Origin of the sequence: Arthrobacter sp. 147(2020) (assembly GCF_013116715.1) — a bacterium.
Lineage (GTDB): Bacteria > Actinomycetota > Actinomycetes > Actinomycetales > Micrococcaceae > Arthrobacter_D.
On record NZ_JABFOM010000020.1, the window covers coordinates 1 to 57,671 of the forward strand.

49 protein-coding genes (1 of these 49 running past the window's edge) are annotated in these 57,671 nt (G+C 65.9%); 23 read left to right on the forward strand and 26 right to left on the reverse strand.

Annotation, left to right across the window (positions count from 1 at the left end):
• Window positions 1-94 precede the first annotated feature (94 nt).
• The 4 genes from HMI58_RS12670 to HMI58_RS12685 all read left to right on the forward strand — a co-directional run bounded on the left by HMI58_RS12670 (window position 95) and on the right by HMI58_RS12685 (window position 6,028).
• Entirely contained in the window at window positions 95-1,393 is a 1,299-nt protein-coding gene (locus HMI58_RS12670; protein WP_171584335.1) for an extracellular solute-binding protein, read from the forward strand.
• Between the two features lie 84 nt (window positions 1,394-1,477).
• A complete protein-coding gene (locus HMI58_RS12675; protein WP_171620250.1) occupies window positions 1,478-2,791 on the forward strand; it encodes an extracellular solute-binding protein in 1,314 nt (437 codons plus the stop codon).
• An 82-nt stretch (window positions 2,792-2,873) separates the two neighbouring features.
• Entirely contained in the window at window positions 2,874-4,895 is a 2,022-nt protein-coding gene (locus HMI58_RS12680) for a DUF6807 family protein (protein WP_171620252.1), read from the forward strand.
• Window positions 4,892-6,028 carry an aminopeptidase P family protein gene (locus HMI58_RS12685; RefSeq protein WP_225668125.1) on the forward strand — a complete coding sequence of 379 codons (1,137 nt, stop codon included), beginning with the start codon at window positions 4,892-4,894 and terminating at the stop codon, window positions 6,026-6,028. The genes HMI58_RS12680 and HMI58_RS12685 overlap by 4 nt, the downstream gene beginning before the upstream one ends.
• An 80-nt stretch (window positions 6,029-6,108) precedes the next feature.
• On the opposite strand, the gene HMI58_RS12690 is transcribed toward HMI58_RS12685, so the two are convergent.
• The 5 genes from HMI58_RS12690 to HMI58_RS12710 are packed head-to-tail and all read right to left on the reverse strand — an operon-like array spanning window position 6,109 to window position 11,958.
• A complete protein-coding gene (locus HMI58_RS12690) occupies window positions 6,109-7,557 on the reverse strand; it encodes an aldehyde dehydrogenase (NADP(+)) (RefSeq protein ID WP_171620254.1) in 1,449 nt (482 codons plus the stop codon).
• A 57-nt stretch (window positions 7,558-7,614) separates the two neighbouring features.
• Entirely contained in the window at window positions 7,615-8,682 is a 1,068-nt protein-coding gene (locus HMI58_RS12695) for a mandelate racemase/muconate lactonizing enzyme family protein (RefSeq protein ID WP_171584339.1), read from the reverse strand.
• Window positions 8,679-9,590: a 5-dehydro-4-deoxyglucarate dehydratase gene (locus HMI58_RS12700; RefSeq protein WP_171620256.1), complete on the reverse strand. Its 912-nt coding sequence runs from the start codon at window positions 9,588-9,590 to the stop codon at window positions 8,679-8,681. The genes HMI58_RS12695 and HMI58_RS12700 overlap by 4 nt, the downstream gene beginning before the upstream one ends.
• The gene (locus tag HMI58_RS12705) at window positions 9,587-10,591 is read right to left on the reverse strand and encodes an NAD(P)-dependent oxidoreductase (RefSeq protein WP_171584341.1); all 1,005 of its coding nucleotides are present in this window, start codon (window positions 10,589-10,591) and stop codon (window positions 9,587-9,589) included. Before HMI58_RS12705 ends, HMI58_RS12700 begins: the two co-directional genes overlap by 4 nt.
• Window positions 10,588-11,958 carry a Gfo/Idh/MocA family oxidoreductase gene (locus HMI58_RS12710; protein WP_205208165.1) on the reverse strand — a complete coding sequence of 457 codons (1,371 nt, stop codon included), beginning with the start codon at window positions 11,956-11,958 and terminating at the stop codon, window positions 10,588-10,590. The genes HMI58_RS12705 and HMI58_RS12710 overlap by 4 nt, the downstream gene beginning before the upstream one ends.
• Before the next feature lie 208 nt (window positions 11,959-12,166).
• Between HMI58_RS12710 and HMI58_RS12715 the strand changes: the two genes are divergently transcribed.
• Window positions 12,167-13,183: a LacI family DNA-binding transcriptional regulator gene (locus HMI58_RS12715; protein ID WP_171620260.1), complete on the forward strand. Its 1,017-nt coding sequence runs from the start codon at window positions 12,167-12,169 to the stop codon at window positions 13,181-13,183.
• Between the two features lie 34 nt (window positions 13,184-13,217).
• Here HMI58_RS12715 and HMI58_RS12720 read toward each other — a convergent pair whose 3' ends face one another.
• Window positions 13,218-14,567, reverse strand: a complete 1,350-nt coding sequence (locus tag HMI58_RS12720) for a glycoside-pentoside-hexuronide (GPH):cation symporter (protein WP_171620262.1) — start codon at window positions 14,565-14,567, stop codon at window positions 13,218-13,220.
• A gap of 278 nt (window positions 14,568-14,845) precedes the next feature.
• Here HMI58_RS12720 and HMI58_RS12725 point away from each other — a divergent pair, with 278 nt between their 5' ends.
• From HMI58_RS12725 to HMI58_RS12735, 3 genes are read left to right on the forward strand one after another with little or no spacing between them, the layout of a single operon-like run.
• Entirely contained in the window at window positions 14,846-16,012 is a 1,167-nt protein-coding gene (locus HMI58_RS12725) for a Gfo/Idh/MocA family oxidoreductase (protein ID WP_171620264.1), read from the forward strand.
• Window positions 16,009-17,223, forward strand: coding sequence for a dihydrodipicolinate synthase family protein (locus HMI58_RS12730; RefSeq protein ID WP_171620266.1), 1,215 nt, complete (start codon window positions 16,009-16,011; stop codon window positions 17,221-17,223). The genes HMI58_RS12725 and HMI58_RS12730 overlap by 4 nt, the downstream gene beginning before the upstream one ends.
• Window positions 17,220-18,143, forward strand: coding sequence for a sugar phosphate isomerase/epimerase family protein (locus HMI58_RS12735; RefSeq protein ID WP_171620268.1), 924 nt, complete (start codon window positions 17,220-17,222; stop codon window positions 18,141-18,143). The genes HMI58_RS12730 and HMI58_RS12735 overlap by 4 nt, the downstream gene beginning before the upstream one ends.
• Before the next feature lie 156 nt (window positions 18,144-18,299).
• Here the strand turns inward: HMI58_RS12735 and HMI58_RS12740 are convergent, their stop codons facing one another.
• Both HMI58_RS12740 and HMI58_RS14970 read right to left on the reverse strand, forming a co-directional pair.
• Complete coding sequence (locus tag HMI58_RS12740) at window positions 18,300-18,938, reverse strand: alpha/beta hydrolase (protein WP_171620270.1); 639 nt, start codon at window positions 18,936-18,938, stop codon at window positions 18,300-18,302.
• A 9-nt stretch (window positions 18,939-18,947) separates the two neighbouring features.
• Window positions 18,948-19,925: a ring-cleaving dioxygenase gene (locus HMI58_RS14970; protein ID WP_171584348.1), complete on the reverse strand. Its 978-nt coding sequence runs from the start codon at window positions 19,923-19,925 to the stop codon at window positions 18,948-18,950.
• Between the two features lie 372 nt (window positions 19,926-20,297).
• Here HMI58_RS14970 and HMI58_RS12750 point away from each other — a divergent pair, with 372 nt between their 5' ends.
• The 4 genes from HMI58_RS12750 (at window position 20,298) to gcl (ending at window position 24,947) form a co-directional block, all read left to right on the forward strand.
• Complete coding sequence (locus HMI58_RS12750) at window positions 20,298-21,239, forward strand: type IV toxin-antitoxin system AbiEi family antitoxin domain-containing protein (RefSeq protein WP_171620273.1); 942 nt, start codon at window positions 20,298-20,300, stop codon at window positions 21,237-21,239.
• Between the two features lie 214 nt (window positions 21,240-21,453).
• A complete protein-coding gene (locus tag HMI58_RS12755) occupies window positions 21,454-22,248 on the forward strand; it encodes a TIM barrel protein (protein ID WP_171620275.1) in 795 nt (264 codons plus the stop codon).
• 12 nt (window positions 22,249-22,260) lie between these two features.
• A complete protein-coding gene (locus HMI58_RS12760; protein ID WP_171620277.1) occupies window positions 22,261-23,136 on the forward strand; it encodes a 2-hydroxy-3-oxopropionate reductase in 876 nt (291 codons plus the stop codon).
• A 29-nt stretch (window positions 23,137-23,165) separates the two neighbouring features.
• On the forward strand, window positions 23,166-24,947 hold the full coding sequence (gene gcl / locus HMI58_RS12765) for a glyoxylate carboligase (RefSeq protein ID WP_171620279.1): 1,782 nt from the start codon (window positions 23,166-23,168) through the stop codon (window positions 24,945-24,947).
• A 297-nt stretch (window positions 24,948-25,244) separates the two neighbouring features.
• Here the strand turns inward: gcl and HMI58_RS12770 are convergent, their stop codons facing one another.
• Genes HMI58_RS12770 through HMI58_RS12790 form a run of 5 tightly spaced genes read right to left on the reverse strand, consistent with a single transcriptional unit; the run spans window position 25,245 to window position 32,247 of the window.
• Window positions 25,245-26,432, reverse strand: a complete 1,188-nt coding sequence (locus tag HMI58_RS12770; protein WP_171620281.1) for a CoA transferase — start codon at window positions 26,430-26,432, stop codon at window positions 25,245-25,247.
• Window positions 26,432-27,259 (reverse strand): enoyl-CoA hydratase-related protein, encoded by an 828-nt coding sequence (locus HMI58_RS12775; protein ID WP_171620283.1) that lies wholly within the window; start codon window positions 27,257-27,259, stop codon window positions 26,432-26,434. Before HMI58_RS12775 ends, HMI58_RS12770 begins: the two co-directional genes overlap by 1 nt.
• 45 nt (window positions 27,260-27,304) lie before the next feature.
• Complete coding sequence (locus HMI58_RS12780; RefSeq protein ID WP_171584355.1) at window positions 27,305-28,066, reverse strand: fumarylacetoacetate hydrolase family protein; 762 nt, start codon at window positions 28,064-28,066, stop codon at window positions 27,305-27,307.
• Window positions 28,044-31,007 carry an FAD-binding and (Fe-S)-binding domain-containing protein gene (locus tag HMI58_RS12785; protein ID WP_205208160.1) on the reverse strand — a complete coding sequence of 988 codons (2,964 nt, stop codon included), beginning with the start codon at window positions 31,005-31,007 and terminating at the stop codon, window positions 28,044-28,046. The genes HMI58_RS12780 and HMI58_RS12785 overlap by 23 nt, the downstream gene beginning before the upstream one ends.
• Window positions 31,008-31,065: 58 nt before the next feature.
• Window positions 31,066-32,247, reverse strand: a complete 1,182-nt coding sequence (locus tag HMI58_RS12790) for an aminotransferase class V-fold PLP-dependent enzyme (RefSeq protein ID WP_171584356.1) — start codon at window positions 32,245-32,247, stop codon at window positions 31,066-31,068.
• Window positions 32,248-32,557: 310 nt separating this feature from the next.
• Here HMI58_RS12790 and HMI58_RS12795 point away from each other — a divergent pair, with 310 nt between their 5' ends.
• From HMI58_RS12795 to HMI58_RS12810, 4 genes are all read left to right on the forward strand, one after another.
• The gene (locus HMI58_RS12795; protein WP_318779220.1) at window positions 32,558-33,913 is read left to right on the forward strand and encodes an SLC13 family permease; all 1,356 of its coding nucleotides are present in this window, start codon (window positions 32,558-32,560) and stop codon (window positions 33,911-33,913) included.
• 130 nt (window positions 33,914-34,043) lie between these two features.
• Window positions 34,044-35,195: a glycerate kinase gene (locus HMI58_RS12800; RefSeq protein ID WP_171620285.1), complete on the forward strand. Its 1,152-nt coding sequence runs from the start codon at window positions 34,044-34,046 to the stop codon at window positions 35,193-35,195.
• Between the two features lie 52 nt (window positions 35,196-35,247).
• Complete coding sequence (locus HMI58_RS12805) at window positions 35,248-36,591, forward strand: PQQ-like beta-propeller repeat protein (RefSeq protein WP_171620287.1); 1,344 nt, start codon at window positions 35,248-35,250, stop codon at window positions 36,589-36,591.
• A 110-nt stretch (window positions 36,592-36,701) separates the two neighbouring features.
• Window positions 36,702-37,547, forward strand: a complete 846-nt coding sequence (locus tag HMI58_RS12810; protein ID WP_171584359.1) for a CoA ester lyase — start codon at window positions 36,702-36,704, stop codon at window positions 37,545-37,547.
• 39 nt (window positions 37,548-37,586) lie between these two features.
• Here the strand turns inward: HMI58_RS12810 and HMI58_RS12815 are convergent, their stop codons facing one another.
• The 5 genes from HMI58_RS12815 to HMI58_RS12835 all read right to left on the reverse strand — a co-directional run bounded on the left by HMI58_RS12815 (window position 37,587) and on the right by HMI58_RS12835 (window position 41,536).
• Window positions 37,587-38,666: a tartrate dehydrogenase gene (locus HMI58_RS12815; protein WP_171620289.1), complete on the reverse strand. Its 1,080-nt coding sequence runs from the start codon at window positions 38,664-38,666 to the stop codon at window positions 37,587-37,589.
• A gap of 127 nt (window positions 38,667-38,793) precedes the next feature.
• Window positions 38,794-39,876, reverse strand: coding sequence for an acyl-CoA desaturase (locus HMI58_RS12820; RefSeq protein WP_205208161.1), 1,083 nt, complete (start codon window positions 39,874-39,876; stop codon window positions 38,794-38,796).
• Between the two features lie 184 nt (window positions 39,877-40,060).
• The gene (locus HMI58_RS12825) at window positions 40,061-40,489 is read right to left on the reverse strand and encodes a hypothetical protein (RefSeq protein WP_171620291.1); all 429 of its coding nucleotides are present in this window, start codon (window positions 40,487-40,489) and stop codon (window positions 40,061-40,063) included.
• On the reverse strand, window positions 40,479-40,670 hold the full coding sequence (locus tag HMI58_RS12830; protein WP_171620293.1) for a helix-turn-helix transcriptional regulator: 192 nt from the start codon (window positions 40,668-40,670) through the stop codon (window positions 40,479-40,481). The genes HMI58_RS12825 and HMI58_RS12830 overlap by 11 nt, the downstream gene beginning before the upstream one ends.
• 92 nt (window positions 40,671-40,762) lie before the next feature.
• Entirely contained in the window at window positions 40,763-41,536 is a 774-nt protein-coding gene (locus HMI58_RS12835) for an IclR family transcriptional regulator (RefSeq protein ID WP_171620295.1), read from the reverse strand.
• Between the two features lie 167 nt (window positions 41,537-41,703).
• Here HMI58_RS12835 and HMI58_RS12840 point away from each other — a divergent pair, with 167 nt between their 5' ends.
• The gene (locus tag HMI58_RS12840; RefSeq protein WP_171584364.1) at window positions 41,704-42,516 is read left to right on the forward strand and encodes an aspartate/glutamate racemase family protein; all 813 of its coding nucleotides are present in this window, start codon (window positions 41,704-41,706) and stop codon (window positions 42,514-42,516) included.
• An 8-nt stretch (window positions 42,517-42,524) separates the two neighbouring features.
• The gene (locus tag HMI58_RS12845; protein WP_171620298.1) at window positions 42,525-43,886 is read left to right on the forward strand and encodes an SLC13 family permease; all 1,362 of its coding nucleotides are present in this window, start codon (window positions 42,525-42,527) and stop codon (window positions 43,884-43,886) included.
• A gap of 40 nt (window positions 43,887-43,926) precedes the next feature.
• Here HMI58_RS12845 and HMI58_RS12850 read toward each other — a convergent pair whose 3' ends face one another.
• Together HMI58_RS12850 and HMI58_RS12855 are read right to left on the reverse strand one after the other, a co-directional pair.
• The gene (locus HMI58_RS12850; protein WP_171620300.1) at window positions 43,927-44,541 is read right to left on the reverse strand and encodes a flavin reductase family protein; all 615 of its coding nucleotides are present in this window, start codon (window positions 44,539-44,541) and stop codon (window positions 43,927-43,929) included.
• Between the two features lie 10 nt (window positions 44,542-44,551).
• Entirely contained in the window at window positions 44,552-45,394 is an 843-nt protein-coding gene (locus HMI58_RS12855; RefSeq protein WP_171620302.1) for an SDR family oxidoreductase, read from the reverse strand.
• A 320-nt stretch (window positions 45,395-45,714) separates the two neighbouring features.
• Here HMI58_RS12855 and HMI58_RS12860 point away from each other — a divergent pair, with 320 nt between their 5' ends.
• Both HMI58_RS12860 and HMI58_RS12865 read left to right on the forward strand, forming a co-directional pair.
• A complete protein-coding gene (locus tag HMI58_RS12860) occupies window positions 45,715-46,626 on the forward strand; it encodes an SDR family oxidoreductase (RefSeq protein ID WP_171584368.1) in 912 nt (303 codons plus the stop codon).
• A 123-nt stretch (window positions 46,627-46,749) separates the two neighbouring features.
• On the forward strand, window positions 46,750-47,073 hold the full coding sequence (locus tag HMI58_RS12865; protein WP_171584369.1) for a metalloregulator ArsR/SmtB family transcription factor: 324 nt from the start codon (window positions 46,750-46,752) through the stop codon (window positions 47,071-47,073).
• Window positions 47,074-47,137: 64 nt separating this feature from the next.
• Here HMI58_RS12865 and HMI58_RS12870 read toward each other — a convergent pair whose 3' ends face one another.
• Entirely contained in the window at window positions 47,138-47,728 is a 591-nt protein-coding gene (locus tag HMI58_RS12870; protein ID WP_171620304.1) for a vitamin K epoxide reductase family protein, read from the reverse strand.
• A gap of 109 nt (window positions 47,729-47,837) precedes the next feature.
• Here HMI58_RS12870 and HMI58_RS12875 point away from each other — a divergent pair, with 109 nt between their 5' ends.
• Entirely contained in the window at window positions 47,838-49,946 is a 2,109-nt protein-coding gene (locus HMI58_RS12875; protein ID WP_225668116.1) for a cytochrome c oxidase assembly protein, read from the forward strand.
• A gap of 99 nt (window positions 49,947-50,045) precedes the next feature.
• Here HMI58_RS12875 and HMI58_RS14975 read toward each other — a convergent pair whose 3' ends face one another.
• On the reverse strand, window positions 50,046-51,134 hold the full coding sequence (locus HMI58_RS14975; RefSeq protein ID WP_192476331.1) for a YrzE family protein: 1,089 nt from the start codon (window positions 51,132-51,134) through the stop codon (window positions 50,046-50,048).
• A gap of 108 nt (window positions 51,135-51,242) precedes the next feature.
• Between HMI58_RS14975 and HMI58_RS12885 the strand changes: the two genes are divergently transcribed.
• Window positions 51,243-51,743 (forward strand): DUF456 domain-containing protein, encoded by a 501-nt coding sequence (locus HMI58_RS12885; protein ID WP_171584371.1) that lies wholly within the window; start codon window positions 51,243-51,245, stop codon window positions 51,741-51,743.
• A 49-nt stretch (window positions 51,744-51,792) separates the two neighbouring features.
• A complete protein-coding gene (locus HMI58_RS12890) occupies window positions 51,793-53,427 on the forward strand; it encodes an amidohydrolase (protein WP_171620306.1) in 1,635 nt (544 codons plus the stop codon).
• 9 nt (window positions 53,428-53,436) lie between these two features.
• Here the strand turns inward: HMI58_RS12890 and HMI58_RS12895 are convergent, their stop codons facing one another.
• From HMI58_RS12895 to HMI58_RS12905, 4 genes are all read right to left on the reverse strand, one after another.
• On the reverse strand, window positions 53,437-55,227 hold the full coding sequence (locus HMI58_RS12895) for a glycoside hydrolase family 15 protein (RefSeq protein WP_171620308.1): 1,791 nt from the start codon (window positions 55,225-55,227) through the stop codon (window positions 53,437-53,439).
• Window positions 55,228-55,236: 9 nt separating this feature from the next.
• A complete protein-coding gene (locus HMI58_RS14880) occupies window positions 55,237-55,365 on the reverse strand; it encodes a hypothetical protein (protein ID WP_263971921.1) in 129 nt (42 codons plus the stop codon).
• 101 nt (window positions 55,366-55,466) lie between these two features.
• Complete coding sequence (locus HMI58_RS12900) at window positions 55,467-56,966, reverse strand: peptidase S10 (RefSeq protein ID WP_171620310.1); 1,500 nt, start codon at window positions 56,964-56,966, stop codon at window positions 55,467-55,469.
• 180 nt (window positions 56,967-57,146) lie between these two features.
• Window positions 57,147-57,671, reverse strand: partial view of a potassium transporter TrkG gene (locus tag HMI58_RS12905; protein WP_225668114.1) — the 3' portion only. 834 nt of this gene lie beyond the right edge of the window; the window shows 525 of its 1,359 coding nt (coding positions 835-1,359); its start codon lies off the right edge, out of view; its stop codon occupies window positions 57,147-57,149.

Genomic DNA, 57,671 nt, shown 5'->3' on the forward strand with positions numbered 1-57,671 from the left:
GAAATACCTCGTCAAAGGCATCGCCACCACCGGCGGCAAATAACCCCACCGCACGTCTTCAGGACTACCCGGCACGCAATGAAAGAAGCGTTCAATGAAGAATTTATCCACCCGTATCAGGACCGCCACCGCGGTCACCATGGTCGCAGGCCTCAGCCTCTCGCTCGCAGCCTGCGGTGGTAGCGGTGGCAGCGAAGGCGACGGAAACCTCAGGTTCTCCTGGTGGGGATCGGATCCCCGCCACGCAGTGAACGAGCAGATCATCGAGGACTACACCGCTGCCAACGAAGACGTCACCATCGAGGGCGAGTTTTCCGACTTCTCCGGCTACTGGGACCGTCTGGCGACCACCACCGCCGGCCGGGACGCCCCGGACGTCATCACGATGGACGAAAAGTACCTGCAGGAATACGCCGGCCGGGGTGCACTCGCGGATCTCTCCGAGCTCCCCAACATCGACCTCTCTAAGTTCGACGAGGCCACCCTCGACCTGGGCCGGTTTGAAGACGGACTGTACGGCCTGAGCACCGGACGCAACGCCCTCACCGTTGTCGTCAACGCTGACCTCTTCGCCGAGGCGGGAGTGGAGATACCCGACGACACCACCTGGACCTGGGACGACTACTATCGGGTCTCCAAGGAAGTCTCCGAGAACCTTGACGGCGTCAGCGGCTCCGATTACGGCAATTCCGCCGACGGAAGCCTCCGGGTCTGGCTGCGCCAGCAGGGTGAGTCGCTCTACAACGAGACCAACGACGGCGTGGGCTACACCCCCGAGTCCGCCGAGGCGTGGTTTGAGCACCTGATCAAGGTGCGCGACGAGGCTGGCGGTGCCAGCCCCGCCGAGTGGACTGAAGCCCAGGCCGGAACCTTCGAAGGCCAGAGCTTCCCCACCAACAAGACCGCCATGAGCTGGTACTGGTCCAACCAGCTGGAGGTGCTGCGGACCTCTTCCGGCAGCGACATCAGGATGCTGCGCGCTCCCTCCATGACCGGCAACGAAGCCGACAACGGCATGTACTACAAGGCATCCATGTACTGGTCCATCTCCAGCCAGTCCGAGAACCAGGACGCCGCCGCCGACTTCGTGAACTACCTCGCCAACAACGAGGAGCCGGCCAAGAAAATGCTGGTCGACCGCGGCGTGCCAGTGAACCCGGACATGGCGGCTGCCGTCCGGCCGGAGCTCGGCGAGGCCGACCAGGCAGTGGTCGACTTCCTCGAGGAAATCGAACCCAACGTTGCCACCAGCCCCGCTCCCTCACCGGTCGGCGCGGGCGGCGTCCAGGACGTGATCCTGCGGTACGACTCGGAGGTCCTGTTCGGGGATATGACCCCCGCCGAGGCTGCCGAGCAGATGACCGCCGAGATCGAGGGTCTGATCCAGGGCTAGCCACGGCACCACCAGTACCACCCCGTTCCCATCCATACCCGAACCAGACCCAGCAGACGAACCGAAACGAAGAAGAGGAAATCAATGACGAAATTCTCCCGCACCACTAAAAGCCGTAGCGCAGTAGCGATGGCCATGGCACTCGCCCTGGGCCTGACCGCCTGCGGCGGGGGTAGCGACTCCGGATCGGATGCCTCCGGCGATGCGAGCTTGCGCTTCTCCTGGTGGGGTTCGGACCCCCGCCATGAGGCGAACGAGCAGCTGATCACCATGTTCGAGGAGAACAATGAGGGCGTCGACATCTCCGGCGAGTACGGCGACTTCGGGGGCTACTGGGACCGGCTGGCCACCACCACGGCCGGCGGTGACGCTCCCGACGTCATCACCATGGATGAGAAGTACCTGCAGGAGTACGCGGGCCGCGGTGCCCTGGCCAACCTGAACGACCTTCCCAACCTCGACCTCTCGAAGTTCGACGACTCGGCGCTGAGCCTGGGCCAGTACGAGGACGGGCTGTACGGCCTGAGCACGGGGCAGAATGCCTACGTGGTCATGGTGAACGAGGACCTTTTCGAGGAAGCGGGCGTGGAACTGCCGGATGACTCCACCTGGACCTGGGATGACTACTACAACATTTCCGCCGAACTGCAGGAGAAGCTTGGCGGGGACTCCCGCGGTACCGAGTTCGGGGCCCAGGATGTTGACCTGCGCATCTGGCTGCGCCAGCAGGGCGAGTCCCTCTACAACGAGGAGGAAGGCTCGGTGGGCTACAGCCCCGAGAACGTCACCTCCTGGTTCGAGCACCTGTTGACCGTGCGCGACGACGGCGGCGGCCCCACCGCCTCCGAGTTCACCGAGAACTCCTCGGGCACCTTTGAGGCAGGGGAGTTCCCCACCAACCGGGCGGGAATGGGCTGGTACTGGTCCAACCAGCTGGCTGCCCTGCGCACGGCATCGGACAGCAACATCAGCATGCTCCGCGTCCCCTCCGAGTCGGGCAACGCCGCCGAGAACGGCATGTACTTTAAGGCGTCAATGTACTGGTCCATTTCGGAACAGTCGGAGAACAAGGAAGCCGCTGCTGACTTCGTGAACTTCCTGGCCAACGACGCGGAGGCAGCGAAGGTGATGCTGGTCGACCGCGGCGTGCCGGTAAACCCGGACATGGCTGAAGCGATCACCCCCGAACTGGGTGAGGCAGACCAGTCGGTGGTCTCCTTCCTCGACGAGATCCGCCCGGATATGGCTGAAGCGCCACTGCCATCACCGGTTGGTACCGGTGGAGTGCAGGACGTGGTGGGACGCTACGTCTCCGAGGTGCTCTTCGAGCGTCTCACCCCTGAGCAGGCCACCGAGCAGATGACCAGCGAGATCGAAAACCTGATCAGCGCCGGCTAGGCACCCGCAACTGGGAGGGGACGGCACCATGCCGTCCCCTCCCAGTTGTTCCCTACCCCTTACCCACGAGAAGGATCCACCGATGCCACTGCCCGATTCACGCGTTGCGGCCACTCGCCAGACGGGCCACCTAGCCCCCGCCTCGACGGTCGCGTTGGTCGGCGTGCACGGTTACGGAGCGCGCCACCTGGTCAACCTTGCGCGGCTGGAGGATGCGGGACAAACCCGGCTGGTCGCCGTGGCCGACCCGACACCCCCGGAGCCAGGAGCGGTCGGCGCGGCGGTGGAGGTGCACTCCGACCTTGCCAGCCTGGCCGGATCGGGGGCCACGCCGGACGTCGTCGTGATCGCCACCCCCATCCAGTCCCATGCTCCGCTGGCTCGCACGGCTTTCACCCTGGGCAGCGATGTCTACCTGGAAAAGCCCCCGGTTGCCTCCATGGCACAGTTCGAGGAGCTGCTGGCCGAGGCGGCTACGGCTGGCGTCGCCGTCCAAACCGGCTTCCAGAGCCTCGGCTCGCTGGCACTGGACCGCATCGACGAGCTCCTGGCCACCGGCCAGATCGGCGCCGTACGCGGCATCAGCGCCGAAGGCCGTTGGGTGCGGACCCGAGGCTATTTCAAGCGCTCCCGCTGGGCAGGAAAGCGGACCCTCGACGGGGTCGACGTGGTTGACGGCGTCGCCACGAACCCGCTGGCCCACGCAGTCGCCACGGCTCTGCGCGTCGCCGGAGCACGAACCCGCGAGGACATCCTGTCGGTGGAAACCGACCTGTTCCGTGCCCACGACATCGAGAGCGACGACACCTCCTCGCTGCGGATCCGCACCAGCGCGGGCCTGACAGTGATGTGTGCCCTCACGCTGTGCGCCGCGACCCAGGAGCGGCCGAGCGTCACGGTCGAGGGGACCACGGGACGCATCGTCTTCTACTACACCGAGGACGAGCTGGCCATCACCACCACCGACGGGGATGAACGGGTCGAGCACTTCGGACGGACTGACCTTCTGGAGAACCTGCTGCGGCACAGGGCCACCGGGGAGACACTGCTCAGCCCACTCGAGGCCAGCGGCGCCTTCATGACGGTGATGGAAGCGATCCGCACGGCGGACGCACCCCGCGCCATCCCCGATGGGTATGTGACCTGGGAGGGGGACGGCGACGACGCCCACCCGGTCGTGCGCGACGTCGAAACCCTCATCCAGCGGGCACAAAAGGCCCAGGCGCTCTTCAGCGAGATTCTCCCCGACTGGGCCGGATCGGCTCCCTCCGGAAGCCTGCTGGTGAACGGGACAAATGTCGCCGACTACCGCGACGGCGCCAGCATCGCCCCCACTCTGGCACCGCGCCCCTACCTCCACCCGGTCCGCACGCTCAACGGAACGGTCGTCACCGACCACCTGCCGCTCGACCATGTGTGGCACCTAGGGGTCGGCGTCGCGATCCAGGACGTCAACGGCGTCAACTGCTGGGGTGGGCGCACCTACCGCAGGGAAGCCGGGCGATACATCTGGCGGGAGGACCACGGACGTATCCACGCCTCCAGCCAGGAGTTCACCGGCGCCTCCCTCCAGGAGAACCTGGTTTGGTCCGGGCCCGACGGCACCGCGCTACTGGACGAAACCCGCCGGTGGGAAGGGGCCCCCGTCAACGACACCACCTGGCTGCTCTCGCTCTCCTTCACCCTGGCCGCACGGGACGCCCGCGTCGACCTGGGTAGCCCCGGGTCCAACGGCCGTGCAGGCGGCGGGTACGGAGGATTCTTCTGGCGGCTCCCCGCTGCAGCAGAGCCGGAGATCCGGACCGAGGACGCAGCCGGAGAGGCAGGGGTGCACGGCTCCACCTCACCCTGGCTGTCCTTCAGCGCACAGTTCAGCGGAAGCGAGGCCACCCTGGTGTTCCTCGCCGCCCCCGAGGCCCCCGACCCCTGGTTCGTCAGGTCCGAGGGGTACCCAGGGGTGGGGCTGTCGCTTGCCTGGGAGACCCCGTTGACCGTTGCCCCGGGTACCCCCGTGACCCGCACCGTCAGGGTGCTGGTAGCCGACGGCAGGCTCGACGTCGCTCAGATCACCTCCCTCACTGGCGCGATCGTGGACCTCCCATGACCGGGGAGATGCTGGTCGGCGATCTCACCCGGCCCGTGCCGGCGGACGCCGCCTTCGCCGCCCCGACGCCTGAGGACTGCGCGACGGAACGGGCCCTGAAGCGCGAGCGGGTGCTGGCCGTCCTGGACCGCTCCGGGCGCGACGCGGTGCTGCTGACATCCACTACGGCGCTGACCTGGTACCTGGGCGGGAGCCGGGTCCACATCAGCTTGGCCGGAGATCCGGTGGCCGCGGTCCTGGTGACCGGAGACGGCGATCACCTGGTGACCTTCACCAACGAGTTTGAACGGTTGCGTTCCGAGGAACTCCCACCAGGCCTGACCCTCCACCAGGTGCCCTGGCATCAGCAGCTGCACGAGGTCGGCCGCTGGTTCGGGCCCGGGGTGGCGCCTGCGGCCGAGGCGGAGTTGGCGCGCGACCTGCGGGACGCCCGCCGGAGCCTGCTCCCGGTGGAACTGTCCCGGTACCGGGCGCTAAACCGCGAAGTGGCAGCTATCCTGACCGATGTCCTGATGACGGTTTCGCCGGAGAGCACCGAACGGCAGGTTACAGCGACCCTGGCGGAACGGGTGACCAATATCGGGGCCGAACCCCTGGTCCTGCTCTGCAACGGCAGCAGCCGGTCAACGTTCAGGCATCCACTGCCAACCGCGGCGCCACTCGGTGCCGGGGCGATGGTGGTGGTCTGCGCCCGCCGGCACGGGATGGTTGCGAATGCCACCCGCTGGGTACGGTTCGGTGCGGCCACCGCATCAGCGCTCGACGCCGAACGGCGCATCGCGCTGGTAGAAGAGGACATCTTCACCGCGACAGTCCCCGGCGCACGCCTGAACGGAATTATCGACCAACTGCGCGAATCCTACGAACGGCACGGCTTCGGTCCCGACCAGTGGCTGATGCACCACCAGGGCGGACCGGCTGGCTACGCGGGGCGCGATCCCCGGGCTACCCCAGTCACCGACGATGAGGTGGTGGCCAACCAGTCGTTCACCTGGAACCCGTCGGCGCCCGGCGTGAAAATCGAGGACACCGTGCTGCTCGGTGACGCCGGGATCGAAGTCCTGAGCGTTGATCAGCGCTGGCCGGTCGAAAGGGTGGGAAACCTCAACCGCCCCACAACTCTTCAGTTGTAGGGCGGCTGGGGATAGGAAGAAGCTGAGCACCTCTCGGCGCGGGCTGTACCTCTATATCTGTCTAGATGGAGGTACAGTGCCTAGCTCAACGTGAGCGTTCCGTCGACGCGGCGGGGGATGCCCAGGGGATTCGCCTCACGCAGCGCCGGGTGGAGGACCGCCTCGGGCGCATCCTGATAGGCGACCGGCCGCAGAAACCGCCGCACCGCCGTCGCACCCACCGAGGTGAACAGGGAGGTGGTGGCAGGCCACGGTCCACCGTGTTGCTGCGCCCAGTTCACCGCAACACCGGTGGGCCACCCGTTGAACAGCACCCGCCCGGCCAGTCCTGACAGCTGGGTCACCAGCTCCGTGACCTCTTCATCGGCCTCTGCATGAATGGTCCCGGTCAGGCTACCGGGCACTTTCGCCAGTACTGCTGCGAGTTCGTCCTGATCGGTGTACTCGATCAGCACGGTGGTGGGACCGAAGCATTCCTCAAGGATGCTGTCGGGATTCGCCAGGACAGCCGAGGCACTGGTGGAGAAGACCACCGGGGCGGCGCCGTCGCTGGCGGCCTCCTGGGCGATCTCGCCGCTCAGGACGTCGACACCTGGTTGTTCGGCCAGCTGGCGGAGCCCGTCCGGGTACGCCTCAGCGATCCGCGTGGTGAGCATGGGTGCTCCGCCCTTGCCGGCTGCGGCAGTGACAACCTGGTCAGGGAAACCGGTGCCGGCGGGGATGAACACCAGACCGGGTTTCGTGCAGAACTGGCCAGCGCCCATCGTGAAGGAAGCCACCAGACCCTCGGCGAGTTCGGTGCTGCGGGCAGCGGCGGCGGCCGCAGTGACGACCACCGGGTTCAGGCTGCCCAGCTCGCCGTAGAACGGGATGGGGTCGGGGCGTGACACCGCCAGATCAAACAGGGCCCGCCCTCCCGGGATCGAACCCGTGAACCCGACAGCCTTGATGGCCGGATGCTGCACCAGCTCGGTGCCGGCGCTTCGCCCGCTGATCAGCGCGAAGATGCCGCGGGGGGCTCCGGCCTTATCGAGGGCTTCGGTGACGATCTCGGCGGTGCGCTCGGACAACTTCAGGTGCCCCGAGTGCGCCTTGACGATGACCGAGCAACCGACAGCGAGTGCTGACGCCGTGTCACCGCCGGCTACGGAGAACGCAAAGGGGAAGTTGGAGGCAGAAAATACCCCGACCGGTCCCAGCGGGCGCAGGATCCGCCGCAGGTCCGGCTTGGGTGGGGTAGCGGAGGGAACCGCATGGTCGATGATCGCCTCCAGGTAGGAGCCCTCGGTGATCACGTCGGCGAAGAGGCGCAACTGCCCGGTGGTACGACCCACTTCCCCCTTCAGCCGGACGGGGCCAAGGTGGGTTTCGGTGTCCGCGAGGGCTACCAGTTCGTCGGTGTTCGCGTCGAGCGCGTCGGCGACCGCGACAAGCCAGGCGGCGCGTTCACCGTCAGTGGCTGCTGCGGCCTGGGTGGCCGCTGCGGTGGCCGCCTTGGTGAGTTCATTGAGTTCGGAGGTGGTAGTCACGCTGTGTTCCTCTTCCAGTAGGTGGGAAAACGGTCGTCGGTGGTGCTGACCGGTGGTTTAGGGAGCGAAGTCGAGGCCGAGGCCGGGCTGCGCCGTGGTGGTGAGCAGTCCGCGCTGGATGGAGATCGGGCTGGGTCCGGTAAGGACCCCGAGGCTCTCGAATGAGGCGTCCTCGACGTCTTCCACCCAGGTCGGTTCGGCCAGGGTGAGGGCCAACTGTCCTGACAGTTCAGGCAGTAGGTGCGGAGTGACCTTGATGCTGTGCGCCCGGGCCAGTTCAACGATCCGGCGGAACGGGGTGATCCCGCCCACCCGCACCACATTGGGTTGGATGATGTCGACGGCGTCCGCGGCGATGAAGTCGCTGAAGCGGTAGATGGTGTGGACGTTCTCGCCCAGGGCGATCGGAACCCGTGACTGCTTCCGCAGCCGGGTGTACGCGCCCAGGTCGTCGGCGCGAAGGGGCTCCTCAAGCCACTCCAGGTCGAACTGCTCGAGAGCATCGATGGCGCGCAGCGTGGTGGGCAGGTCCCAGCGCTGGTTGGCGTCGATCATGAGTTTGCGGTCCCGACCGAGTACCTCACGGACTGCTGCAACCCGTTCCATGTCTTCGCGGATATCTGGTTTGCCGACCTTGATCTTCACCGCCGTCTTGCCGCTGGCAACCCAGCGCTTCACCTGCGCCACCAGGTCCTCCTGTGAGTAATGCAGGTTCACCCCTGACCCGTAGACCTGAACGGAGTCCTGGCGTTGCCCCAGCAGATCGGTCAGCGAGGAGTGCTGTTCCTTGGCCGTCAGGTCCCACAGGGCGAGGTCGAGGCCGGCCATGGCGATGGTGGTCAGGCCACCGCCGCCAGCTTCGTGAAGCCACTTCCAGAGCTGATCCCAGACCAGCTCGGGTTTGGCCTCCAGCCCGATCGCGAAGGGAGCAATGTCATGATCCAGCAGTGACTGGACCGCGTGGGCGCCGATGGTCGGGGTCCACGCGAACCCGGAGCCGGTCCGTCCCTCGTCGGTGCTTACCTCGGTGGCCACCACGTTGACCACCGGAACGTCCGGACCCCAGGGACGGGTCAGGTCGATGGTGTGCAGGCGGGTGGTCAGCGCAGTGATGCGGGCGCTCATGCGTGGGCGGACGCCAAAGTATGGCCAATCTCGAGGATGCGCTTGAGCTCCATGAGCTGGTTTTCGGTAGGGTCAACCAGGGGCGGCCGGACCGACCCGTAGGCGTGCCCTTCCAATCCGAGGCCCGCCTTGATCAGTGACACGCCGAATCCGGGAGTCTGGTCGCGGAGACGCACCAGCGGCTCATAGAAGTCGGTGAGCAGCTGGTGGCGGCGATCCTCGTTGTTGTCGATGTAGGCCCGGTAGTACGCGTTGGCGATGTCCGGCGCCATGGCGAACGCTGCCGAGGAGTACAGGGGTATGCCAAGACCCCGGTAGGCACCCTGGGTCAGCTCGGCGGTCAGCAGCCCGTTGAAAAACAGGAAGTCGCTGCGCCCGGAGGCCCTGATGGCCGAGACGATCTCCTGGGCCACGCCGACGTCGCCCACCCCGTCCTTGAATCCGATCACCTTGGGGTTGGCCGCGAGGTGGGTCATGGCGGCGGCAGTGAACCTGGCGTTCGCCCGGTGGTACACGATCACCGGCAGGCTGGTGGCAGCCGCAATGGTCTCAATGTAGGCGATCAGCCCAGCGATGGGCCCATTGACCAGGTAGGGCGGCAGCACCAGGAGGGCATCCGCGCCAACCTCCTCGGCGGCCCGGGCCGTGGCCAGTGCGTGGCCGAGGGGCCCACCCGTGCCTGCGACGACCGGGACGGCACCCGCCACCACCTCAACGGTGGCGCGGACGACGTCGCGCACTTCTTCCAGGCTGAGGGAGTGGAACTCGCCGGTGCCGCAGGCGGGGAAAACACCGCCCGGGTTGTGTTGCATCCGCGACCCGACGTGCTCCTTCAGCGAGTCGAGGTCAACCGTGTTGTCCGGGGAGAACGGGGTGACTGGGAAAAAGAGGACGCCGTCGAATTTCATGGGTTTACCTGGTTTCCGCGCGAGGCTGTCGCCAGCTCGGCTGGCGTGTCGGTGGTGGGGTTCTCTGGTGGGTGCTGGCCGTCCGCCGTCGCCGTGCTCAGTTCCGAGCGCCAGCTGCGGCGCGGTTCCCAGCCGAGGAGGCGTTGCGCCTTCTCGATCGAGAACGCGGGAGAGGTCCCGGTGAGCGATTCGGTGAGTGACCCGCTGCCGGCCACGAATCGTGGCAGGAGGTCGGCCAGCGGTTCGGTGGCGAGGGCATCGGCCGCGCCCACGAAGAAGGTCTGCCCGTTGGGAATGGTGTCCATCTTCTGGAGCAGGATATCCAGGAAGTCCGAGACATCGCGGGCATCGACATAGTTGAATAGGGCCGGGGCGGCGAGGGCCGCGTCGGCGAGCCGTTCGGTCACCGTGTGGCCCTGCTGCGTGGGTGCGCCGTCCCATTCTTCGGGGGAGATGACGAAGCAGGGGCGGAACGCCGCGTACCTGCTACGGTCGCCGTGGGAAAGGGTGAACATCTCCATGACCTGCTCCGCGAGGTACTTGGACAGGGCGTACGCGTTCCACGGCCGGGGCGGGGTCGCCTCGCTGAGCGGAAACTCCTCGGGAAGCCACCCGGAAGGGGCGCCGTAGCCGAGCACCGTCGGGGAACTGGCGGTAATGATCTTCCGGACGCCCAGTTCGGTGGCAGCCTGGAGCACCGTAAAGGCCAACCGGCTGTTGGTGTGGAAGATGACCTCTTCGGGAGCGCTGAAGGGGACGGCGATGGCCGCCAGGTGGATGACCGCGTCCGGACGGTGGGCCTCGATGACCCGGCGGGGTTCGCCGTCGGCCAGCAAGTCCGCGCGTTCCTGGATCACGCCAGCGGGGAAGGCATCCTCGGGCGCGAGATCGCGGTCCACGGAGACGACCGCGTACCCGGCGTTCGCCAGGCCGGCCACCACGCTGCGGCCCAGCCGCCCGGCCCCTCCGGTGACGAGAACCGTCGATGCTGCGCCGCTCACGGCGTCCGCCGCAGGTCCATGCCGAGCCCCAGCTCGGGAATCCGGACGGGCAGCGACGTGGCGAGGGATTCATTGCCCGCGATGCCGACGGCGACGGCGCTGAGGCCATCGATGTACCCGGACGGGCGGCCCAGCGGATCCTCCCCGGGGCCGTTGAACAGGTCGGAGAGCAGCAGCCGGTCCCCGCCCCCGTGGGCACCTTCCCCGTTGTGGATGGTGACCTCGGTGGCCGGTTCCCAGTGCCGCTGGACGATCAGGCGTTCACCGTTGCGGCGCACCTGGTCGTTCTCGCTGACCGGGGTGGCGCTGGGGTCGACGACGTTCTTCTTGTCGGAGCTACCAGACACGGCTGCCCGTTCGACCACTTCCAGTTCGGCGCGACCCTCGGTGCCATTCACCGACACCCGGTAACCCTCCCAGGGGCTGTGCGCGTTGAGCGAGTAGGACAGAGTGGGCCCCCGCTGGTAGTCGACGACGAGGGCAAGGTTGTCCTCGATGGTGATGCCGCTGGTGAAGACATCCTGGTCGCGCCGGTACCCGTCATGGTGTTCGTTCTTCAGGTAGAGGGCTTCGAGCCGGGGGTCGTCGCGGAGATCCAGGGCGAACGGGTCGGTGGCTGCGCCGTCGTGAGTGCCCCTGTCCTTGCGTTCGCCGAGGCCTCGCTCGGTGGCGTTCTGGTCACCGTAGAACCGGAGGGCACCGGAGGCATACACGCGCTCCGGTACGTCATCGATCCACCAGTTGACGAGGTCGAAGTGATGGGATGCCTTGTGGATTAGCAGGCCACCGGACTTTTCCTTCTCCCGGTGCCAGCGGCGGAAGTAGTCGGCCCCGTGGACGGTGTCGAGCATCCAGCTGAAGTCCACTGAGGTGATGGTTCCCAGCGCGCCGCTCTGGATGACTTCTTTCAGGGCGCTGTTGCGGGGGGAGTACCGGTAGTTGAAGGTGACGACCACGCTGCGCCCGGTCTCCTCAACGGCCTGCGTAATCCGCTGGCACCCTTCCGCGTTGATGGTCAGGGGCTTCTCGACGACGACGTCGGCCCCGGCTTCCAGCGCCTCAACGATGTAGTCGGCGTGGGTGTAGTCGGGGGTGGTGACAATGACCCGCTGCACTGCATTCTCGCGGATAAAGGCGGTGAGGTTCTCTGGCTGGAAGGTGGGGATCGAGGAATCGGGCGACTGCGTCAGGTCGCGGATCAGTCCCTGGTAGTGCTCCACCCGGCCGGGGTTTGTGTCGCTGAGGCCCACCAGGGTCGCTACGTCCGCGTGGGTCTCAAGGATGGCCTGGATGTACATTTCCGAGCGGGCCCCGGTGCCGATGAGGGCAAAGCGGGTCCGGCGGTCGGCGGGTAGCTGGGCGTCCAGCGGGGATGAATCGGGCGAAGTTTCAACTGTGTCGACGTTGGTCACAGGATATCCCTTTCCAGGAACGGGTCTGGGATCCGCGTGATCCCACGAGCAGCTTTACGAGAAAACGTTTTCTGAAAGCGTTATATGATTTGTATCAACTCAGGGTGATTCCGTCAACAGGGCGTACGCCGCAGCACTATCCGATGGGATGTCAACAGGTTTGATGGCTAAGCGATCCACTACACGGCGCACCGGCATTGCTGACGTGGCCAAACACGCAGGCGTCTCGCATGCCACGGTGTCCCGGGTGATGAATGGCAACTTCACCGTGGATCCGGTGATTGCCCAGCGCGTACGGGATTCGGCCGCCGAGCTAAAGTACTACCCCAATTCGGTGGGGCGGTCGCTGGCGCTGGGAAAGACAGACACTATTGGCGTGGTGGTGCCCGATCTGGGGAACCCCACCTTTCAGGCCATGCTTCGGGGTGTCAGCCGGGCGGCAGCCAAGGATGGGTACCGCGTGCTCATTGCCGACTCCTCCGAGGTGCTCAGCGAAGAGGCCATCCTGGCGGCCGAGGCGCGACGGCGGTGCGACGGCGTCGTCCTTTGCGCGCCGCGAATGAGCGACGCCGAACTGCAGGACCTGGCCTCCTCGCTACACCCGCTGGTGCTGATCAACCGCACCATCGAAATCGAGAACACCCCGTCCCTCTCGGCGGACTACGGCCAGGGCATCCAGGAGCTGGCGTCCTACCTGGTGGGACTCGGGCATCGGCGGCTCGCCTTCCTGTCCGGACCCGAGCCGAGTGCATCCAACCGGTTGCGGGTCGACGGGTTGGCCAAATTCATGGCGGAGCATCCCGAGGTGGAGCTTCAGACGCTCGCCGGCGGCGTGAGTTTCGCCGAGGGCCATGAATCGGTGGATCGCATCCTCGCCTCCGGGGCGACGGCGGTCCTTGCGTTCAACGACCTGGTGGCGATGGGACTGCTCAGTGGACTGCACGAGCATGGCGTGGCCGTGCCGGGTGAAATCTCGGTGACGGGCTTCGATGATATTCCCTTCGCCCGGTACACCACGCCGCCCCTGACGACCGCTGCGGTTCCAATTACCGAACTCGGTGAGGCCGCCTGGGAGCGGATGCGGTCGGTGCTGCAGGAGGATGACCAGGTAAGCCTGGGTACCATCTTCTCCCCGCAGGTCGTGGTCCGGGGCAGTACCGGCCCAGTCCCCCGGTCGTAGCTGTCCGGTCAGCGGCCCGTGACGCCCCTGACTGTCAAGCGGCTGGTCTACTGCCGATGGTGGCGACCAGTTCGGCGTGGGTGCGGTCCGTGAGCCGGTACCAGAACATCACTGCGACGGCCACCAGGATGGTGATCGCCGGTGCCAGACCCGCCGCGACCCGGATGCCGAACATCGCCGCCTCGGACTGCTGAACCGCGCCTGACTGGTAGCCGCCCCAGGCCAGGGCGAAGGCGGCCAGGGCGCCGCCGAAGGCCATCCCCATCTTCCGGGTCGACGACAGCAGGGAGTAGTTGATGCCGTCGGAGCGTACGCCGGTTTTCCACTCCCCGTATTCCACCGTGTCGGCGATCAGCGCCCACACCATGATGCTGACGCTGGCCGCTCCGGCGAGGGCCAGGAAGATGCCCAGCAGTGCAACCCAGACCAGATCTGTCGGTGCCGCAAAGACCAGGACGCCCCCGACGGCGCTGGTGAGTCCACCGGCGATGTAGATGCTGCGCTTACCGAAGCGGTGCACCAGGCGGGGAGCCGTCGCCGCAAGCGCCAGGGTGATCAGCACCTGTGCGAGCGCCACTATCGGAAAGAGGTCCAACCGTTGCAGCACGTCCCGCAGGTAGAAGAGCTTGGCGGTGTTGGTGACGACATTGGACGTCATGAAGAGCAGCGAACTGATGCAAAGCACCAGCAAGGGAGTGTTGCCTTTCAGCGCCGCCCCCGCCTGTCGGAGCGAGAGCCTGGGGGATGCCTGATGGACCTGTTCCCGGGTGGATAGCGCGCAAAAGAGGTACAGTCCCGTACCCGCAACGGCGAAGCCGACGGTCAGCGTGGTGAAGATGGCCTGCAGGTCGGCGTCGGCGCTCAGGAGCGGTGCCACGAACACCCCCAGGATGGATGAGGTGGCGAGTCCACCGATAGTGCGGGCGCTGGCCAGCCGGGCACGGCTGCGGGGGTTGCGGGTCATGGCGCCCACAAGGGCGCCGTAGGGCACATTGACCAGGCTGTAGGCCAGGCAGAAGGCGAAGTAGGTGACGTAGGCGTAGATGATCTTCCCGGCGGGGTCCAGCCCCGGGACGTGGAACATTGCCACGCACAGCGTGAGCGGGACCGCCCCGAACAGCAGGAACGGCCTGAACTTGCCGAGCCTGCGATGGTAGTTCCGGTCCGCTGCCCGTCCAGCGAAGATGTCCGTGACGGCGTTGAACAGACCCGCAAGGAGCAGGACGGTGCCGGCGGCTGCGGCGGGTATACCGGCGACGTCGGTGTAGTAGACCAGCAGGAACATGCCGATGGTGGTGAACGCCATGCTGTTGGCCATGTCCCCCGCTCCATACCCCGCGATGGCGATGGGCCGGGGCTCGGGTCCAGCGGTGGGTTGGTTCATAGCGCTCCGGGGCCTTTCTGGGAATGAGCAGCCGGACGCGAGCGCTATGATGGGACGCAGGTTCCGAGAAAGCGTTTTCTTGGAAGGTATCAGTCGGTTAGCGCACGGGTCAATGCGGGCGCACTAATAGGCCGGCGTCGCGTGCGTCGGTGCTGATGGAAATGATCCGCGTCACATCCAACCGTTGACGCCCCGGAATTCCCTCGCTAGAGTGGAAAGCGCTTTCCAATACTTTCCTGTACCACCGTCAGTCCTCGCACCACACCGGGAGATCATCCATGACCACCACACGCACCCTCCGTATCGCCATGAACGGCATCACCGGCCGGATGGGGTACCGCCAGCACCTGCTCCGCTCAATCCTGCCCATCCGCGAAGCCGGAGGAGTGCTGCTGGCAGATGGGAGCCGGGTGCAGGTGGAACCCATCCTGGTGGGCCGCAGCGAATCGAAGATTCGGGACCTGGCCCAGCAGCACAAGGTGGAGCACTGGACCACCGATCTGGACGGCATCATCAATGACCCGACCGTCGATATTGTCTTCGACGCCTCGATGACCTCGCTGCGGGCAGCAACCCTGAAGAAGGCCATGGCGGCGGGCAAGCACATCTACACCGAGAAGCCCACCGCCGAAACCCTTGAGGAAGCCGTCGAACTGGCCCGGATTGCCCGCGACTCGGGCGTCACCGCCGGAGTGGTGCATGACAAGCTCTACCTGCCGGGCCTGGTGAAACTGCGCCGGTTGGTGGACGAAGGATTCTTCGGCCGCATCCTTTCCCTGCGGGGCGAGTTTGGCTACTGGGTCTTCGAGGGCGAGATCCAGCCGGCGCAGCGCCCCTCCTGGAACTACCGCAAGGAGGACGGCGGCGGCATGACCACCGACATGTTCTGCCACTGGAACTACGTGCTGGAGAGCATCATCGGTGAGGTCCGCAGCGTCAATGCCAAGACCGCCACCCACATCCCTACCCGCTGGGACGAGCAGGGCAAGGAGTATCAGGCCACCGCCGATGACTCCGCCTACGGCATCTTCGAATTGGAAACACCTGCCGGCGACAGCGTCATCGCCCAGATCAACTCCTCCTGGGCCGTCCGCGTCTACCGTGACGAACTGGTCGAGTTTCAGATCGACGGCACCCACGGTTCGGCAGTCGCCGGCCTCAACAAGTGTGTCGCCCAGCAGCGCGCCCATACCCCGAAGCCGGTCTGGAACCCCGACCTGCCGGTCACCGACTCGTTCCGCGACCAGTGGCAGGAAGTCCCAGCGAACGCCGAACTGGACAACGGGTTCAAGCTGCAGTGGGAAGAGTTCCTGCGGGACGTAGCCGCTGGGCGCGAACACCGTTTCGGGCTGCTCTCGGCCGCCCGCGGGGTGCAGCTGGCCGAGTTGGGTCTGCAGTCGTCGGCAGAGCGTCGCACCCTGGACATCCCGGAGATCGTACTGTGACCGCCCTACACCTCCCCTCCCGGGACGGAACCTTCAACCGGCACGAGCTCCGGGAAGCGACGTCGTGGCCCCGGCCGACGGCGTCACTTACCTCCCGCCACGTCTACGCGGCAGCCCACGTTATTCCGGTAGTGACCGCCGACAACACCCCCGGCGCACCAGCGGTGCTCGACTGGGACCACACCCTGGCTTACCGCAGGGAACTGTGGTCCTACGGCCTCGGTGTGGCTGACGCGATGGACACGGCGCAGCGCGGCATGGGCCTGGACTGGCCAGCCACCCAGGAACTGATCCGACGCTCGGGGGCGGAAGCCGCCGTCGTCGTCAATTCCAGCGATCCAGCTACCCGCGGGAAGTCGGTGCGCGATCTGCTCGCCTGCGGTGCGGGCACCGACCAGCTGGACCTGGCGGGGCTGCCCGCTGGCCGTGCGGGCCTGGATGCGGTCATTGAGGCGTACCGGGAGCAGGTGAAGGTGGTCTCCGATGCGGGCGCGAAGGTGATCCTGATGGCCTCGCGCGCGCTGGCCGCGGTGGCCGACGGCCCTGACGACTACCAGTACGTGTACGGCACGCTGCTCGCCGAGGCTGATCAGCCGGTCATCCTGCACTGGCTGGGGACCATGTTTGACCCCGCTCTCGCCGGGTATTGGGGGAGCGACGACGTCGCGGCGGCTACGCAGACCTTCCGCGACATCATCGCGGCGAACACGTCGGCGGTGGACGGCGTGAAGGTGTCCCTGCTCGACGCGGCACACGAGGTCGCCCTGCGGGCCGCGCTCCCGGCGAGTGTCCGGCTCTACACCGGTGACGACTTCAACTATCCGGAGCTGATCCATGGCGACGACACGCATCACTCGGACGCCCTGCTGGGCATCTTCGCGGCGATCTACCCGGCGGCCTCGGCCGCGCTGCAGGCGTACGACGCCGGCGACCCGGGCCGGGGGCGGGAGATCCTCGACTCCACCCGGGAGCTCGGCAAGCACATCTTCAGCGCGCCGACGCTCTACTACAAGACCGGGGTGGCGTTCCTGTCCTGGCTCAACGGCAAACAGCCGGGGTTCCAGATGGTGGGTGGCCTGCATTCCGGGCGGTCGGTGCTGCATCTGAGCGAGACCTTTGAACTGGCCGACGCCGCCGGTCTGCTGACCGATCCGGAGCTCGCAGCCCACCGCTTCAGCCAGCTGCTCGGCGCCTACGGAGTGAACGCGTGAGCGCCGCCGACTTCAGCCGCCTGTCGATCAACACGGCCACCACGAAAAGCCTGACCCTTGAGGAAGCGGTCCGTGTCTACGCCGACGCCGGCCTGCAGCACCTCGGCGTGTGGCGGGACCGGGTCGCCGAAGCCGGACTGGACAACGCGGTGCGGCTGGTGCTGGACGCCGGCCTGCAGGTGTCCAGCCTATGCCGGGGCGGTTTCCTCACCGCGTCCGACGCCGAAGGCCAGCAGCGCGCGCTCGCCGACAACACCGAGGCGATCCGTGAGGCTGCCGCGCTCGGCACGCGCGAACTGATCATGGTGGTGGGTGGCCTTCCCGCGGCCAGCGCACTGATCGGGGGACCCGCCGTCGACCCGTCAGCGCCCGGAGCGAAGGACGTTGCCGCCGCCCGACGACGGGTGGCCGACCGGCTCGCCGAACTGGTGCCAGTCGCGCAGCAGCACGGAGTGCGCCTGGTGCTCGAACCGCTGCACCCGATGTACGCGGCGGACCGCGCGGTGCTCTCCACCCTGGGGCAGGCCCTTGACCTGGCCGCACCGTTCCCCGCCGACACCGTCGGTGTGGTGGTGGATACGTTCCACGTCTGGTGGGATCCATCGCTGGAAGCATCGATCAGCCGGGCTGGCGCGGAGGGCCGGCTCGCCTCCTACCAGGTGTGCGACTTCAACCTGCCCATTGCCGCCGATGCGCTGCTGTCCCGCGGCTACATGGGAGACGGCTTCGTCGATTTCGCCACGATCGGGCGCTGGGTGGCCGACGCCGGGTACACCGGCCCGGTGGAGGTGGAGATCTTCAACCAGGGCATCTGGGACACCCCGGGCGCCGACGCCGTCGAGACGGTGAAGGCCCGCTGGGCTGAACACGTGCTGCCGCACCTTGCCTCGGCGCCTCTGCCCGCGGACGCGCGCGCCTGACAGCGTTCAGCGACTGACGCGGGAACTCGCCGCGTGGCCGCTGCATGGGGGACAGCGGCCACGCGGCACCACTCCACCGGCCACGAAGGTCAGCGGGTGGATAGAGGTTGCTTACGGCGTGTTTCCTTGCGGCGCGGTTGCGTACGGCGTGTCTGTTTACCGGGCGGCGGGAGCCGTGCGGGAACCAATCCACGTTGCCGCAGCATCCACCTCGGTGGGGTGCACGCCATGCCCGCCCTCGCGGACGGCCTGGTGGACGTCGGAGCCTGCGTTGTCGAGCACCGACTTCAGCTGCGTCACGCTGGTCAGCGGCGCCATGGCGTCCGCCTCCCCGTTGAAGAGTGCGACGGCGGTGCCCGACAGGTCGCCGTCGAACGAGCGGTCACCGAGCGGATACATCCCGGAGAAGGAGACCACGTCGGTCAGCGCCTGGGGGTGCAACAGGACGGTGGCCAGGGCGATGTTCGCGCCATTGGAGAACCCGACCGCGATGACCTTCCGCTCGCCCAGACCGTAGTTCCCGCGGGCCCACTCGATGAAATCGGCGAGCTCACCGGCACGCCGGACGACGTCGTCGACGTCGAACTTGCCCTCGCCGAACCGGCGGAACCACCGGTTCATACCCTGTTCCTGCACCGGACCCCGTGGGGCGAGGTAGCCCGCCTGGGGTGACAGGCGCTGGGCCAGTTGCAGCAGGTCATGCTCGGTGCCACCGGTCCCATGGAGCAGCAGGAGGACGGGGCTGTCGGGTTTTCCCGCATCGTAGAGGTGCGGCCACTGGTCAACATTGGTCATCTGATGCTCCTAGCTCAGGAAGGTGGCGATGGACGGATTGTTCTCATCGGGCACGTTGATCTTGGCGACGGCGTGCGAGATGGCATCCCGGTTGGGCTCCAGCCATGGTGGCAGCTTCAGGGAGCGCCCCAGCTCGAGCAAGGGCTCGTCGATGTCGAAGCCCGGGGTATCCGTGGCGATTTCCAGTAGAGTGCCGCCTGGCTCCCTGAAGTAGATCGAGGTGAAGTACTGGCGGTCGAGGATGGCCGTGACCGCGTAGCCGCGCTCCGCCAGTTCCTGGCGCCAAAGTTCCTGGGTGGCCTGGTCGGGCACCCGGAAGGCGATGTGGTGGACGGTTCCGCCAGCCACGAGGCCCCGCTCGCCGCGGCGGTCGGTGACCAGGTCAACGACAGTGCCGGGCTCGCCGTCGTGAGTGCTGAGGCGGTACCGCCCATCGGTTTCGCTGAGGATCTTCATGCCCAGGTCACGGGTGAAGGTTTCCAGGCTCGCAGTGGGGTCCTCGACGGTCAGCACCGATGAGTGCTGGCCGCGGACGGCGTACTCGGCGGGGACGGAGGCGGAGTCCCACGGGTTGCGCGGGTCAGTGAGCGACGACGCCACCAGGTCGATCTGCAGGCCGTCGGGATCGCGGAGCGACAGACGCTCTTCCTCTGAGGATGCCCGGGCGATCGATGACTCGACGCCGATGGCCTTGAAGTGGTCCTGCCACCAGCCGAGGGTGCCCTGCGGGACGGAGAACGCGGTGGTGGTGGACTGTCCGGTGCCGACCTTGCCGCTCCGGATGCCCTGCCAGGGGAAGAAAGTCAGGAGGGAGCCGGGGCTGCCGGCTTCGTCGCCGTAGTAGAGGTGATACGTGCCCGGATCGTCGAAGTTCACTGTCTTCTTGACGAGTCGCAGGCCCAGGCCCTTGATGTAGAAGTCGATGTTCTTCTGGGGGTCGCCCGCAATTGCGGTGACGTGGTGGAGCCCTTCAGTTTGTGCGGTCACACTTCCTCCTCGTTAGTTCCAGCGGTGGACGCCGGTATGTAGATGCAAACGCATGGACCACTCTAATTGTTCCCGGCGTGTTTGCGGAGTCCCCAGTGGGTTCCACGTAAAACCGGCCCCCGGAGCAAGACCCGCCGATTGCAAGCGGCGGATCTTGCTGTTGAGGCCGGTTTTGGCTCTGGCTGTGCCGGCGCGGGCGTGTTGATCTGGCTGTGCCGGCGCAGGCCTGCTTAGGCAGGCAAGGGGTGCCAGGATGGAGCGCGCTGGCACCGACGTGCTGACCGGGTCCCGCCGGAACGGACTCCGGCGGGTTGTCCACATAGCCTGGTAGACCCATGGAGATGTGGGTTTCGGCTGGGCATCCTAGTTGCCATGACAACCTTGCAGTGGCTGGAGCGAGAAGAGCTATGGCTCACAGGTGAACTCCATGACCGGGGGTTCACCACCGCCACTATCGCCGCCTTGGTGAGGCGAGGAGAGTTGGTTCGGGTCCGGCGCGGCTGTTACCAGTCCATTGAACGGTGGAAGACGTTGACCACGGATGGCCAGCAACTGCTCCGGGTGGTTTCTCATAGCGCGGTTGGCGCATCTCTGGGCAACGAGGCTCCGGTCTATAGCCACACCTCTGCGGCTCGTCTCCACGGGTTGTACCTGCTGAATCCCGATCCGCTGATTCACATTACCCAATCGTCGAATGCTTCACCGACGAGCCATGCCCGGGATGTTCGTAAGCATCAGGGGTGGTTGGCGGCCCCGGAGGTGACCCAGAAGCTCGGCCTGCTCGTCACCTCGTTGGAACGTACCGTGGTGGACTGTTCGCGGATCTTCCAGTATCGGCAGGGACTTGTCACAGCTGAGCACGCCCTTAGTCTGGGAGCCAACATCGCGGTGATGAAGCGCATCGTTGAAGGCCTCGCTAATCACAAAGGCATCGGGAATGCGCGGAGGGTGGTAGCGAACGCGAGCCACCTGTCGGAGTCTCCGGGCGAGACCCTCACGCTGGATGTCATGCGATCCCTGCGGATTCCGATGCCTGAACAGCAGGTCTGTGTCACCAGCAGGCTGGGTGACCACCGGCTGGACTTCGCCTGGCGGGACTTGCGCGCTGCCATGGAATTCGATGGCCGGGTCAAATACTTCGACTACCAGCCCACGTCTCAAGTCCTCTTTGAAGAGCGTCGACGCGAGAAGGCACTGGTCGAACTCGGGTGGACCATCCTGAGGATCGAATGGGCTGACCTGTTCAAGGAAGCAGAACTCAGGGAGCGGATCCTGAACCACCTTCGGAAGGCCGCTGCACGCCGGGCAGCCTAGCTCTGAAACTTTGTCCTCCATTGACGCGGTGCCAGTCTGCCGCCATATAAACGGCCCCTGGCGCAAGATCCGCCGGTTGCAAGCGGCGGATCTTGCTGTTGGGGCCGTAACTGCGAAGAAACTGGTTGACGGACATCCTTAACCAGCAATACTATTTCATCAGACAGAAGAAACCTTCCATAATACGGAATGACAACCGAACTTGGGGATCCTCATGACCTACACCGTGAACTGTTCAATCCTCCTCACCGAGTTGCCGCTGCTGGAGCGTCCGGCGGCGGCAAAAGCGGCCGGCTTCGACGCGGTCGAGTTCTGGTGGCCCTTCCCCACCTCGACGCCGTCGGCCGCGGAGGTCGAGGAGTTCGAGAACGCCATTACCAGTGCTGGCGTCCAGCTGACCGGCCTGAACTTCAACGCGGGAGACATGCCCGGCGGGGATCGCGGCCTGGTGTCCTGGCCAGACCGCAGTGAGGAGTTCCGGGAGAACCTGCCCGTCGTCGTCGGGATTGGGAAGCGGCTGGGCTGTACGTCGTTCAATGCCCTGTACGGCAACCGGGTGGACGGCGTCAGCCCGGAGGAGCAGGACGCGCTCGCCGTCGACAACCTGGTGCTCGCCGCAGAGGCGGTCGCCGCGATCGGCGGAACCGTCCTGCTGGAACCGGTCAGCGGCGCCGACCGCTACCCGCTCAAGACCGCCCAGGATGCCCTGGACGTCATCGCCCGGGTCCACGCCCGCGGTGCCAGGAACATCTTGCTCCTCGCCGATTTCTACCACCTGTCAGTGAACGGCGACGACGTCAGCGCCGTCATCGAGGCCCACGCCCAGGACTTTGGGCACATCCAGATTGCCGACGCACCGGGCCGCGGCGCTCCCGGCAGCGGAAACCTCCCCCTGACGGACTGGATCGACCGCAGCCGCGCCCTCGGCTACCAGGGCCCGATCGGCCTCGAATACAAGACCCCCGCCGACCAGGCATTTTCCTGGGCCACCACGACAGCCAGCAAGTAAAGGACCAGCACAATGACACACGTTGCAGTCATCGGACTCGGCATCATGGGGCTCCCCATGGCCATCAACCTCGTCTCCGCCGGCCACACGGTCACCGGGTACAACCGCAGCCAGGGCCGGATCGACAAGCTCACCGCCGAGGGCGGTCGCGGCGCCTCCAGCATCGCCGATGCGGTGGCCGAGGCCGACGTCGTCATCACCATGGTGCCGGATTCCCCGGATGTGGAGGAGGTCGTCGGTGGTGCTGACGGCGTGTTTGCGAACGCCAGGAGTGGAGCCCTGTGGATCGATGCCAGCAGCATCCGGCCCGACGTCGCCGCCCGCCTCGCCGACGAGGCCAGGGCTGCCGGTCTCCGGCCCCTCGACGCACCGGTCTCCGGCGGTGAGCAGGGCGCCATTGATGGTGTCCTGTCCATCATGGTCGGCGGCGACGCCGCCGACTTTGAGGCCGCGCAGGACGTTTTCGCCGCCGTCGGGAAAACCATCGTGCACGTGGGTCCGTCCGGGTCAGGTCAGACCGTCAAGGCCGCCAACCAGCTGATCGTCGCCGTCAATATCGGCGTCCTCGCCGAAGCCATCACCTTCCTCGAGGCGTACGGCGTGGACACCGCAGCCGCCCTGAAAGTGCTCGGCGGCGGGCTGGCGGGCTCCAAGGTGCTGGACCAGAAGGGCCAGAAGATGCTCGACCGCAACTTCGACCCCGGGTTCCGGCTGGCACTGCACCACAAAGACCTCGGCATTGTCACCTCAGCTGCCCGTGAAGCCGGCGTCGCCACCCCGCTGGGTGCCCTCGCCGCGCAACTGGTTGCCTCGCTCGTCACCACGGGCGACGGCGGCCTGGACCACTCAGGCCTGTTCAAGCTGATCAATCAGTTGTCCGGCAAATAGACAGTATGTAGACAGAAGAGGGACTTCCCATGCCACGAATGCGCGCCGTCGATGCCGCCATTGCCATCCTCGAACGGGAGGGTGCCACCACGGCGTTTGGCCTGCCGGGTGCCGCCATCAACCCGTTCTATTCAGCGATGCGCGCGCACGGCGGCATCCGTCACATTCTCGCCCGGCACGTCGAGGGCGCGTCCCACATGGCCGAGGGGTTCACCCGGGCGAAGGAGGGCAATATCGGCATCTGCGTCGGCACGTCAGGGCCAGCCGGGACCGACATGATCACCGGCCTGTACTCGGCCTGGGCTGACTCGATTCCCATCCTTTGCATCACCGGTCAGGCCCCGGTGGCGAAGCTGCACAAGGAGGACTTCCAGGCGGTCGATATCGCCAGCATCGCAGGGCCGGTCACCAAGATGGCCGTCACGGTGATGGAGGCTGGCCAGGTTCCCGGGACCTTCCAGAAGGCGTTCCACGAGATGCGGTCGGGCCGTCCGGGACCGGTGCTGATCGATCTGCCGATCGACGTGCAGCAGACCATGATCGAGTTCGACCCGGAGACCTACGAGCCGCTCCAGGTCCACAAGCCGGAAGCGTCCCGTCGGCAGCTCGAAAAGGTGCTGGACATGCTCGGGGCCTCCGAGCGACCGCTGATCATCGCCGGCGGAGGGATCATCAACTCCAACGCGTCAGCGGACCTGGTGGAGCTGGCCGAACTGCTGAACATCCCCGTCATTCCCACACTGATGGGCTGGGGCTCCATCCCAGACGACCACGATCTGATGGCCGGCATGGTGGGACTGCAAACCTCGCACCGCTACGGCAACGCAACCCTGTTGGAGTCCGACGTCGTCGTCGGGATCGGCAACCGGTGGGCCAACCGCCACACCGGAGCCCTCGACGTGTATACGAAGGACCGGAAGTTTATTCACATCGATATCGAACCCACCCAGATTGGCCGGGTCTTTGCGCCGGACTTCGGCATTGTCTCCGACGCAGGAGCGGCCCTCCGTGGCCTGGTGGCGTTGGCGAGGGAGCGGAAGGCCCAGCAGGGTCTGCCCGACTGGAACGCCTGGGTGAAGAACTGCGCGCAGCGAAAGTCAACGCTGCAGCGCAAGACCAACTTCACCCAGATCCCGGTCAAACCCCAGCGGGTGTACCAGGAGATGAACCTGGCGTTCGGTCGGGACACCCGGTACGTGTCGACGATCGGCCTGTCGCAGATTGCCGGCGCCCAGTTCCTGCACGTGTACGAGCCCCGCAACTGGATCAACTGCGGGCAGGCCGGGCCGCTGGGGTGGACCCTGCCCGCGGCACTCGGCGCGGTCCAGGCCGATCCGGCGACGCCCGTGGTGGCGCTGTCCGGGGACTACGACTTCCAGTTCATGATCGAGGAGCTCGCCGTCGGCGCCCAGTTCCAGCTGCCCTACATCCACGTGGTGGTCAACAACTCCTACCTGGGCCTGATCCGGCAGGCGCAGCGCGGTTTCGAGATGGATTATCACGTGTCCCTGGCGTTCGAGAATGTGAACGCCCCGGAGCTGGAGGGCTACGGGGTGGACCACATCAAAGTGGCCGAGGGGCTGGGCTGCAAGGCCATCAGGGTCCGCGAAGCCGATGACCTGCAGGCGGCCTTCGAGAAGGCGCGGGCCCTGATGAGCGAGTTCCGGGTACCGGTGGTGGTGGAGGTGATCCTGGAGCGGGTGACCAACATTGCGATGGGTGCCGCCGGGATCGACGCGATCAACGAGTTCGAGGACCTCGCCGAAACCGCTGCGGACGCCCCGACGTCGGTTCCCTCCCTGACGCTCTAGGCACTCCGGCGCCGAGCGGTTTGCTCTGGCGGGCCCGACGGCGATCGGGTCGCCACAGCTAACCCCTCGGCATCGTCGGGCGGGCAAGGGTGGCCCGACGGTGAGCACCTTGTACACGTGTGGCGGGTGGCTGAGCGCTCGCGGATCGACGTCGCAGTCGTTGTGCAGCTGTGGCGGGTACGGGAGCCCTAAACCCACCACAGCTGCGCAAGCTGTCTGACCGACCCGCCACAGCTGCACAAAAGTTCGGCCGCGCGAGCGAGCAAAGGCTGCGGGCCCCAGCAACCGATAACAGCCCTAGCCCTGGATGACGATGCCCCGGTCAATGTAGTCCAGCACCTGGTCGTCAGTGAAGCCGTACTCCTTGAGGATGTCGCTGCTGTGCTGGCCGAGGACCGGTGGGGCCAGGCGCAGCCAGTCGTCGTCGCCGGTGTTCGCGGGGCGGCCGAGGACCTGAATGTCCCCGAGTTCCCGGTGCTTTACCGTCCCGGAGAGGTGCAGTTCCTCGGACACCGGGTGGGTGAAGGCCTCGTCCATGGTCAGCACCGGGCCGCAGGGGACACCGCTGTCGTTGATGATGGAGATCCATTCGGCGGAGGTGCGATCGGCCAGCCTCTCCTCGAAGATTGCGCGCAGCTGGGCCTTGTTGGCCATCCGCACGGCGTTGGAATCGAACAGCGGACTCTCGGCGATCTCGGACAGCCCCAGGGCATCGCAGAGTTTGCGCCACATCCGCTCGTTGCCGGAGGCGATGGTGATGAAGCTGTCCTGGGTGGCGAAGGTGCCCTGCGGGAAAAGCAGGGGATGGTCGTTGCCCTCCCGGGTGGGGACGATGCCCAGACTGAGGAACTTCTGCGCCTGGTAGGTCATCATGAAGTTCATGGACTGCATCAGGGAGGTCTGGACCACCCCGCCGACGCCGGTCCGCGACCGTTCCATGAGCTTGGAGACAATCGCGAAGCCGGCCACCAGCCCGGTGGTCGAGTCGGCGATGGGCACACCAACCCGCATCGGGCCGGTCTCCTGGGTCCCGGTGACGCTCATCAGCCCGCTCATGCCCTGGGCATTCTGATCGAAGCCGGCCATCGAGGATCCCACCGCTCCGTTGCCGAAGCCGGAGATGGAACAGTAGACCAGTCCCGGGTTGACCTCGGCAAGCTGCTCGGCACCGATCCCCATGGCGGTGGTGGTTCCCGGTTTGAAGTTTTCGATCAGCACGTCGGCTGTGGAAGCGATCCGGGTCAGTGCGTCTTTGCCTTCAGCGGTGCGCAAATCCATGGCGAGCGACATTTTGTTCCGGTTCGCCGACATGAAGTACACGCTGTGGCCGTCCTGGTACGGGCCGGACTGCCGGGACGGATCGCCCAGCGGCACCGACTCCACCTTGATCACGTCAGCGCCCTGGTCTGCGAGCATCATGCTGGCGGTGGGGCCAGCAATGTAGCGGGACAGGTCGAGGACGGTGACGCCGTCGAGCGTTCCCACTAGTGCACCCGCTGGCTGAAGTCGGGCCGCCGTTTCTCGAGGAACGCGGCGACGCCCTCCTTGAGGTCGGCGCCGTCGTAGGTAGCGACGGTGAGTGCCTGCAGCTTCTCGGCGTCGGAGTCGTTGACAGTCGCAGCGATGTCAGTGACCACCTTCGCTGCCCGCATGGTGGTGGCCGACGACGCCACGATCGTCTCGACGAGCGAGGCCACCCGCGCGCTCAGCTCTGCGGCGGGCACCACCTCATCCAGCAGGCCCAGCTGCAGTGACGATGGGGAGTCGAAGAGCTCACCGCTGAACAGCACCCGCTTCAGGCCGTTGACCCCGATGTGGCGCACCAGCATCCGCGATTCGGTGAGCCCCAGGATGACCCCCAGTTTCCCGATCGGAATACCGATCTTCACCCGGTCGGAGCCAATCCGCAGGTCGCACGCGTTGGAGACTTCACAGCCGCCCCCCACTGCGAAGCCGTGGATCATGGCGATGGTGGGAACCTCGAGGTCCGCCACCGCCTGCAGGGTGCGGGACAACTGGCTGTTGTACCCGGAAGCAGTGGAGGCGTCCATCCGCTGGGAGGGGAACTCCGAAATGTCAGCTCCGGCCGCGAACGCGTCGGTGCCGGCACCCCGGAGCACCACTGCCCGCAGGGTGGCGTCCTGGCCGAGCTCGGTGAACAGCAGCTCCAGTTGCCGCCACATCGTGATGGTGAGGGCGTTCCGTGCGGCCTCGTTGGAGATCACGACCACCGCGACGCCGGCGTCCACGGTGCATTCGATGGATCCGCCGGATGACCCGGTGGGTGCTGAGTCGATCAGGTCCTGATACATAACTTCTCCTCGGTTGGCCGCACGGGAGTGCGGGGACTCGGCTGGTTAGGCGCGCTCTTTCACTGGGTTGCTCAGCGCGCCGATGGCGTCGATGCTGATGGTGACGTCGTCGCCCACCTGCATCGGGCCGACGCCGGCGGGGCTCGCGGTGAGCACCACATCACCGGGCTGCAGGGTGATGAACTTCGTGATCCAGGCGAGCAGTTCGGCGACGCCGAACACCATGTCATCGGTCCCGCAGTCCTGGACCACGGTGCCATTGACGGTGGTGGTGATCCGCAGCGCCTGCGGGTCGGTGATGCTGGTTTCGATCCACGGGCCCATCGGGCAGAACGTGTCGATGCTCTTGGCGCGCGTCCACTGCCCGTCGGCGCGGAAATCGCTCGCCGTCACATCGTTGGCGATGGTGTACCCGAGGACGTAGTCGGCGTAGTTTTCCACCGTGACATCCCGCGCGGTCTTCCCGATGACGACGGCGAGCTCACCCTCGAACTCGAGGCGGTTCAGGTCGCGGGGGTACTCGATCGCGTCGCCGGGTCCGGACAGGGTGTTCAGCCCCTTGAGGAACATCACCGGCTGGGTGGGCACTGGCATGTTCATCTCGGCGAGCTGGCTGCGGTAGTTGCCACCGGCGCAGACAATGTTCGACGGCGTACACGGGTTGAGCAGCGTGACCTCCGATCGCGCGGCGACGCGTGCACCCTGGGTGGCCTCGGTGAGGCTCCCCTCCAGGGCGTGGACGTCGTCGCCGTTGAGCACCCCGTACTGGGGAGCTCCGTCTGACTCAGCGAACCGGATTATCTGCATTGCGTTCCTTTCCATTGCTGGCAACTAGTGCCTCTTGAATAAGTTCGAGTGGGTGCCAGGCTGACCGCTCGGTGCCGTGGAAGATCTGCTCCCGGCAGGAGGTGCCTGTGGCCGCGATGACCGTCATCTCGTCTTCCGCCTCGATGGCAGGGAACAGCCTGTCGCTGCCCACCTTCATCGAGATGTCGTAGTGCTCCTTCTCGTAGCCGAAGGACCCGGCCATGCCGCAGCAGCCGGCATCCAGATCCAGCACCTGGACGCCCGGGATCTTCTTCAGCAGGGCCACGGTGGCGGCGGTCCCGACCTCGGCCTTCTGGTGGCAGTGACCCTGGTAGAGGATCTTGCGGCCGGCCAGCCACGAATCGGGGGAGAGCACCAGGCGTCCCTCATCGATGGCGACGGCGAGGAGTTCCTCCACCTGCTGGACCCGGGCAGCCACCAGTTTCACGTTGGGGTCATCCGGCAGCATGGTGGTGTGCTCGTCGCGGAGCGTGTAAAGGCAGGACGGCTCGCAACCGACGATGGGGGAGTTCAACACCGTGTTCTCGGTGAGGTCCTTGGCCATCGCCTTCGCCTTCGCCGTTGCCTCGTCGATCATGCCCTTGGACAGCGCCGACCGGCCACAGCACCCGCTGCTCGCCAGTTGCACGTCCCAGCCGGAATCCTGCAGCAGCCGGATGGCCGCCTGGCCGATGTGAGGTTCGGAGAAGGAGGTGAAGGAGTCGGCCATGAAGTTGACCGTTCCCTGGGTGACCGGGGTGGTCGATGTCGCGCCGTTCTTCCGGTACCAGCGGATCAGGTTCATGAACCTGAACGTCGGCAGGGGCCGCTGGTGGGCAATACCGACAGTACGCTCCATCACCTTGCGCAGCACCGGAATCTTGCCGGGGATGTTTGAAAGCGGCGCGAAGGTGGAGCCGATCCGGTTCAGGAACCGGATGTTGCCGAAGATCTGGGACCTGACCGGCGTGCCGTGCTCCTCGTTGTAGTGGTAGAGCGTCTCACTCTTGAGCTTGGCCATGTCCACCCCAAGCGGGCACTCGGCTTTGCAGGCCTTGCACATCAGGCACAGGTCAAGCACCTCGTGCAGCCGTTCACCCGCCAGGGCAGCTTTCGGATCCGGTTCGGAGAGGGCCTTCACCAGGGCGTTGGCCCGGCCGCGGGTGGAGTCTTCCTCTTCCCGGGTGGCGATGTAGGAAGGGCACATGGCGCCGGTGGTGCTCTTGCGGCACAGGCCAATGTTCATGCAGCGGTCCGCTGCGCCGCGCATTCCGTCGACCACCGAGAAGTCCAGCTTGGTCCGGAAGCCGACAGCCTCCGGCAGCTGGGCATCACGCAGGTTCTCGGTCATCTTGGGGGCGTCGACGATCTTGCCCGGGTTCATGATGTTGTTCGGGTCGAAGATCCGTTTCACGTGCCGCATGGCCTCGTAGAGGTCGTCGCCGAAGATTTCCCGGTTGAACTCGCTGCGGGCCAGTCCGTCGCCGTGCTCGCTGGAGTTGACCCCTCCGAACTCCTTGACCAGGTCCTTGATCTTCTCCGCAACGGAGCGCATCCGCACGATCTCGTCCGGTTTGGACAGGTCAACGAACGGGCGGATGTGCAGGCAGCCCACCGAGCAGTGCCCGTAGAAGCCGGCCTTCATCTTGTGGTCATCGAGGATCTCGGCGAACCGTGCTGTGTACGCGGCGAGCCGCTCCGGGGGGACGGCCGTGTCTTCGACGAAAGCCAGCGGGCGGTTGGAGCCGTCGCTTGCCGCCATCAACAGGCCGAGGCTGGACTTGCGGACCTTCAGCAGCGACTTCTGCTGCTCGGCGGTCACGAGCCGGAGGGTGTGATAGCCGTGGCCCTTCTCCTCCCACACCGCGATGAGGGCGTCGAGCCGTGTCATCAGAGCATCCAGGTCATCACCGGCGAAGGAGACGAACAAGAGGGCGGCGGGGTCCCCGACCAGGGTCGACCCCAGGTCGGCGTACTCGATCTTCTGGCGGGAGAGGTCGAGGATGGTCTTGTCCATCAACTCCACCTGCGCCGGTTCGCAGGACAGCGAATCCTGGGTGGCCTCAATGGCCTGCTGGGTGGTTTCGAAGTGTCCCACCGCGTAGACGGTGTGCCGGGGCTTGGGTACTAGATCCACTTCGGCGTGGGTGGCGATGGCGAGGGTGCCCTCAGATCCGACGATGAACTTCGCCAGGTCGAAGGCTGTCTCGTCGGCCAGCCGGTCCAGGCGGTACCCGGAGGCGCGGCGCCAGAACGGCGGGAAGCCGGTGGCAATCGCTTCGGCGTTGTCCTCCAGGAGCTGGGGCAGTTCCCGGTACAGCGAACCCTCCAGCGTCGGAGCTGCTGCGCGGCGGTGGATTTCCTTCTCATCGACCGGTTCGAACCGGGCGGTCGATCCGTCGGAGAGGACGACGTCGAGGGCCCGAATGTGGTCGATGGTCATCCCGTACCGCAGCGAGCCGCTGCCGGCCGAGTTGTTGCCGAGCATCCCGCCGATGGTGGCGCGGTTGCTGGTGGAGGTGTCCGGGCCGAACATCAGGCCAAACGGTGCGGCCGCCTGGTTCAGTTCATCCTGCACCACTCCCACTTCCACTCGGGCGGTCCGCGCCTCGGGGTCAATGTCGAGGATCCGGTGCATGTGCCGGGAGAAGTCGAGGATGATGCCCGCGCCGACGGTCTGCCCCGCGAGGCTCGTTGCCGCCCCGCGTGGGGTGACCTGTACCCCGTGCTCGGCGGCGATCCGGACCGTGGCGGCGACGTCATCGGCGTTCAGCGGGTACACCACCCCGAGCGGGTAGATGGTGTACATGCTGGCGTCGCGGGAGAACAGGTGACGGCTGTAGTCGTCGAAGGCGACTTCGCCCTGCACCGCCTTCTCCAGTTTCTCCGCGAACCCCGCCGGAATATCGGTCGCCTCGGGAGGCGTCTGCACAATCGTCACGGTTTTCTCCCCACGGTCATGGTTGTTTCCTCGTTGCAGTGGCCAGTCACCGGCCCGATCAGCCCTGTTCGAGGACGGTAAGGGCGGCCTGGATGCCGTCCTGTTTGATGGGCACCCCGGCCAGGTTCAGTCCCATCTGCACCCCGCCGAGCGTCCCCACCAGGGTGAGGTCCTCGAACGCACCCAGATGGCCGATCCTGAAGACCTTGCCCGCGAGCTTGCTCAAACCGGCGCCCAGCGACATGTCGAACCGGTCCAGGATGATGGCCCGGATCTCGTCGGCGTCGAAGCCATCGGGCACGACGACGGCGGTCAGCGCGCCCGAGTGCTCACGATCGTCCTGGCACAGCACTTCCAGACCCCAGGCCTCGACGGCGGCGCGGGTGGCGCGGGAGTACCGCTGGTGCCGGGCGAAAACATTCTCGAGACCCTCGTCCTCAAGCATCTGCAGGGCCACCTTGAGTCCGTAGAGGAGGTTCGTGGCTGGGGTGTAGGGCCAGAACCCGTTGGCGTTGGCCGCGAGGATGGGCTTCCAGTCCCAGTATGACTTGGGCAGGGTGGACGACTCGTAGGCTTCGAGGGCCTTGTCGCTGACGGCGTTGAAGCTCAGCCCCGGCGGCAGCATCAGGCCCTTCTGCGAGCCGGAGACGGTGACATCGACACCCCACTCGTCATGCCGGTAGTCGACGGCGCCGAGGGAGGAGATGGTGTCGACCAGCAGGAGCGCCGGGTGGTCGGTGGAGTTCATTGCGGTCCGAACGTCGCCGATGCGGCTGGTGACGCCGGTGGAGGTTTCGTTGTGCACGCAGCAGACGGCCTTGATGGTCCGCTCGGTGTCGGCGGCGAGAAGTTCGGCAACCTTGTCCGTGTCGATCCCGTGGCGCCAGTCGCCCGGAACGAATTCAACCTCGAGGCCGAGCTCGGTGGCCATCTTCTGCCACAGGGTGGCGAAGTGCCCGGTTTCGAAGCACAGGACCTTGTCGCCGGGGCTGAGCGTGTTTACCAGGGCGGCTTCCCAGGCGCCGGTTCCGGACGCGGGGTAGATGATCACGGGATTGGTGGTGCCGAAGACGGGCTTGATGGCCTCGATCAGGTGCTTGCCGAGTTCCTGGAAGGTGGGGCCGCGGTGGTCAATGGTGGGCGCCGACATTGCGTGCAGCACCTCGATCGGACAGTTGGTGGGGCCCGGGATTTGCAGGAAGTGCCGGCCGCTTACGTGTGTCCTCTTTGACTCCGCCATGATGAGTGTCCTTTTCGCCTGGTGACTCTTCAGACTGTGCGTCCGCTAACGTCACCATTTATCCGTTACGTGGAAATTAGTTACCACATGGTGAACGCTAGCACCCGCTGTCGGAACCGTCCACCTTCGTCAGGGTGGCCCGCAAAAGGGATGCCCGAAAGGGTTGACGAGACGCGCGTCACACGGCAGGATTCACCCATATGGTAATTGATTTTCGAATGGTGGAATCATTTACCACCTAGCTTCACACCCGCAGGGCGGCGGATCGACAGGTTGAGTCGAGGCGAGCTGCCCGATCTCGACATTGGAGATGAACTTGTCAATTGAACTGATTTCCATCCTGGTGCTGGCGGCATTGTTTCTTATTGCCACCGTGCGGCCAGTCCACATGGGGGCGCTCGCCTTCGTGGCAGCCTTCGTTGTCGGCACCATGGTCATCGGCGAGGACGTTGATACAGTCCTCAGCGGGTTCCCGGCCGACCTCTTCGTCATCCTCGTGGGTGTCACCTACCTGTTCGCGATCGCCAAGGCCAACGGGACCATCGACTGGGTCATCGATAAATCGGTGAAGTCAGTGGGCGGCCGGATCGCCCTGATCCCGTGGGTCATGTTCGGCGTCACGGGCGCAATTACCGCCGTGGGTGCAGTTGTTCCCGCCGCCGTCGCCATCATCGCTCCCATCGCCATCGGCTTCGGTATCCGCTACAAGATTCGCCCCATCCTGATGGGCCTGATGGTCATCAACGGTGCGACTGCTGGCGGATTCTCCCCCTTGAGCGTGTTCGGCAGCATCGTCAACGGCGTCGTCGAACGCAACGACCTGCCGGGCAGTCCCCTCGGACTCTTCCTCGCCTCACTGGTCTTCAACGTGATCCTTGGATTCGTGGTCTTCTTCCTCTTCGGCGGACGCCAGCTCATCGGTCAGCGCGATACCGGTGGCCAGGCCGATGGTGGCGCTGGCGGTTCCTCGAATCATCCCGGCGGCGGATCCAAGACCGGCCGCGCCAGCACCACTTCCGTGCAGACCATTCCCCCGGTCGTCCAGAACACGAACCCGGTCGAGTCCATCCCGCTGAACCGCAACCGGATCATGACCCTCGGCGGCATCGTCCTGCTGGCCGTGCTGGTGCTGGGCTTCGGGTTTGACGTCGGCTTCACCGCCATCACCGTCGCCGTTATCCTCTCGCTGTTCTCCCCGGAAGCGAACAAGGGTGCCGTTGCCGCAGTGGCCTGGCCCACGGTGCTGCTGCTCTGCGGCATTGTCACCTATGTCGGCTTGATGGAACGCAACGGGACCATCGACTGGCTCGGCAATGGTGTTGCCGGTATCGGCGCTCCGCTGCTGGCCGCGATCCTGATCTGCTTCATCGGTGCGATCGTCTCCGCCTTCGCTTCCACCACCGGCATCCTCGGTGCGCTGATCCCGCTGGCCGTGCCGTTCCTGCTCAACGGTGAGGTGAGCGCCATTCCGATGATCATCGCGCTCTCCATCTCCTCCTCGGTGGTTGACTCCAGCCCGTTCTCCACCAGTGGTGCGCTGATCGTGGCCAACACCCCCGAAGAGGAGCGGGACAAGGTGTTCCGCCAGCTGATGATCTGGGGCGGTTCGATGGTTGTGATCGCGCCCATCGCCACCTGGCTGATCTTCATCGTGCCAGGCTGGTAAGTCCCGGCAGAATGATGGGACACAGGGAGGGAGGCGGCCGAGCCCAGGCCGCCTCCCTCCCTGCCTTTAAGTCACCTGTCCCCACGACATACACCGTCCGCCTCCACGCCACCAGTGATGTAATGGCACTATGCGCATCGTGATTGCACCTGACAAGTTCAAGGGCTCGCTATCCGCCCCCGAGGTCGCCGAGTCCGTGGCTGCCGGGTTGCGGGCGGCAGCCGGGCCGGACACCGTTCTCACCATCGACCACGTGCCAGCCGCCGACGGCGGGGAGGGCACCCTCGACGCTGCTGTGGCCGCCGGATTCACCCTCCATCTCACCACCGTCACCGGGCCGACCGGTGAACCACTGGAGGCTCCGATTGCGGTCCGCGGCCAGCAGGCGGTCATCGAGATGGCTCTCGCCTCCGGCCTCGCCGTGTTGCCGGGGGGCACCCTCGACGCACGCGGCGCCACCAGCCGCGGGACCGGAGAGCTGATCAGATTCGCCCTCGACCGCGGCTGCACCGACATCGTGCTCGGGGTGGGCGGTAGCGCCAACACGGACGGCGGGTCTGGCGTCCTGGCCGGCCTGGGAGCCAGGCTGCTCGACGACGACGGCGTCGACCTTCCGCACGGCGGTGCGGCTCTCGCCGGGCTTGCCCGGATCGATTTGGCCGGTCTTGATCCCCGGCTGGAGGCCGCCTCCATCACCCTGGCATCCGACGTCGACAACCCGCTGCTGGGCCCCACGGGGGCAGCAGCGGTGTTCGGGCCGCAGAAGGGCGCGGCCCCGGCGGATGTCGAGGAACTCGACGCGGCGCTGACCCGGTTCGTCAGTGTCCTCGCGGCCGCGGCGGGACCGGGGGTAACGGACATGGTGACGGCACCCGGCGCTGGTGCGGCCGGCGGGGTCGGCTACGCTGCGCTCGCCGTCCTGAACGCGCGGCGCCGGCCAGGAATCGACGTCGTCCTGGAACTTACCGGGTTGGCCGCAAAGCTGCGCGACGCGGACCTGGTGATTACCGGCGAGGGCAGCCTCGATGAACAGAGCCTGGGCGGCAAGACGCCGATGGGAGTGGCGAATGCCGCTGCGGCGGCCAATGTCCGTGCCGTGGCCGTCTGCGGACGCACTGTCCTGAGCCCCGAGCAGCTCACGACGGCGGGATTCGAGCGCACGTTCGCCCTGACCGACCTGGAGCCCGACGTCGAGCGGTGCATTGCCAACGCAGCGACCCTGCTGGAACAGGTGGGCAGGGACATCGCCGACCATGTGGGGATCACAGCCCGCTCCCGGTAAGGGGTCATCACTGCAATTGCTAATGAGAAGCATTTGCATTTAGAGTGTGGGAATGCTGAATATGAAACCCACCTTTGCCCTCTCCGCGGCGGTCGCCGCTGCCCTCCTGCTCTCAGCCTGCTCCACCGCCGACCCTGCCGGTTCCGGGGACCTCCCCGCCACCGCCGCAGCGTCGGCCGCCGATGACGCGACTGACACCGATGGGGCAGACCGGACGGAAGTTGCTGCGCTAAGCCCCCGCGCGGTCCTCACCTATGACGGTGGAGTGATGACTGTCGACACCGCATCAGGCGAGGTGCTCGCCACCACGGAAATGGAGGGCTTCCTCCGGCTGAACAACGCTGGCGACGGCAGGCATGTCATGGTCAGCTCGACCGACGGCTTTAGCCTCTTCGACACCGGGCTGATCGTCGAAGGACACGGAGACCACAACCACTACTTCGTCAGCGACCCGGTACTCACCGACGAAACCGTGGATGCCCCGGAGCCGGGCCATGTGGTGGTCCACCACGGGAAAACAGCCTTGTTCTCGGACGGGACGGGAGCCATCACCGTCATGGATTCCGAAGCGCTCAGCGATAGTGAAATCAAGGATGACGAGGTCCAGGAATACTCGACCGACACCGCGCACCATGGTGTCGCGGTGCCCCTCAGCGGCGGGGACCTGCTGTTGACGCAGGGCACCGCCGACGCCCGCAATACCGTGCAGGTGCTTGCCCCGGAGGGTGAGGTCATCGCTGAAACCTCCGACTGCCCGGGCGTGCATGGTGAGACTGCGGCCCAGCCGACGGCCGACGGCGACGTCGTGGTGCTCGGTTGCGAGAACGGTCCGGTCGTGTACCGGGATGGTAGGTTCCACAAGGTCGCCGTCGAGGAGGACTACCAGCGCTCGGGCAACCTGTTTGGCCACCACGCGTCGTCCATAGTGCTCGCCGACTACAAGACCGACCCCGATGCCAGCCTGGAACGCCCCACGCGCATCGGACTGATCGACACCCTCGCTGACTCCGTCACCACCGTCGACCTGGGCTCCGCGTACTGGTTCCGTTCCCTCGCTCGCGGTGCGGATGGCGAAGCCCTGGTCCTGACCTACGACGGACAGCTTAACGTCCTCGACGAGGAAACCGGTGAGGTCCTCCACCAGATCGACGTCGTCGAGCCGTGGGAGGAGCCAACCGAGTGGCAACTCCCAGCCCCCCTCGTCAAGGTGGGTGCTGACGGCCTCGCCTACGTGACCGACGCCGCCACCGCGCAACTCCACGTTGTGGACATTGCCGCGGGGACCGTCCGGGACAGCTTCGACCTGCCCGAAACACCGACCGAACTCGCGATCGTCACCGGCGACCCGGAATCCCCAGGCGCCGACGACCACGACCACGACGGTGATGACCATTAGGCGCGCAGGCCGGGGGATCTGAAGGATCGGGGGCCTAATTGTTCGTAGTGTTTACGTCGCCTACGGTGCTGCGGTGGAATATGGCTCCGACGGTTCAGTAGTGTTCTGGTATGGCTTCCTTAAGAAACAGCCGCGCTGCTGCGCTCCCTGCCAAGCTTTCCCGCTCCTGGCTGCTTGCATCAGCGGCGTCCGAGTCCAACTTCGCGCCCGCCCTTACCTCGGAGGCAGATTCGGTGGTCTTCGATATGGAGGACGCCGTCCCTGCGGACGACAAGGAGGCGGCGCGCGAGCGGGTGGTCGAGGCGCTCTCCACCGGTATGACCGCGTGGGTCCGCGTCAACGGCATTGAAACCGACTTCTGGGCCGACGACCTCGCGGCGCTGTCCAAGGCGCCCGGGCTCCGCGGGGTGATGCTGGCGATGACTGAGAAGCCCGAACAGGTCACCCACACCGCCATGCGGCTGCAGGCTGGCACCCCGGTGCTCGCGCTGATTGAGTCAGCGCTGGGCATCGAGAACGCCACGGCTATTGCCAGCGCTCCGGGCACCTTCCGGCTGGCATTCGGCGTCGGCGATTTCCGTCGGGATACCGGTGCCTCCGACGAGCCGATGGCGCTCGCCTACGCCCGGGCGAAACTGGTGGTGGCATCACGGGTGGGTCAACTGCCGGGTCCGATCGACGGCCCCACCGTCGGAGCCCTGGGCGATACCCTGCTTGAGGCCTGCAAGGTCACGGCGTCCATGGGAATGACCGGGAAGCTGTGCCTTCTGCCGGATGCCACCGACACGATCAACAAGGGCCTGTCACCGAGTGACTCGGAGATCATGTGGGCCCACGAGCTGCTGAGCGCGCACGCTGCCGGCGCGGTGGTGGGAGACGGATCCTACCTGCCGCGGTTGGCCCGGGCGCAGAAAATCTCGTCCCTGGCCGACTCGTACGGATTGTGGAACGCCTAGCCCGGACGGGGTAACCGTCCGGACCAGGCGTTCGGGTGATCAGGCTGGGGCAGCGGCGTTGAACGCGTTGATCAGCGCCTCTGACACCTCTTCAGTGCTGGCCGATCCGCCAAGATCCGGGGTGCGCACCTCGGTCTCTTCGAGGACGTGTCCCATGGCCGCCATGATGGCCTCGCCCGCATCCTGGTGGCCCAGGTGGTCGAGCATCATTGATGCGGCCCAGACCTGACCGAGGGGATTCGCCTTGCCCTGTCCGGCGATGTCCGGCGCGGAGCCGTGCACCGGCTCGAACATGGAGGGGAACTCCTTCTCCGGGTTCAGGTTCGCGGACGGGGCGATGCCGATGCTTCCGATGATGGCCGCGCCCAGGTCCGTCAGGATGTCACCGAACAGGTTCGAGGCGACGACGACGTCGAACCGTGCGGGGTCCAGCACAAACAGGGCTGCCAGCGCATCGATGTGATACTCGGAGATCTCCAGGTTGGGATGCTCGGCGCCGAGTTCCCGGAAGATCTCGTCCCAGAACGGCATGGTGTGGATGATCCCGTTGGACTTCGTGGCCGACGCAAGTTTTCCCTCGCGCTGTTCCGCCAGGCCAATGGCGTAACGCATGGCGCGCTCCACTCCGAACCGGGAGAAAACAGACTCCTGAATGGCGATTTCCTGCGGGCTTCCGCGGTACAGGCGTCCACCGCTCTCGGAGTACTCTCCCTCGTTGTTCTCCCGTACCACCAGGAAGTCGATGCCCCCGGCGGGCACCTTGCGCAGCGGGCTCTCGATCCCGGGAAGCAGCTTGATCGGGCGCAGGTTGATGTACTGCTGGAAGGCGCGGCGGATGGGGATCAGCAGCCCCCACAGGGACACGTGGTCGGGCACCCCGGGGTAGCCGACGGCGCCGAGCAGGATCTGATCGCACTCGGCCAGCTGGGCCAGTCCGGTCTCTGGCATCATGGCGCCCGTGCGCGCATAGTATTCGCAGCCCCACTCGAGTTCCTCCCACTCGAAGGAGAATCCGTACCGCGCTCCGGCAACTTCCAGCAGCCGCTGGGCGGGGGGCATTACTTCGGTGCCAATGCCATCACCAGCGATGACTGCGATGTGATATATCGGGAGAGTCATGAGTGTGTGTCCTTCATTTCAGGAGAATGATCCGGCAAGAGGTCAATAAAACGATCCTGTCATAAAGAACGACGGCGGCCCCCACCAGGTGTTGGTGGAGGCCGCCGTCGCGCAGGGGAAGTGCCGGCTACTGGTGCCGGTATTTGTTGACCATGGGGCAGTCGAAGGGGTCCCGTGCGGCCAGGCCTACCCGGTTGAGGTAGGACACCACGGCTCCGTAGGAGGCGGCGACGCCGACCTCGGTGTAGGGCACTTTGAGGCGTTCGCAGTGTTCGCGGACGATCAGGGCCGCCTTCCGCAGGTGTGGGCGGGGCATGTCCGGGAACAGGTGGTGCTCGATCTGGAAGTTCAGGCCTCCGAAGGCGTTGTTCACGAAGTTCCCGCCACGGATGTTCCGTGAGGTGAGGACCTGTTTCTGGAAGAAGTCGAGCTTGCTGTTCTTCGGGATGATCGGCATGCCCTTGTGGTTGGGGGCGAATGAGGCGCCCATGTAGATGCCGAAGACGGCCATCTGGACGCCGATGAAGGCGAAGGCCATGCCGACGGGGAGGAACCAGAAGAGGATGCCGAGATAGGCGCCGAAGCGCATGGCCAGCAGGGCAAGTTCGATCCAGCGGCCCTGAACCGCGCCGGGACGGAAGAGGGTTGCGATGGACTTGGCGTGCAGGTTGATGCCCTCGAAGGTGAGCAGGGGGAAGAACAGGTATCCCTGGCGCCGGGTGATCCAGGCGTGGAGTCCCTTGGCCTTCGCGGCGTCTTCCTCGATGAAAGAGATGGTGTCGATCTCGATGTCGGGGTCTTTGCCTACCACGTTGGGGTCGTTGTGGTGGCGGGTGTGTTTGTTCATCCACCACTGGTAGCTGATGCCGACGACACCGGCAGCGAGGATGCGCCCCGACCAGTCATTCGCGCCGCGGGTCTTGAAGATCTGCCGGTGGGAGGCCTCGTGGGCCAGGAAGGCGATCTGCGTGAAGACGATGCCCAGCACACCGGCGATCAGCAGCTGGAACCAGGTGTCACCGAGGAGGGCGAATCCGGTCCAGGCTGCACCCATCGTCAGGGCGAGTGCGGCGAAGACCGCCACGTAGAAACGGCGTCGCCGGTTCAACAAACCTTCCTTACGGACCTGCTTGAGGAGGGTGGAGTAGGAGGCGACGATGTCGTTGGGCTTGGAAACCCGCACGCTGCGACCGGAGGTTGCGGTAGTCAATAAGTGTCCCTGCGTAGGATGCTGCTTCACAGCAGACGGAGGGATTGCTAAACCCGCGGTTACCGTAAGTTTACGCGGGCTAGCTGGATGCCGCCTGCAAGTATGCGCCCAACGGCATGGGTGGCAGTACGGCGGCATCCGGTGCCGTGCGCGGTTTCATCTGGGCCGCTTCACCTGTGCCGATTCAACTCTTCCGGTTGATCACCGCAAACGCCACGGCCCCGACGAGGATCTCCGTGATGAGGAGCAGCGCGAGGACCATCTCCACCGCCGCCCCCAGTCCAATGGCAATCGCCGCGACGGCGGTGAGTGGGAAAGAGAGCAGACCCAGGACCGCGAGCGAGCGCGTCAGCACCGCGTCGTCCCGCTCGTCGCCCGTCTGGGTCCAGGCGCGTTCGAAGCTGGTAGTGGAGTCGGGTCTTCTGGTGATGCGCCAGAGCCCGACCAGGGCCGCCGCCAGGCCCACGGCGCCGCCCGTCAGCAACCCGGTGCCCATGTTCCCGGGACCATATTCCTGCAGGAGTAGTCCGGTCGCTATCAGTGCGGTCAGACCAACCAGCACCAGGCCGAGGGTGAGGGCCTTCTGCTTTGAGGTGTACGTATCAGTCCACATGGAAAATCTCCTCAACAGTGCTGTGAAAATGGCGGGCGATGGCAATAGCCAAGGGTAGGGACGGGTCGTAGCGGCCGGTCTCGATGGAATTGATCGTCTGCCGCGACACGTTCAGGACCTCGCCCAGCTCACGTTGGGAGATATTCGCTGCGCGCCGCAGTGCGCTGAGATCGTTTCTCATTGAAACCCGAAATGGTCAAGGACGCTTGTCATGTAGACAAGTGTGCTTGACTAGTCACGACGTGTCAAGGGTGCTTTACTTCGGGCGGAACGTCAGTGTCGCGGCTGACCCAATGCGTGGCTTGCCTGGTCCGCGGCATCCTTGACGATGGGGCCGAGGCGCCCGACGTCGTCGGCGCCGACCCGCTGGGTGGGAAATCCCAGGCCGAGTACCGCTGCCAGCTCGCCGGTGTGGCGGAAGACCGGCGCGGCGATGGAGCCGACATCACCGTGTCGCTCGCCGAAGGCGGCGAAGTATCCCTGATCGCGGGCCTCGGCCACCTGCCGGTCGAGCATCGCCAGGCTGTCGGGAGTGCTGGGCGTGAACCTGGTGAGCTGGGATTCCGTCAGGGCCTCACGTGCCCGCGGGTCGTACGCGAGGAAAATCTTGCCGGGGGCCCCGGCGTGGATCGGCATCACCATCCCGACGGCGAAGGGCCGGATCACCACATGCCGGGTCTCGGCCACGGCCACGATGGTGCGGAAGGCGCCGTCGCGCACGTAGAGGCAGGCTGTCTCCCCGGTCTCGTCCCGGAGGTTTTGGAGAATCGGTTTGACCAGCTGAACCAGATCCATTCCGGACGTACCGGTGCTGGCCCAGCGAACCATTCGGATGCCGATGCGGTAGCGATCGCCGTCCCGGTCCAGGTAGCCCTCCCGGACCATGTTCTGCACCAGCCGCTGGCAGGTACTGGACGGAAGGCCGGTGGCGCGGGCGAGCTGCTGCAGCGTGGGCTCGGGGTTGTCAGGGGTGAAGCACTCGAGAATCTGACTCACCTTGCGCAGCACCAGGATGGGGGCCGCGCCGCTTGCCTGTTCGGCTGTCACTTACGCCGTCCTCACGTCATCAGTCTCCGAGCTTTTCGGGTCCGTGCAATCTTAGTGGGGTCCGGTGGCTTCGGGCATTTCTCTTGACATTCGCAGAGACAACCCACAATATGGGTTACGAACTCACTATATGAGTTAGATCACCCACAACGATGTGAAGGACAACCATGTCTTCCCCAGCCGAATATTGCGAAACCTCCCCGTCCGCTGCCTCCGAGGGCTCCTCCAGGATCGGGCTGATCGTCCCCAGCTCGAACACCACCATGGAAACCGAGCTGCCGGAACTCTTCCGTCGACAGTCCGAAGCAACCGGTCACCGGTACACGTTCCATTCAGCACGGGCCGGAATGAAGAAGGTCAACCGTGAGGAACTCGCGGCCATGGTAGGGAAGGCGGCCGACTGCGCCGAAGCGGTGTCCGACGCCGACGTCGACGTCATCGCGTACGCCTGCCTGGTCGCCGTGATGGCGCAGGGCCCCAACGCCCACGTGGAATCCGAAGCCACGATCGCCGGTGCCGCCGAGAAGAACGGCCACCCCGCCGAGGTCACCAGCAGCGCTGGTGCCCTCGTGCGGACCCTGCAGGAGATGGGCGCGAAGCGGATCGCCATGGTGACCCCCTACGTCCCCGCGCTGACCCAGCTGGTTGCCGAGTACATCGAGGGCGCTGGCATCGAGGTGGTGGACTCCGTGAGTCTCTCGGTGGACAACAACCTCGAGGTCGGCCGGCTCGACCCCCAGCAGCTTCCGGGGATCGCCGAGAAGCTCAACCGCGACGGGGTGGACGCCGTGATCCTGTCGGCCTGCGTCCAGATGCCATCCCTCGCAGCAGTCCAGACGGCCGAAGACCAGCTAGGGGTCCCCGTGATCACCGCTGCCGTCGCCACCACCTACGAGATCCTCAAGGCGCTGGGCCACACCCCTGCCATCACCGGGGCCGGGCGTCTCCTCGCTGGCGACCTCGTGTCGATCCAGAAGTAGGACCGGTCATGACACCATCACTCATCGCATTCCTCGTCCTGATCGGCGCCTTCGCCTGGGGTTCCTTCACCAAGGTCAACGCCGGCCTGATCGCCCTGGTCGCCGCCTTTGTTGTCGGCACCACCCTTGCCGGCCTCCCCATCGCCGACGTGATCGGCGCCTTCCCCTCCGGGCTGTTCTTCATCCTGGTCGGGGCCACCCTGCTGTTTGCGATTGTCCGCGTCAACGGAACCATCGACCTGATGGCCTACTGGTGTGAACGCCTGGCAGGCGATCGCAGGCTCCTCGTGCCGGTCCTGATGTTCCTGCTCACCGCGCTGCTCGCCTCCGCCGGTGCGTTCACTCCGGCGGCCATTGCCATCGTCGCCCCGGTGGCACTGGCGCTCGGTGCCCGTTTCGGGATCAGCGCCCTCGCCATGGGACTCGTCGTCGTGCAGGGTGCCAACGCTGGCGCTTTCTCGCCGGTCAACCCCTTTGGCGTGCTGTCCAACCAGATGCTGGACAGCGCTGGTGCCTCCAGCGACTCCTGGAAGCTCTACCTCTATTGCTTCCTCTTCAACGCCCTCCTCGCGGTCCTGGCCTACGCCCTGATCCAGACCATCGTGAAACGTCGCGCGGCGAAGCATCCCGCCGACTCGTCCGGCGATCCGGCAGTGGCTCCTGGTAATGACACACCCGGCCAGGACGGGCTCGACGTCGACGGCGGTGCCGCCGGTTCCGGTGGGACACTGACCGCCACCCGGACCGCCGCCGCCCCGATCACCCGGGTGGACGTCACCCCGATGCGGGTGATCACGCTGCTCGGTCTGGTCGCACTGCTGGTGCTCACTACCGTCTTCGCGATCGACGTTGGCGTGGCCTCCCTCACCATCGCCCTCATCCTGATCGCGATCAATTCAGGCGTCCAGAAACCCGCTGTGGAGGCCATGCCGTGGAGTGCCATCATCCTGGTCACCGGCATCGTCACCTACGTGGGGATGCTGGAAGCGATGGGTGCACTAGACGAGTTGCAGGCTGGCATTGAAAGCCTGGGCAACGGATCCATCGCCGCCCTGGTAACCGGGTACGTCGTCGCCCTCGTATCGGCCTTCGCCTCCACCACCGGCACGCTCGGCGTGATCAGCCCGGTGGTCACACCGATCGCGCTGGATCCGCTCCTGACGCCAATCGGCGTGGTCACCGCCATCTCCATTAGTTCATCGGTGGTGGACGTGAGCCCCATGTCCACCAGCGGGGCCCTGCTGATGGCCAGTGCGCAGCCCAAGGATGAGCGGATGTTCTTCAGGGCCTTGTTGCTCTGGGCGATCGCGATGATCGGGATCGTGCCGGTTGCTGTCTGGTTCTTCTTTGTCCAGCTGGGCATCGGCTAACCAGCCGCAGGCCTGACCAGGGCGCTTCCGCGGTACCCGTTTAGCCGCGGAAGTGCCCTGGCCATTCATCCACCGGGATGCGTTTGATCGTCTGGATCGCCCCGGTGGTCCCCCACTCGTCCCGCCCCAGCCGGGACAGGGGTTTGAGGCGGTCCATCAGCGGATGGGTGCCATCAAGGACCTCGGTCGACACTGCGGCGTGGGTAACCTCGCCGAACACCACGAAACAATCCCCGATGGGGAGCACCTGATGGAGTGTGCACTCCAGGGCGACCGGCGACTCCAGGACGCGCGGGGTGGCAATGGTGAGGCTCGGCTCGCGGGTGAGACCCGCGGCATCGAACTCGCTGACATCGCGGTCGAAGTTCGTGGCTGTCGCATTGATCTGTTCGAACAACGGCTCGGGAGCAAGGTTCACCACAAACTCGCCGGTCTCCTCGATGTTGCGCAACGTGTCCTTGCGGCCCACCGAGGTGAACTGGACGATCGGCGGGTTCACCGACGCGATGGTGAAGAACGAGTGCGGGGCGAGGTTGTCGTCACCAGCCGCCGACCGGGAGGACACCCAGGCGATCGGCCGTGGCACCACCGTCGAGGTCAGAAGGCGGTAGAAGTCCCGGTTCGAGGTTGAGTCCCTACTGAAGTCTTTGCGCATATGCCTGAGCCTAGCGGCCCGGATGGAGAACGCTGGCGAGATCCCGGGCTGGTCGCCCGGTGAGATCCTGCACCGTCGGCGTCACCCTGGACAGCCCGCCCTCAGCGATCGCCGTGTAGGTGCTGACCCAGGCATCCAGCTGCCAGCCGGGCACACCAAAGTGCTGCCGCGATGCGTACGCCTCCTCCACCGATTCGGCCTGGTAGCTGACGTCCCGGCCGGTCTCCGCCGTGATGATGGCGGCAGCCTCTGTGAGGGTGAGGGAGTCGGGGCCGGTGAGCTCGTAGGTTTTTCCCTCGTGCGCCGCGGGGTCCCTGAGGATTACCGCTGCCACCTGAGCGACGTCGTCTCTGGCCACCGCTGCCAGCCGGCCGGTGCCCGCCGGACCGCGGATCACCCCTGCGTCGTCGGCGAAGTACTGCAGCACGTCCAGGTAGAGGTTGTTGCGGAGGAAGGTGTAGGCCATCCCGGAGTTGCGGAGGTGCTCCTCGGTAGCCCAGTGGTCGCGCCCCAGGGTGAACGTGGCGTCCGGGGCCGCGCCGAAGAAGGAGGTGTACACAACATGCTGGACGCCTGCCTCCCTGGCCGCGTCAACGAAAGTGAGGTGCTGGTCCACGCGGTCCTCAGCTTCACCTGCCGACACCATGAAGAGCGTGTGAACCCCTTCAAGGGCTGTGACAGCTGCGGGCCTGTCGGCGTAGCTGCACTGGACGGCCGTCGCCTCCGGCAGTGCTGGCGCGCGGCCCAGGTCCCTGACGGGGAGGCGAAGCGGCAGCCCGTCCGCCGAGAGTAGACGTGCCGTGGAGCCGCCCAGGGCCCCCGTTGATCCAGTTACCGCCACAAGATTGTTCATACCCATCTGCAGCGTGGCGGGGAGGGGAATTATTTCCGCCGAAGAGGGGCGTTTCGTCGGGCTCGCCTAGACTGGGGAACCATGCGCTTCATCAACAAATACCGTGTGCCCATCGTCTGGCTCCTCATCATCGCCCTGGTGGCAAGCATCGGCGCGGGTTTCTTCGCCCAGATCTTTTAGTTGCCCAGCGCCACCTTGTTTCGGACAGCCCTCACGTCATAGAATAGTCAGTAGGCTTAGCTTTCAGGGGTTGTGACATCTCATCCACACCCCGGCTGGTCTACACAGACCGTACATTCGCACGGCAAGTGAGGAAATAGATGACTGACAAGACTTTGACCACCGACCAGTACACCTTCCAGGATCCGGTAACGCGGTTCCCGAGCATCTCGGCACCGAAGCAGGATCAGCCCGAGCCCGGGCTGGATCGGGACCTCGAACCACAGACCGACCGCGGCGAAACGTCATACCGCGGAACCGGACGGCTCAAGGGTCGGAAGGCCCTGATCACCGGAGCGGACTCCGGTATTGGAGCAGCAGTTGCGATTGCCTTCGCGCGTGAAGGCGCGGATGTGGCGCTGTCCTACCTCCCCGAAGAAGAACCGGATGCAATCGAGATTGCCCGCATCATCGAAGAGGCCGGCCAGAAGGCCGTCAAGCTTCCCGGTGACTTGACCGACGCAGCATTCTGCCGGTCACTCGTGAACGATGCCGCCGAGCAGCTCGGTGGTCTGGACATCCTGGTCAACAATGCCGGGAAGCAGATCGCCGTCGAGAGCCTTGAGGATCTCACCGACGAGCAGCTGGATGAGACCTTCAAGACCAACATCTACTCGTTCTTCTGGATTACCCGCGAGGCACTGAAGCACCTGAAGCCCGGGTCGAGCATCGTGAACTCCACCTCGATCCAGGCCTACAGCCCCTCCTCCACGCTGTTGGACTACGCGAGCACCAAAGCGGCCATCAACAACTTCACCAAGGGTTTGGCCGAGCAGCTGGCGCCCAAAGGTATCCGGGTGAATGCGGTCGCACCTGGCCCCATCTGGACACCACTGCAGGTTTCGGACGGGCAGCCGAAGGACAAGCTGCCCGAGTTTGGCAAGGACACGCCACTGGGCCGTGCTGGCCAGCCTACCGAACTGGCCCCGGCCTACGTCTTCCTGGCGTCGTCGGAGTCCAGCTACGTGGTCGGCGAAACGCTCAACGTCAACGGCGGAAAGCCTTCGCCGTAACCCTTAGCCACCCCTTGTCGATGCCGACCATCCCCGCCGTAAGCCCGAGAAATCGTGCTGCTGGCGGGGATGAGCGCTATATAAGGCTAGACATATATAAGCACTCTTTGATAGGTTCTGCTTATGCATGCGTTTGATGTCCTGGGGGACCCCGTCCGCCGCCGAATTCTGGAGCTGCTCCTCGGCGAGGAGTGGTCTGCCGGCGATATTGCCCGGGTGATCCGAACCGAGTTCGGGATTTCCCAGCCAGCCGTTTCCCAGCACCTCCGTGTGCTGCGGGAAGCAGGGTTTGCGCGGGTGCGGGGCGATGGCACCCGCCGCCTGTACGCAGTGGAAGCCGGCCCGCTGCAGGACGTCGACCAGTGGCTGGAGCCTTTCCGAGCGTTCTGGACCGGCCGACTCGATGCCATCGGGACGGAACTGGCGCGCGCACGCCGCCGTAACTGACCAGCCTGGCGGGAGCTGTCGACCGCTCCCTTGCACTTCCGGAATGGCATCATGCGCCGGATGGCTAGGCGAACACCCCGACAAAGCGGAAGAACACGCTGGCGGCCGTGATGATCAGCAGCAGCGCCGCCGTCGTGCCGGTCCACCCGCTGAGGAACCCGTGGAGTCGCTCACCTGCGGGCAACACGCCACGAAGAACGTTGCGTGAAGTGAGGAACGTGGTGAGGACGATCATGGCCGCCCACACCACCATGCAGTAAATGCAGAGGATGCCGATCGCGAACAGCGCCTGGCTCCACAGCCAGATGGTGAAGACCATCCCCGCCACGACGCCAACCTGGAGGGAACGCCAGTACCATTTAGCGACGGTGGCCCCCGCGAGGAGCATCGCCCCCGTGGTGATCACCACACTGAACGCGACGATGCCCAGCAGGGGGTTGGGGAAGCCGAACAGGCTGGCCTGCCAGGTCCTGAAGACCTCACCACACGAAACGAAGGCGTTGACATCGCAGCTGGTGACGTAATTCGGGTCCGCGTACACGGCGAGCCGTTCGAGGACCAGCTGCCCGGACGCAAGCCACCCCACCAGCCCCGTAATGACCAGGATCCACCCAAACGGCCGGTCATGGGCGAAACGAGGGGTGCGGCTCTCCATGGTTCCATCCTCAACTGATCGGCGGCCGGGCGCAAAAGCGGACAGCAACCTCCCGGCGAATACTTCTACGTCATGTAGAAGTAGCTAGACTGAGTATCCAGGAGGATCTATGACCGGCATAACGCATTCGGGGCCCACGGCGCCTCAGGGGGACCCAGTTTCGTCGGGCCCAGACACCGACCCGGCCCATGAGTCAGGCACGGATCGGTCGCCGGAAACGGGCATCCCCGAACGCAGTATTGTCCGGGTGGTGCTCGGGATTGCTGTGCCCGTCAGCCTGGCCGTTGCCATCCTGGCGATGTACTTCAGCGAGGCCCTGACGACGTACCGGACCACGATGGCGGATCCGGGCGACTTCGTGGTGCATGCGCGTCCGGCGGCACGCGTTGCCCAGGACTTGAGCGCCGCCCTGACCATCGGCTTCCTGGTGCTCTGCGCCGGTCTGCTCCCGGCGTCCGGCCGCGACAAGTCAATCATCGGGTTCGCCCAGTGGAAGGCCCTGCGCTGGGCGGGTTGGTCCGCGGGGGTCTGGTTCGTGTCGTCGGTCGCCTCGCTGGTGCTGATCGCCGCCGATACGGCAGGGCAGTCGATGCTCAGCCCCGGTTTCTTCTCCATCTTCCTGTTCTTCGCTACCGAACTGGAGCTGGGACAGATCCTGCTCGTGGCGTTGATGGCAGTTCTCATCCTGGTGGTCATGCTGCCGATGGTCCGGTCCACCACCGGCGCCGGTATCGCGCTGGGCATTGCCATGCTGGGAATCCTGCCGTTGGCCCTGGCCGGGCACGCCGCCGGGTCCGATGATCACGGCAACGCGGTGAACTCGCTCGCCCTCCACCTCATCAGTGTCTGCGTGTGGGTGGGTGGCCTCGCGGCCGTGCTGCTGCTGGGATCCCAGCTGGGCAAGGACACCGGCCGGGTTCTTCGTCGCTATTCCGCGCTGGCCGTTTGGGCCTTCGGGGCAGTGGCGTTCTCCGGCATCATCAACGCCAGCCTCCGGCTCGGGTCTTTCGCCGACCTGGCCACGCCCTACGGGATCCTCGTCCTGGTGAAGGTCAGCAGCCTCACGGCGCTGGGCCTTGCCGGGTGGTATCAACGCCGCAGAATACTGCCCCGGCTGGACCGCAACCCCGAGGACCGGCGGGCATTCACCATCTTCGGCGTATCCGAGGCCGCGCTGATGATCGTCACGATCGGGGTGTCCGCCGGCCTCGCGGCGAGCCCGCCGCCGGTCCCGCAAGGGTCGATTGCCGACGTCGACCTGCGCCGGTCCCTCCTGGGCTATCCCTTCCCGGAGCCACTCACCGTCTCCAGCTTCATGACGTCGTGGCACCCCGACTGGACCATCGGGCTCCTGATCCTCGTTGCCGCGGGTGCCTACCTTGCCGCTGTCGTCAAGATCCGGCGCCGGGGCGACGCCTGGTCCATTCCACGCACCCTGGCGTTCCTCGCGGGCTGTGCGCTGCTGATCTGGCTTACCAGTGGCGGTCCCGCCGTGTACGGGAGGACCAGCTTCTCCGGGCACATGATCCAGCACATGGGTCTTATGATGTACGCGCCCGTCCTGTTTGTCCTCGGCGCCCCCATCCTTCTGCTGCTGAAGGCAACCCGGCCGCGCACCGACGGCAGCCGGGGACTCCGGGAGTGGGTGCTCTGGCTCTTCCGCTCACGGTTCAGCCACTTCCTGACCCGCCCGCCAGTCGCCGGTCTGATCTTCGTGGGCAGCATGGTGGGGTTCTACTACTCGCCGGTCTTCGACCTGGCGCTGTCTACCCACGTGGGGCACGTGTTCATGATCGTGCACTTCCTCATTACCGGGTACCTCTTTGCCTGGGTGCTGATTGGGATCGACCCGGGGCCGGCCCGGTCACCCTACCCGTTCAGGCTCATCATTCTGCTGGCGACCATGGCCTTCCACGCCTTCTTCGGGCTTTCCCTCCTGGGCGGCACGGAGATTCTGGCACCGAGCTGGTGGGCCAGCCTGCAGCTCACCGATTCCGCGGCGCTGCTCGCTGACCAGCAGCGGGGCGGTGCGATCGCCTGGGGGATTGGGGAGATCCCCACCGTCCTCCTTGCCCTGGGGGTCGCCATGGCCTGGCGGAAGGACGACGAGCGCACCGCGGTCCGCGAGGACCGCGCCGCCGACAGGGACGACGACGCCAAGCTCACCGCCTACAACCAGCACCTCGAGAACCTGCAACGGCGGTCGTCCGGACGGTGACCCCGCCGTTCGTCCGTCGCGGGACTGGCACCGCCCACAGCTGCGCCCCGCCTGTCGGGTGACAGGCGGGGCGCAGGGACAACGCTGTGCTGCTGTTCGCTAGCGAGTGGTGGTGTTCTCGTAGTCCGCCCGGTCGATCCGGCGGTGGTACCGCATGCCGGTGAGGCCACCCAGGACTGCACCGATGAGGGCTGCCGCGATGGCCACGACGACGGCGATGATCCCCGCCGTGGTCAGGTTCCCCTCATTGAGCGGGATGCGGGGGAAGCTGTTGAGGTTCGCCAGGATGTCGAACTGACTACCGAAGATCAGGCCGAGAATCGCCACGAGAACCGCAATGATGAGCGCCCACAGCCAGACGGCGACTCCCTGCTTCGCGCCGTTGAACCGGGCCATCCTGCCCGCTACATATCCGCCGGCGAAGTACGAGAGGAGCAGGATCACCAGGAGCACGATCGCCCCGGTAATGCCGACCGTCTGCGGATCGGCGGCGACCTGGTCTGCCGCGTCGGTGAGATCGGTGTTGGTGGACAACCCGAAGACTGCGCCGGCGGCGGCGACGAAGGCCGTCAGCAGGACGGCCATTCCGGTGGCGGTCAGCCAGCCGAAGAACGCCGAGCCAAACTTCATGCCGCCGAAGGTGTCCTTCTCGTGCTGCAGAAGTGCGGCGCGTTCGGCTGATGCTGGGAGGGCGGGACGATCGTCCGGTGCATCCCGGTAGCGTGCGTCGTCGGGATCGGCGGTGTGGCTCACCGGCTGCGCTGTCACCGGCTGGGTCCTGGTCGAGGGTGACGCCGCGGCGCCAGCACCCGCACCTGTCGCGACCGCTCCGGCCATGCCGTCGGGCTGGGTCCGGTGCTCCCGGGTGCGATCGCTGTCGGTGGTCCGGTGCACCTCGGTGGGCTGTCCATCGCCGTAGTGCTGTTCCTTGGTCACCGCGGCGTTGTTGCCTTCATTGGCAGGGTCGCTGGCGCTGCTGCGGGGGGTGACGTGGGTGTGCGCCTGGGTAGCGTCGGGGTCGTTCTCGCGGGAGGGGGTGACGTGGCTGTACGCCTGGGTGGCATCGCCGTCGTCGGGCGTTGACGAGCGTGGATCACGCCGATCCGATGGTCCGTCAGCATGCTTGGGGGTGGTGTCGCGGGGAGTTGTACTGTCGGACGAGTCGTTCTCGGATCCTGGCGTGCTCATCGTGCCTCCTGCTATCGGGCCCTAGGGCTTTATCAGTAACCTTAGTGATGCCGTGGGGCCTGAACAAGCGTGGACCGGAGCGGTGCCGGGCAGTGAGAGACTTTCCCTATGGAATTTCAGATCCTGATGACCGTGCTGAGCGGCCTGCTGATCGTGGTGGGCGTCGCCGGTGTCATTGTGCCCATCCTGCCGGGTAGCATCCTGATCATCGGCTCGCTCCTGATGTGGGCACTAGTGGTTTCCAGCACCGCTGGCTGGGTGGCCTTTGGGGTTGGTGCGGTACTTGCCGTCGCCGGGTTGCTCGCCGGGGCCGTTCTGACCGGCCGGAAACTGCAACAGCGCCAGATCCCCGGCCGCTCAGTGGTGGTGGGACTGGTCACCGGGGTGATCGGCATGTTCCTGATCCCGGTGGTCGGCCTGTTCGTCGGGTTTGCGGCGGGACTGTTCGCCAGCGAGTTCGCCCGCCAGCGCCAGTTTGCCCCCGCCCTCTCCTCCAGCGGGGCAGCGCTGAAAGCCACAGGCATCGGCATCCTCGTTGAGCTGGGCCTCGCGTTGCTTGCAGGAAGCGTCTGGGTGATCGGCGTCTGGGTGCACTTCGCCACCGTGTAGTGCCCACCCTCAGAACTCACCGATCTTATTCACCGGCCCGGAGCGAACCATGCAGCTCGATCTCATCCTCACGAACTCCCGGATCATCACCATGGATCCCACCCGCCCGACCGCGCACAGCCTCGGCATCCTCAACGGGAGGATTGTTGGGCTCGACGACGACCTCGCAGGGCTTGCGGCCCGGGAAGTCATCGACCTGCATGGGAAGGTCCTCATCCCGGGCCTGAATGACGCTCACTGCCACACGGCGTGGTTCGGCCTCACCCTCGGCGAGGTGGACCTGTCCCCGCTGACCGAACTCGACCAGGTGTATGCCCTGTTGCACGCGTCCGCTGAGACCCGCCCCGAGGGCGACGACGGCGGCTGGCTGGTTGCCAGCGGTTTCGATCACCACCGGTTTGGCGGCCGGTTTCCCGACCGTGCGGCCCTGGACAGGGTGGCAGCCGGACGGCCACTCTTTATCAGGCGGACCTCAGGCCACGGAGGTATCGCCAATACCGAGGCCCTACGCCGTGCCGGCGTGCTGGCACCGGGGTTCACTGACCCGGTGGGTGGCAGAGTGGTCCGGGACGAGTCGGGTGAGCCGACCGGTCTGCTGCAGGAAACGGCTCAGGCATTGGTGCTCGACCTGCTCCGCCCTTACCCAAGGCATACGCTCGTCGCTGCAATTGACCGGGCGACCGCCCGGTACGCGCGGGAAGGCATCACCAGTTTCACCGATGCCGGGGTTGGTGGGGGCTGGATTGGGCACGCGCCGGACGAGTTGGGCGCATTCCAGGACGCCCGGGCAGCGGGAAAACTCCACGCCAGGGCCCAGCTGATGCCAGCGATCGAAACACTGGAGTCCGCTTCAGGTGCCGGCCTGGGGCTGGGGATGTACAGCGGGTTCGGGGACGATGTCCTTTCCCTGGGGCCGGCGAAGATCTTCCTGGATGGCGCCCTGTCTAGTGAGACCGCTGCCCAGACCGAGCCCTACGCCACCGGATCCTTAAACCAGGGGTACCTGCTGGACGAACCGGCGGCCCTGCAACGGCAGATGGTGGATGCGCATCGGGCCGGCTGGTCGATCGCCGCCCACGCCATCGGTGACGCTGCTATCGACCTCGCGATCGACACCTTCGCCCACCTTCGTGCGCAGGGGCGCGTGGGACTCGACGGACCGGCCCGGTTGCCGCACCGGATTGAGCATGCGGCGGTCGTCAGGCCGGACCAGTTGGCAGCGCTGGCCGCACTGGGCGTCGCGGTAGCGCCGCAGGCGTCCTTCTTCCACCCGATCGGGGACGCGATGGCCCGCTCGCTCGGGCCGCTCAGGTCTGCGTTCACTTACCGGGCGAAGTCATTCCTCGAGGCGGGGATCCGGTTGGCCGGGAGCTCGGACCGGCCGTGCGCGGACGGCACGGCGTTGCGCTCCATCCAGGCGTATGTCGACCGGCTGACGTCCAGCGGCGCCGTCTTTGGGTCCGAGCACGAGAGGCTCAGCGCCGAGGAAGCCCTCCGGATCCATACCGTCGGATCCGCGGACGCCACCGGGTTCGGCCGGGAGAAGGGGATGTTGGCCGCCGGAATGCTCGCCGACTGTGCGGTGCTGGCCGAGTCACCGCTGGAGGTGCCCACCCACCAGATTGCCGACATCGAGGTCGTGGCAACCCTGATGGGTGGGCGGTTCACCCACGACCAGCTGTGAGACAGGGCGTTAGTCGCCGTCGGCCAGGGACAGGGCTGCGGTAATGAGTGCGAGGTGGCTCAACCCCTGGGGGAGGTTGCCCATGAACTCGTGGCGCTCGTCGCCGTCGATCATCTCGGCGAGCAGGCCGACGTCGTTCGCCAGTGGCAGTAACTCCTCCATCTGGGACTTTGCCTCGTCGGTGCGGCCCACCAGGGCGAGCGCCGCGACCATCCAGTAGGCGCAGGCGAGAAACGTGGATTCTTCCTGCTGCATACCGCTATACCGGTAGAGCAGGGGGCCGGCGCCTAGCTCATCGCGAAGCGCGTCAATGGTAGAGGACATCCGGGGGCCGCGTTCGTACCCGCTGATCGCGTGGAGCAGGATTGATGCGTCCAGTTCCTCCGAGCCGGGATACCAGACGTAGCTCTGGCGCTCCTCCGACCAACAATTCTCTTCCACCCAATCGCGGATCCGATCGCGTTCAGCGCGCCACCGCTCGGCCGGTCGCTGCAGTTGGCCGGCCTCGGACAGTTTCACCGCGCTGTCCAGGGCGTGCCAGCACCCGAGCTTGGAGGTGGTGTAGTGCCGCTCCTCCGGGAGCTCCCAGATCCCGGCGTCACGCTGCTGCCAGGTGTCGCACGCCTGGTCGGCGATGTCAGCGAGCTGGCGGGAGGTGGTGGGGTCAAGCACGTGCCCTGCTTCGACGTACAACCGAACGATGTCGAAGAGGTCGCCGAAGACGCCCAGCTGGAGTTGGCCCGCGGCGGGGTTGCCGTCGACGACGGGGCCGATCCCGCGCCAGCCGGGAAGGTCGGGGGTGCGGGTGCCCTGCGGGGTGTCCCCGTTGAGTCGGGTGAAGACCTGCATGTCGCGGCCCTGGGTGCGAAGGTTCTTCAGCATCCAGGACACGGCGGCGTGCACCTCTTCGCGCACCCCGGTCCGTACAAGGGCGTGCAGGGTGTAGGCGGTGTCCCGCAGCCAGGTGTACCGGTAATCCCAGTTCTTGCCGCCGGCCCTGCTCTCGGGGAGCGAGGTGGTGGCCGCGGCGGCGATCGATCCGGACGGGCTATGGATCAGCAGTTTCAGGGCGAGCGCGCTGCGCAGCACCTCGTCGGCGTAGGGGCCGTCGTAGCTGAACTCCCTGGACCAGGTCTGCCAGTTGGCGATGGTCCGGTCCACACCGGCGTCCACCGACTGCGGATCGGGGAGTGGGAGCGGTTCGTCGTGGGTGGAGACGATGCCCACGAGGTGCCGGGAGCCGGGGCTGGTGGTCAGGGTGCCAGAGATTGCCTGGCCCTCGATCGACACCTCACCCTCGTTGATCCCGCGCACACCCAGAGCGGTGCCATTGATGCGGAGGATCGCGCCGTGGTCACTGGATTGCACCCAGGGAGAGGCGGTCTGGAAGCAGTTGCCCGGGCGGATGGCCCAGCGCATGGGGACGTGACCGGTGAGGCCATCGATCCGTCGGGCCAGCTCACCCCAGGGGAGCCTGCCCGCCACGCCGGTGTTCAGCGAGTCGGTGACCCGCGCCGTACCGGACGAGGTGGTGTACGTGGTGGTCAGCACGTTGGTGCCTTCGACGTAGGCGCGCTCTGTGGTGAACGGTTCGGAGGGGCACAGTTCCAGCGCGCCGCCGTCGTCGGCGTCCAGCAGGCGCGCGAAAGGCGGCGCGGAGTCGAGATCCGGGGTGGGATACCAATCGATGGAGCCGTCATGTGCGATCAGCGCGACCGTCCGGCCGTCGCCGATCGCCGCATAGGATCGCAGGTCGACGTAGCCGTCTTGACGGTCGGCTAACTCGTTGTGGTCCGTCACGAACCGGGGTTAGCGGCCGTGCTTCTTATCGTACCGGGTCTTGTTGGCGCGGGTGTTCTGGTTGTTGCCACGTCGTTTGTTCAACAGCTTGGAGGCAATGACGGGGACCAAAGTCCACAGGATTCTCTTCAGCAGCACGACGTGTTCCTTATCTTTTGGGTGTTCGCGGCTTTCCGCGGGAAACCTAAGCTTACTTAGAGTTCAGCCGGAAAGAAACTTCGGGCGACGCTGTGGGGCGCCTAGTCCGTGTGGGTCACGAAGTCCTTAAGTGCTGCCAGCTGGGCCAGACGGCACTCGGGCTTGAGGTACATCATGTGCCCGGCCTCGTGATAGTGGTGGGTGAAGCGGGCCCTCATCTGGTCGGTCATCGTCATGTGGGCGAAGACGTATTCGGCGGCGAAGTGAGGGGTGGCGCCGTCCTGGTACCCGTAGTCGACGTGGACGCGGAGCGTGGGGTTGTGAACCAGCAGGCGCTCGAGGGTCTGGCTGACGTCGACGGGCGCGCCCTCGAACGTCTTGTAGCTCCACGGGTGGACCCGCGCGGTGAGCACCTCGTACGGCAGGTCGTTTTCGTAGCCCAACTCGGCCCGGACGTAATGGTTCATTGCTGCCGCGTAGGGGCCGGTGATCGCCCGGATGCTGGGGTCGTCGGTCATCGCCGAGTTCTGCAGGCTGACCGGCTGCGCCGTGAACCGCCCGTCGATCCGGCCGACCGCGAGTCCGTCTTTCCGGAGCAGCTCGGCGGCGAATTCACCGTACTGCCAGCGTAGGTTGGTGCGCCGGATGAACCCCTCGTCGAGGGTGGTGATCGCGGCGAGCCGCGCGACGACGTCGTCGTACTCCTCGGGGGTGAGGCGGCTGCCCTGGGTGAGGGCGTACCCGTAGTCCTTGGCGGCGAAGGTTTCGGCTTCACTGACGACGTCGGCCAGTTCGCGGCCGGGGTGGCGGCCGTGGAAGTGGGCGATCGCGGCGTAGGTAGGGATATGCAGGGCGTAGGGCAGGTCACTGCCGGGGAAGAACCGCAGCGTGGACATGTTCAGGACCGTCGAAATAAGCCCCAGCCCGTTGACGGCCATGCCGTAGGCGTCGAACAGGCGGCCGGCGACGGCGACAGCGCGCAGGGTCCCGTAGGATTCGCCGACCAGGTACTTGGGGGAGAGCCAGCGGTTGTTGCGGGTGGTCCAGAGGCGGATAACCTCGGCCACCAGATCGCGGTCCTCGATGAAGGCGTGGAACTCGTCCGACTTCTCGCCCTCGACCACCCGGGAGAAGCCGGTGTTGACGGGGTCGATCATCACAAGGTCGCTGTGCTTAAGGAGGGTTTCCGGGTTGTCCACCAGGCCGTAGGGCGCTGGCGTCATGGCGCCGGTGTCGCCGGAATCCACCCGGCGGGGACCGAGGAGGCCCAGGTGGAGCCAGATTGAGGCTGAGCCGGGACCGCCGTTGAACGCGAAGGTGACGGGACGTTCGGACGGTGTAGTGCCGCCGTCGGGCGCTGAGTCCTCTGCGTCCTTTGTGTAGGCGACGATGAAAATCTCGGCCTTGGGCTTGAACCCGTCGGACTTGCCGTCCTTGGTTTCCTCACGGCGCAGGACCAACCGGCCGGTGGTGCTGGTGTACTTCAGGCCCGAGGCGGTGGTGTGCTGCCGGGTGGCAAAGTCGTCGGTGACTTCTTTGACCTCTTTGACCTTCTCGGTTGTGGAGTCGGCGTTCTGGGGTTCTGTGGTTTCGTCAGCCATGGCTAGAGCCTACCGGTAGTTCCCCGAGGCAACCAGTCGGAGTGGGTGGTGTGTCCGGGGCGGGGGCGGCGACGTCGTTTTTTGGTTTGGTGAGCAACCTGGACATCGGAGAGCAGGATCCCGCTCACCGATGTCCAGGTTGACCCCTCCGGTCCAGGTTGCTCACCATCATGAAGACTCCTAGCCGATGATGGGACGTTCCTCAGGGAGCCGATAGAGAATGGGGCGCGAGGTGAGGGCGAGGGCCGAGGCGACGGTGATGGTGCCGACGCGGCCCATGAACATCAGCGCCATCAGCACCAGTTCCGCGCCGGTGGACAGTTCATAGGTGATGCCCGTGCTGAGCCCGACGGTCGCGAAGGCCGAGATGGCTTCGAAAAGGGCCGCTTCCAGGCCGTAATCGGTGAAGGCGAGCAGCAGGACGGTTCCGAGCAGGACGGCCGCGATGCCCAGCAGCGCGACCGACAACGCCTGGCGTTGCACGGAGGAACTGACGGAGCGGCGCCCAACGGTCACCTGTTCGCGCCCGCGGATTTCGTTCCAGATGGCGAAGGCGAGGATCAAGAAGGTGGTGATTTTGATGCCGCCCGCCGTCCCGGCGCTGCCGCCTCCGATGAACATCAGGATGTTGGTGATCAACAGGGTCTCCGGTGCGGCGTCCCCGTAGTTGATGGTGTTGAAGCCGGCGGTCCGGGGGAAGACGCC

Bases quoted from the DNA above. Each gene is read 5' to 3' on its own strand.
- HMI58_RS12670 (WP_171584335.1), top strand. From the start codon at position 95: ATGAAGAATTTATCCACCCGTATCAGGACCGCCACCGCGGTCACCATG.
- HMI58_RS12675 (WP_171620250.1), top strand. From the start codon at position 1,478: ATGACGAAATTCTCCCGCACCACTAAAAGCCGTAGCGCAGTAGCGATG.
- HMI58_RS12680 (WP_171620252.1), top strand. From the start codon at position 2,874: ATGCCACTGCCCGATTCACGCGTTGCGGCCACTCGCCAGACGGGCCAC.
- HMI58_RS12685 (WP_225668125.1), top strand. From the start codon at position 4,892: ATGACCGGGGAGATGCTGGTCGGCGATCTCACCCGGCCCGTGCCGGCG.
- HMI58_RS12695 (WP_171584339.1), bottom strand. From the start codon at position 8,682: ATGAGCGCCCGCATCACTGCGCTGACCACCCGCCTGCACACCATCGAC.
- HMI58_RS12700 (WP_171620256.1), bottom strand. From the start codon at position 9,590: ATGAAATTCGACGGCGTCCTCTTTTTCCCAGTCACCCCGTTCTCCCCG.
- HMI58_RS12715 (WP_171620260.1), top strand. From the start codon at position 12,167: ATGGCTAAGCGATCCACTACACGGCGCACCGGCATTGCTGACGTGGCC.
- HMI58_RS12720 (WP_171620262.1), bottom strand. From the start codon at position 14,567: ATGAACCAACCCACCGCTGGACCCGAGCCCCGGCCCATCGCCATCGCG.
- HMI58_RS12725 (WP_171620264.1), top strand. From the start codon at position 14,846: ATGACCACCACACGCACCCTCCGTATCGCCATGAACGGCATCACCGGC.
- HMI58_RS12740 (WP_171620270.1), bottom strand. From the start codon at position 18,938: ATGACCAATGTTGACCAGTGGCCGCACCTCTACGATGCGGGAAAACCC.
- HMI58_RS12750 (WP_171620273.1), top strand. From the start codon at position 20,298: ATGACAACCTTGCAGTGGCTGGAGCGAGAAGAGCTATGGCTCACAGGT.
- HMI58_RS12755 (WP_171620275.1), top strand. From the start codon at position 21,454: ATGACCTACACCGTGAACTGTTCAATCCTCCTCACCGAGTTGCCGCTG.
- HMI58_RS12760 (WP_171620277.1), top strand. From the start codon at position 22,261: ATGACACACGTTGCAGTCATCGGACTCGGCATCATGGGGCTCCCCATG.
- gcl (WP_171620279.1), top strand. From the start codon at position 23,166: ATGCCACGAATGCGCGCCGTCGATGCCGCCATTGCCATCCTCGAACGG.
- HMI58_RS12775 (WP_171620283.1), bottom strand. From the start codon at position 27,259: ATGTATCAGGACCTGATCGACTCAGCACCCACCGGGTCATCCGGCGGA.
- HMI58_RS12780 (WP_171584355.1), bottom strand. From the start codon at position 28,066: ATGCAGATAATCCGGTTCGCTGAGTCAGACGGAGCTCCCCAGTACGGG.
- HMI58_RS12790 (WP_171584356.1), bottom strand. From the start codon at position 32,247: ATGGCGGAGTCAAAGAGGACACACGTAAGCGGCCGGCACTTCCTGCAA.
- HMI58_RS12795 (WP_318779220.1), top strand. From the start codon at position 32,558: ATGAACTTGTCAATTGAACTGATTTCCATCCTGGTGCTGGCGGCATTG.
- HMI58_RS12800 (WP_171620285.1), top strand. From the start codon at position 34,044: ATGCGCATCGTGATTGCACCTGACAAGTTCAAGGGCTCGCTATCCGCC.
- HMI58_RS12805 (WP_171620287.1), top strand. From the start codon at position 35,248: ATGCTGAATATGAAACCCACCTTTGCCCTCTCCGCGGCGGTCGCCGCT.
- HMI58_RS12810 (WP_171584359.1), top strand. From the start codon at position 36,702: ATGGCTTCCTTAAGAAACAGCCGCGCTGCTGCGCTCCCTGCCAAGCTT.
- HMI58_RS12815 (WP_171620289.1), bottom strand. From the start codon at position 38,666: ATGACTCTCCCGATATATCACATCGCAGTCATCGCTGGTGATGGCATT.
- HMI58_RS12825 (WP_171620291.1), bottom strand. From the start codon at position 40,489: ATGTGGACTGATACGTACACCTCAAAGCAGAAGGCCCTCACCCTCGGC.
- HMI58_RS12830 (WP_171620293.1), bottom strand. From the start codon at position 40,670: ATGAGAAACGATCTCAGCGCACTGCGGCGCGCAGCGAATATCTCCCAA.
- HMI58_RS12840 (WP_171584364.1), top strand. From the start codon at position 41,704: ATGTCTTCCCCAGCCGAATATTGCGAAACCTCCCCGTCCGCTGCCTCC.
- HMI58_RS12845 (WP_171620298.1), top strand. From the start codon at position 42,525: ATGACACCATCACTCATCGCATTCCTCGTCCTGATCGGCGCCTTCGCC.
- HMI58_RS12850 (WP_171620300.1), bottom strand. From the start codon at position 44,541: ATGCGCAAAGACTTCAGTAGGGACTCAACCTCGAACCGGGACTTCTAC.
- HMI58_RS12855 (WP_171620302.1), bottom strand. From the start codon at position 45,394: ATGAACAATCTTGTGGCGGTAACTGGATCAACGGGGGCCCTGGGCGGC.
- HMI58_RS12860 (WP_171584368.1), top strand. From the start codon at position 45,715: ATGACTGACAAGACTTTGACCACCGACCAGTACACCTTCCAGGATCCG.
- HMI58_RS12865 (WP_171584369.1), top strand. From the start codon at position 46,750: ATGCATGCGTTTGATGTCCTGGGGGACCCCGTCCGCCGCCGAATTCTG.
- HMI58_RS12870 (WP_171620304.1), bottom strand. From the start codon at position 47,728: ATGGAGAGCCGCACCCCTCGTTTCGCCCATGACCGGCCGTTTGGGTGG.
- HMI58_RS12875 (WP_225668116.1), top strand. From the start codon at position 47,838: ATGACCGGCATAACGCATTCGGGGCCCACGGCGCCTCAGGGGGACCCA.
- HMI58_RS14975 (WP_192476331.1), bottom strand. From the start codon at position 51,134: ATGAGCACGCCAGGATCCGAGAACGACTCGTCCGACAGTACAACTCCC.
- HMI58_RS12885 (WP_171584371.1), top strand. From the start codon at position 51,243: ATGGAATTTCAGATCCTGATGACCGTGCTGAGCGGCCTGCTGATCGTG.
- HMI58_RS12890 (WP_171620306.1), top strand. From the start codon at position 51,793: ATGCAGCTCGATCTCATCCTCACGAACTCCCGGATCATCACCATGGAT.
- HMI58_RS12900 (WP_171620310.1), bottom strand. From the start codon at position 56,966: ATGGCTGACGAAACCACAGAACCCCAGAACGCCGACTCCACAACCGAG.